At 71.6% G+C, this 56,472-nt stretch carries 53 protein-coding genes; 35 read left to right on the forward strand and 18 right to left on the reverse strand.

Features of this window, described 5'->3' with window-relative positions; translation table 11 throughout:
• Window positions 1–238: 238 nt before the first annotated feature.
• The 18 genes from AB0K02_RS17225 to AB0K02_RS17310 all read left to right on the forward strand — a co-directional run bounded on the left by AB0K02_RS17225 (window position 239) and on the right by AB0K02_RS17310 (window position 18,206).
• Window positions 239–478 carry a hypothetical protein gene (locus tag AB0K02_RS17225; RefSeq protein WP_365993266.1) on the forward strand — a complete coding sequence of 80 codons (240 nt, stop codon included), beginning with the start codon at window positions 239–241 and terminating at the stop codon, window positions 476–478.
• A gap of 95 nt (window positions 479–573) precedes the next feature.
• Entirely contained in the window at window positions 574–1,680 is a 1,107-nt protein-coding gene (lxmK, locus tag AB0K02_RS17230; protein WP_365993267.1) for a class V lanthionine synthetase subunit LxmK, read from the forward strand.
• Window positions 1,677–2,639, forward strand: coding sequence for a T3SS effector HopA1 family protein (locus tag AB0K02_RS17235; protein ID WP_365993268.1), 963 nt, complete (start codon window positions 1,677–1,679; stop codon window positions 2,637–2,639). The genes lxmK and AB0K02_RS17235 overlap by 4 nt, the downstream gene beginning before the upstream one ends.
• A 166-nt stretch (window positions 2,640–2,805) precedes the next feature.
• Window positions 2,806–2,973, forward strand: coding sequence for an LxmA leader domain family RiPP (locus tag AB0K02_RS17240; RefSeq protein ID WP_177150682.1), 168 nt, complete (start codon window positions 2,806–2,808; stop codon window positions 2,971–2,973).
• A 112-nt stretch (window positions 2,974–3,085) separates the two neighbouring features.
• Window positions 3,086–3,271, forward strand: coding sequence for an LxmA leader domain family RiPP (locus AB0K02_RS17245; protein WP_177150683.1), 186 nt, complete (start codon window positions 3,086–3,088; stop codon window positions 3,269–3,271).
• A 93-nt stretch (window positions 3,272–3,364) separates the two neighbouring features.
• On the forward strand, window positions 3,365–4,450 hold the full coding sequence (locus AB0K02_RS17250; protein WP_365993270.1) for a methyltransferase: 1,086 nt from the start codon (window positions 3,365–3,367) through the stop codon (window positions 4,448–4,450).
• Window positions 4,443–6,269, forward strand: a complete 1,827-nt coding sequence (locus AB0K02_RS17255) for an ABC transporter ATP-binding protein (protein ID WP_365993272.1) — start codon at window positions 4,443–4,445, stop codon at window positions 6,267–6,269. Before AB0K02_RS17250 ends, AB0K02_RS17255 begins: the two co-directional genes overlap by 8 nt.
• The gene (locus AB0K02_RS17260; RefSeq protein WP_365993274.1) at window positions 6,266–7,234 is read left to right on the forward strand and encodes an LLM class flavin-dependent oxidoreductase; all 969 of its coding nucleotides are present in this window, start codon (window positions 6,266–6,268) and stop codon (window positions 7,232–7,234) included. Before AB0K02_RS17255 ends, AB0K02_RS17260 begins: the two co-directional genes overlap by 4 nt.
• Window positions 7,231–8,292, forward strand: a complete 1,062-nt coding sequence (locus AB0K02_RS17265) for a flavoprotein (protein ID WP_365993275.1) — start codon at window positions 7,231–7,233, stop codon at window positions 8,290–8,292. The genes AB0K02_RS17260 and AB0K02_RS17265 overlap by 4 nt, the downstream gene beginning before the upstream one ends.
• Window positions 8,289–9,242, forward strand: a complete 954-nt coding sequence (locus AB0K02_RS17270) for a hypothetical protein (protein ID WP_365993277.1) — start codon at window positions 8,289–8,291, stop codon at window positions 9,240–9,242. The genes AB0K02_RS17265 and AB0K02_RS17270 overlap by 4 nt, the downstream gene beginning before the upstream one ends.
• A gap of 20 nt (window positions 9,243–9,262) precedes the next feature.
• A complete protein-coding gene (locus tag AB0K02_RS17275; RefSeq protein WP_365993279.1) occupies window positions 9,263–12,334 on the forward strand; it encodes an insulinase family protein in 3,072 nt (1,023 codons plus the stop codon).
• Between the two features lie 135 nt (window positions 12,335–12,469).
• Entirely contained in the window at window positions 12,470–12,913 is a 444-nt protein-coding gene (locus AB0K02_RS17280) for a hypothetical protein (protein WP_365993281.1), read from the forward strand.
• On the forward strand, window positions 12,910–13,224 hold the full coding sequence (locus AB0K02_RS17285; RefSeq protein WP_365993282.1) for a transcriptional regulator: 315 nt from the start codon (window positions 12,910–12,912) through the stop codon (window positions 13,222–13,224). Before AB0K02_RS17280 ends, AB0K02_RS17285 begins: the two co-directional genes overlap by 4 nt.
• 44 nt (window positions 13,225–13,268) lie before the next feature.
• Complete coding sequence (locus tag AB0K02_RS17290) at window positions 13,269–14,432, forward strand: nucleotide disphospho-sugar-binding domain-containing protein (RefSeq protein WP_365993283.1); 1,164 nt, start codon at window positions 13,269–13,271, stop codon at window positions 14,430–14,432.
• 122 nt (window positions 14,433–14,554) lie between these two features.
• Window positions 14,555–15,436, forward strand: coding sequence for an ABC transporter ATP-binding protein (locus AB0K02_RS17295; RefSeq protein WP_365993356.1), 882 nt, complete (start codon window positions 14,555–14,557; stop codon window positions 15,434–15,436).
• A complete protein-coding gene (locus AB0K02_RS17300; protein WP_365993284.1) occupies window positions 15,433–16,362 on the forward strand; it encodes an ABC transporter permease in 930 nt (309 codons plus the stop codon). Before AB0K02_RS17295 ends, AB0K02_RS17300 begins: the two co-directional genes overlap by 4 nt.
• Window positions 16,363–16,415: 53 nt before the next feature.
• Window positions 16,416–17,066 (forward strand): GPP34 family phosphoprotein, encoded by a 651-nt coding sequence (locus AB0K02_RS17305; protein WP_365993285.1) that lies wholly within the window; start codon window positions 16,416–16,418, stop codon window positions 17,064–17,066.
• Window positions 17,067–17,072: 6 nt separating this feature from the next.
• Window positions 17,073–18,206, forward strand: coding sequence for a glycosyltransferase (locus AB0K02_RS17310; RefSeq protein ID WP_365993286.1), 1,134 nt, complete (start codon window positions 17,073–17,075; stop codon window positions 18,204–18,206).
• A 64-nt stretch (window positions 18,207–18,270) separates the two neighbouring features.
• On the opposite strand, the gene AB0K02_RS17315 is transcribed toward AB0K02_RS17310, so the two are convergent.
• The 4 genes from AB0K02_RS17315 to AB0K02_RS17330 form a co-directional block, all read right to left on the reverse strand.
• Window positions 18,271–18,690: a (deoxy)nucleoside triphosphate pyrophosphohydrolase gene (locus AB0K02_RS17315; protein WP_365993287.1), complete on the reverse strand. Its 420-nt coding sequence runs from the start codon at window positions 18,688–18,690 to the stop codon at window positions 18,271–18,273.
• Window positions 18,691–18,775: 85 nt separating this feature from the next.
• The gene (locus tag AB0K02_RS17320; RefSeq protein ID WP_365993288.1) at window positions 18,776–18,955 is read right to left on the reverse strand and encodes an SPOR domain-containing protein; all 180 of its coding nucleotides are present in this window, start codon (window positions 18,953–18,955) and stop codon (window positions 18,776–18,778) included.
• 539 nt (window positions 18,956–19,494) lie between these two features.
• The gene (locus AB0K02_RS17325; RefSeq protein ID WP_365993289.1) at window positions 19,495–20,247 is read right to left on the reverse strand and encodes a GntR family transcriptional regulator; all 753 of its coding nucleotides are present in this window, start codon (window positions 20,245–20,247) and stop codon (window positions 19,495–19,497) included.
• 458 nt (window positions 20,248–20,705) lie between these two features.
• Window positions 20,706–22,280 carry a S8 family serine peptidase gene (locus AB0K02_RS17330; protein WP_365993290.1) on the reverse strand — a complete coding sequence of 525 codons (1,575 nt, stop codon included), beginning with the start codon at window positions 22,278–22,280 and terminating at the stop codon, window positions 20,706–20,708.
• 223 nt (window positions 22,281–22,503) lie between these two features.
• Here AB0K02_RS17330 and AB0K02_RS17335 point away from each other — a divergent pair, with 223 nt between their 5' ends.
• Window positions 22,504–23,598 carry a threonine synthase gene (locus tag AB0K02_RS17335; protein ID WP_365993291.1) on the forward strand — a complete coding sequence of 365 codons (1,095 nt, stop codon included), beginning with the start codon at window positions 22,504–22,506 and terminating at the stop codon, window positions 23,596–23,598.
• Window positions 23,599–23,730: 132 nt separating this feature from the next.
• Here the strand turns inward: AB0K02_RS17335 and AB0K02_RS17340 are convergent, their stop codons facing one another.
• Both AB0K02_RS17340 and AB0K02_RS17345 read right to left on the reverse strand, forming a co-directional pair.
• Window positions 23,731–24,894 (reverse strand): thiolase family protein, encoded by a 1,164-nt coding sequence (locus AB0K02_RS17340; protein WP_365993292.1) that lies wholly within the window; start codon window positions 24,892–24,894, stop codon window positions 23,731–23,733.
• Between the two features lie 351 nt (window positions 24,895–25,245).
• On the reverse strand, window positions 25,246–27,426 hold the full coding sequence (locus AB0K02_RS17345; RefSeq protein ID WP_365993293.1) for a DEAD/DEAH box helicase: 2,181 nt from the start codon (window positions 27,424–27,426) through the stop codon (window positions 25,246–25,248).
• A 244-nt stretch (window positions 27,427–27,670) separates the two neighbouring features.
• Between AB0K02_RS17345 and AB0K02_RS17350 the strand changes: the two genes are divergently transcribed.
• Together AB0K02_RS17350 and AB0K02_RS17355 are read left to right on the forward strand one after the other, a co-directional pair.
• A complete protein-coding gene (locus tag AB0K02_RS17350; protein ID WP_018845686.1) occupies window positions 27,671–27,922 on the forward strand; it encodes a hypothetical protein in 252 nt (83 codons plus the stop codon).
• Complete coding sequence (locus tag AB0K02_RS17355) at window positions 27,922–28,314, forward strand: DNA-binding protein (protein WP_365993294.1); 393 nt, start codon at window positions 27,922–27,924, stop codon at window positions 28,312–28,314. Before AB0K02_RS17350 ends, AB0K02_RS17355 begins: the two co-directional genes overlap by 1 nt.
• Before the next feature lie 120 nt (window positions 28,315–28,434).
• On the opposite strand, the gene ychF is transcribed toward AB0K02_RS17355, so the two are convergent.
• Window positions 28,435–29,523, reverse strand: a complete 1,089-nt coding sequence (gene ychF / locus AB0K02_RS17360) for a redox-regulated ATPase YchF (RefSeq protein ID WP_365993295.1) — start codon at window positions 29,521–29,523, stop codon at window positions 28,435–28,437.
• 291 nt (window positions 29,524–29,814) lie between these two features.
• Here ychF and AB0K02_RS17365 point away from each other — a divergent pair, with 291 nt between their 5' ends.
• A complete protein-coding gene (locus AB0K02_RS17365) occupies window positions 29,815–30,291 on the forward strand; it encodes a DUF6542 domain-containing protein (RefSeq protein WP_365993357.1) in 477 nt (158 codons plus the stop codon).
• Window positions 30,292–30,316: 25 nt separating this feature from the next.
• Here the strand turns inward: AB0K02_RS17365 and ppgK are convergent, their stop codons facing one another.
• Together ppgK and AB0K02_RS17375 are read right to left on the reverse strand one after the other, a co-directional pair.
• On the reverse strand, window positions 30,317–31,057 hold the full coding sequence (gene ppgK, locus AB0K02_RS17370; protein WP_365993296.1) for a polyphosphate--glucose phosphotransferase: 741 nt from the start codon (window positions 31,055–31,057) through the stop codon (window positions 30,317–30,319).
• Between the two features lie 61 nt (window positions 31,058–31,118).
• Window positions 31,119–32,111, reverse strand: coding sequence for a 4-hydroxy-3-methylbut-2-enyl diphosphate reductase (locus AB0K02_RS17375; protein ID WP_365993297.1), 993 nt, complete (start codon window positions 32,109–32,111; stop codon window positions 31,119–31,121).
• 141 nt (window positions 32,112–32,252) lie between these two features.
• Here AB0K02_RS17375 and xseA point away from each other — a divergent pair, with 141 nt between their 5' ends.
• From xseA to AB0K02_RS17390, 3 genes are all read left to right on the forward strand, one after another.
• Window positions 32,253–33,461: an exodeoxyribonuclease VII large subunit gene (gene xseA, locus AB0K02_RS17380; RefSeq protein ID WP_365993298.1), complete on the forward strand. Its 1,209-nt coding sequence runs from the start codon at window positions 32,253–32,255 to the stop codon at window positions 33,459–33,461.
• A gap of 54 nt (window positions 33,462–33,515) precedes the next feature.
• On the forward strand, window positions 33,516–33,749 hold the full coding sequence (locus AB0K02_RS17385) for an exodeoxyribonuclease VII small subunit (RefSeq protein WP_365993299.1): 234 nt from the start codon (window positions 33,516–33,518) through the stop codon (window positions 33,747–33,749).
• Window positions 33,750–33,933: 184 nt separating this feature from the next.
• Window positions 33,934–34,524, forward strand: coding sequence for a malonic semialdehyde reductase (locus AB0K02_RS17390; RefSeq protein WP_365993300.1), 591 nt, complete (start codon window positions 33,934–33,936; stop codon window positions 34,522–34,524).
• 87 nt (window positions 34,525–34,611) lie between these two features.
• Here the strand turns inward: AB0K02_RS17390 and AB0K02_RS17395 are convergent, their stop codons facing one another.
• A complete protein-coding gene (locus tag AB0K02_RS17395; protein ID WP_365993358.1) occupies window positions 34,612–35,184 on the reverse strand; it encodes a DUF4245 domain-containing protein in 573 nt (190 codons plus the stop codon).
• Window positions 35,185–35,320: 136 nt separating this feature from the next.
• Between AB0K02_RS17395 and glpX the strand changes: the two genes are divergently transcribed.
• A complete protein-coding gene (gene glpX, locus AB0K02_RS17400; RefSeq protein WP_307713680.1) occupies window positions 35,321–36,352 on the forward strand; it encodes a class II fructose-bisphosphatase in 1,032 nt (343 codons plus the stop codon).
• Window positions 36,353–36,457: 105 nt separating this feature from the next.
• Here glpX and AB0K02_RS17405 read toward each other — a convergent pair whose 3' ends face one another.
• Window positions 36,458–36,811, reverse strand: coding sequence for a WhiB family transcriptional regulator (locus AB0K02_RS17405; protein ID WP_177150775.1), 354 nt, complete (start codon window positions 36,809–36,811; stop codon window positions 36,458–36,460).
• A gap of 151 nt (window positions 36,812–36,962) precedes the next feature.
• Window positions 36,963–37,631 carry a DUF1707 domain-containing protein gene (locus AB0K02_RS17410; protein ID WP_365993301.1) on the reverse strand — a complete coding sequence of 223 codons (669 nt, stop codon included), beginning with the start codon at window positions 37,629–37,631 and terminating at the stop codon, window positions 36,963–36,965.
• Between the two features lie 246 nt (window positions 37,632–37,877).
• Between AB0K02_RS17410 and AB0K02_RS17415 the strand changes: the two genes are divergently transcribed.
• Window positions 37,878–39,545 carry a fumarate hydratase gene (locus AB0K02_RS17415; protein WP_365993302.1) on the forward strand — a complete coding sequence of 556 codons (1,668 nt, stop codon included), beginning with the start codon at window positions 37,878–37,880 and terminating at the stop codon, window positions 39,543–39,545.
• A gap of 690 nt (window positions 39,546–40,235) precedes the next feature.
• Here the strand turns inward: AB0K02_RS17415 and AB0K02_RS17420 are convergent.
• Window positions 40,236–41,759, reverse strand: a complete 1,524-nt coding sequence (locus AB0K02_RS17420) for a ricin-type beta-trefoil lectin domain protein (RefSeq protein ID WP_365993303.1) — start codon at window positions 41,757–41,759, stop codon at window positions 40,236–40,238.
• A 115-nt stretch (window positions 41,760–41,874) separates the two neighbouring features.
• Here AB0K02_RS17420 and AB0K02_RS17425 point away from each other — a divergent pair, with 115 nt between their 5' ends.
• The 3 genes from AB0K02_RS17425 to AB0K02_RS17435 all read left to right on the forward strand — a co-directional run bounded on the left by AB0K02_RS17425 (window position 41,875) and on the right by AB0K02_RS17435 (window position 46,314).
• A complete protein-coding gene (locus AB0K02_RS17425) occupies window positions 41,875–43,269 on the forward strand; it encodes a class II fumarate hydratase (protein WP_365993304.1) in 1,395 nt (464 codons plus the stop codon).
• Window positions 43,270–43,313: 44 nt separating this feature from the next.
• On the forward strand, window positions 43,314–43,994 hold the full coding sequence (locus AB0K02_RS17430) for a DUF402 domain-containing protein (protein ID WP_365993305.1): 681 nt from the start codon (window positions 43,314–43,316) through the stop codon (window positions 43,992–43,994).
• Between the two features lie 424 nt (window positions 43,995–44,418).
• A complete protein-coding gene (locus AB0K02_RS17435) occupies window positions 44,419–46,314 on the forward strand; it encodes a SpoIIE family protein phosphatase (protein WP_365993306.1) in 1,896 nt (631 codons plus the stop codon).
• A gap of 69 nt (window positions 46,315–46,383) precedes the next feature.
• Here AB0K02_RS17435 and AB0K02_RS17440 read toward each other — a convergent pair whose 3' ends face one another.
• On the reverse strand, window positions 46,384–48,618 hold the full coding sequence (locus AB0K02_RS17440; RefSeq protein WP_365993307.1) for a transglycosylase domain-containing protein: 2,235 nt from the start codon (window positions 48,616–48,618) through the stop codon (window positions 46,384–46,386).
• Between the two features lie 349 nt (window positions 48,619–48,967).
• On the opposite strand from AB0K02_RS17440, the gene AB0K02_RS17445 reads away from it, so the two are divergent.
• The 3 genes from AB0K02_RS17445 (at window position 48,968) to AB0K02_RS17455 (ending at window position 50,720) form a co-directional block, all read left to right on the forward strand.
• Window positions 48,968–49,861, forward strand: coding sequence for an SPFH domain-containing protein (locus AB0K02_RS17445; RefSeq protein ID WP_365993308.1), 894 nt, complete (start codon window positions 48,968–48,970; stop codon window positions 49,859–49,861).
• Window positions 49,858–50,088 carry a hypothetical protein gene (locus AB0K02_RS17450; protein WP_365993309.1) on the forward strand — a complete coding sequence of 77 codons (231 nt, stop codon included), beginning with the start codon at window positions 49,858–49,860 and terminating at the stop codon, window positions 50,086–50,088. The genes AB0K02_RS17445 and AB0K02_RS17450 overlap by 4 nt, the downstream gene beginning before the upstream one ends.
• An 89-nt stretch (window positions 50,089–50,177) precedes the next feature.
• Complete coding sequence (locus AB0K02_RS17455; protein ID WP_365993310.1) at window positions 50,178–50,720, forward strand: PadR family transcriptional regulator; 543 nt, start codon at window positions 50,178–50,180, stop codon at window positions 50,718–50,720.
• An 86-nt stretch (window positions 50,721–50,806) separates the two neighbouring features.
• Here AB0K02_RS17455 and AB0K02_RS17460 read toward each other — a convergent pair whose 3' ends face one another.
• Entirely contained in the window at window positions 50,807–51,748 is a 942-nt protein-coding gene (locus AB0K02_RS17460) for a LysR substrate-binding domain-containing protein (RefSeq protein WP_365993311.1), read from the reverse strand.
• Window positions 51,749–51,880: 132 nt separating this feature from the next.
• On the opposite strand from AB0K02_RS17460, the gene AB0K02_RS17465 reads away from it, so the two are divergent.
• Window positions 51,881–52,435 carry a peroxiredoxin gene (locus AB0K02_RS17465; RefSeq protein ID WP_365993312.1) on the forward strand — a complete coding sequence of 185 codons (555 nt, stop codon included), beginning with the start codon at window positions 51,881–51,883 and terminating at the stop codon, window positions 52,433–52,435.
• A gap of 2 nt (window positions 52,436–52,437) precedes the next feature.
• Window positions 52,438–52,971 (forward strand): alkyl hydroperoxide reductase, encoded by a 534-nt coding sequence (locus AB0K02_RS17470; RefSeq protein WP_365993313.1) that lies wholly within the window; start codon window positions 52,438–52,440, stop codon window positions 52,969–52,971.
• A 100-nt stretch (window positions 52,972–53,071) separates the two neighbouring features.
• Here AB0K02_RS17470 and AB0K02_RS17475 read toward each other — a convergent pair whose 3' ends face one another.
• The 3 genes from AB0K02_RS17475 to AB0K02_RS17485 all read right to left on the reverse strand — a co-directional run bounded on the left by AB0K02_RS17475 (window position 53,072) and on the right by AB0K02_RS17485 (window position 56,083).
• A complete protein-coding gene (locus tag AB0K02_RS17475; protein WP_365993314.1) occupies window positions 53,072–53,827 on the reverse strand; it encodes a hypothetical protein in 756 nt (251 codons plus the stop codon).
• A complete protein-coding gene (locus AB0K02_RS17480) occupies window positions 53,824–55,203 on the reverse strand; it encodes an AI-2E family transporter (protein WP_365993315.1) in 1,380 nt (459 codons plus the stop codon). The genes AB0K02_RS17475 and AB0K02_RS17480 overlap by 4 nt, the downstream gene beginning before the upstream one ends.
• Window positions 55,204–55,390: 187 nt before the next feature.
• Window positions 55,391–56,083 (reverse strand): lytic transglycosylase domain-containing protein, encoded by a 693-nt coding sequence (locus AB0K02_RS17485; protein WP_365993316.1) that lies wholly within the window; start codon window positions 56,081–56,083, stop codon window positions 55,391–55,393.
• Window positions 56,084–56,472 lie beyond the last annotated feature (389 nt).

The raw sequence follows: 56,472 nt of genomic DNA on the forward strand, positions 1-56,472 counted from the left end.
CGGAACCTCGCATCCCGGACGCCTGCCCCTGTGCCGGACATCCGACCCGCGACGGACACGAACGACTCTTCCTCTCTTGTCGGGGCGCAAATTCCGGGCCCGCCGCCATGAATGCATCCATGTAAATACAGAGTAAAGAGGCGCGTGTGACCTGGATCACAGTTTGCCGTTTCAAACTTGTGCACTGGATCACTTCTGCCTAGGGTTGTGGCCATCGCCGACCGGTAAATCCGGACGATTGCCGGACCTGCAGCATTACGGGGAACAGGACAGCAAGAATGGCACGGGGGATTTGCAGGGGACGCGCTTCGATCGCGCCCCGTCTGCCCGGAACGGGCACACGACCATTTCAGCCGCTTTCGCGGCATCTCTGACGACGGACAATCTTTTCGGCCGTCGGCCGCGGCATGACATCGCCATGCCGTTTCCGATCGCGCTGTCATTCCGCGGCATCCTGTCGCGCATTCACGTCGCCTGACACCGGCCGACGGAATCCTTTACGCGGCCGGCAGAGCCGCACCCGGACACGTGTGTCCCGACGGGGATTCAGCCATGCTTCGAGGGGAAATGCAGATGGCTGTCATGCAGAAAGAAGTGGCGCCCATTGATCTGGACGCCACTCCAGAGGTCGACGAACTGCTCGTCGATCTCGGTCTCGGCACCATGGTGCGGGAGTCGGTCACGTCTCCGATCGGCAGGAACGACGCCTGGGCCGGCACCACCACCGGCGGCAGGGACGTGTTCGTCAAACGCCTCACGGGCGCCGAGCCCGATGTCAGGGCCCGGATGCGGCGGATGCTCGCCTTCGAGGAGTACGCGGGTGCCGCCCGCCCGCCGGAGCTCTTCCGGCCGGCGCTGCTGGGGACCGACACCGAGCATCACATCGTGGCGTTCGAGCGGGTCATGGACGCGCGGAACGGCGCCCAGCTGATGGTGGACGAGGTCTTCACCGGTGACCACGCGCACCAGGTGGGACGCATCATCGGCCGGCTGCACGGCACCCCGCCGCCCCCGGCGATGGAGGTGGACAGCGTGCCGCCGCCGTTCCCTCCGGTGGCCTTCCTGCGCGGACTGCCCATGTCCGTGTACACCCGCTCCAGCGCCGGGGAGCTGGAGGCCTGGCGCCTGCTGCAGAACGACGCGGTCCTCGTCCGCGCCCTCGAGCGGCTGCGCGACATGGAGGCGGACTCCCCGCGCGTGCCGTCGCACTGCGACTTCCGCGTGGACCAGCTGTTGGTGCGCCCCGAGGCCGTCTACATCGCCGACTGGGAGGAATTCCGGCTGGCGGACCCGGCACGCGACGTCGGTGCTTTCGCGGGCGAATGGATCTACCGGTCCGTCCTGGACGTCGTCACGAACCGGGGAGACGACGTCTTCACCGACGTCGAATTCACCCACGACATGATCATTCAGCGCGGCGTGGCGAAGATGCAGCGCCTCCTCCCGCTGGTGGGGGAATTCTGGCGGGGTTACCGGGACGTACGGCCCGTGATCGACGAGGGCCTGACCGTCCGCGCGACCGCCTTCGCCGGATGGCATCTGCTCGACCGACTTGTCGCCGGCGCGCTTTCCTCTTCACGCCTCACTGGAATTCAGCGTGCAGCAGCGGGCGTCGGACGAGCAGCCGTGGTGAATCCGGAGAAATTCGCGTTGACGCTCGGTTTCGAGGATGTGAAGTGACCGTGGAAACCCTGGGAACCAACGAGTTGCTGTCGCCCGGTATACGCGCCGTCATGCAGCAGATCAGCGTGTCCGCGGACCGTTCGAAGGCCGTTGTCGGAGAGCGGGAGATCGAGGCGGAAACCCCTCGGGAACTGCGACGACTGCTCTCCGAGGCCATTTACGACGTATTCCATTCGGGTCAAGGGCATGGAAAGGTGCCCACCCGGCTGAGGGACGACGAATTGGAGGTGCGACTGGCCGCCGCCGTGCCGCACAAGGAAATCAGCACCCGCGCGCTGGCCCGCTCGTCGGCCGAGGCGGACGACAAGGGGAACGTCCGGGTCCTGGTGGAGCGCGAGGGCGTCAGGTTCTGGGCGCCGGAAGCGGCGCTGCGGAGCACCGATATGAAGGAGGGGGAGGTCGTCGAACTGACCATGCCCTCCGTCCGCGCGGGCCTCTCCCCCGGCTTCTTCCTGGTCGACGGCTCGGTCCCGCGCAAGGGCGGCCGGGACGTCCTGCGGGTGTACGTGAACGTCGGGACCGTCGACGACGCCGTACGGGTGTGGGGTGCCACGCTGACGTTCCTGGAGGACCTCGCACTCCCCTACCGCGCGAAGGTGCTCTCCGCGCCGGAGCTGTACCCGCGACGCGACGCGGTCGTGGTCTACCTGGACGCGGAGTACGCCCATGCCGCGCCGGAACTGGCCCGCCGGGTACGGGAGCTGCCCGGTCTCGGCACCGATGTCTCCTGTTTCACCGAGGAGTTGTGCCCGGGCGTGGCCACCGCCTGGGAGCCCAGCGATCCCCATTCCGGCAGGCAGGGGCTCAGCTTCGGGCAGCACCGCGCCAGTGTGCTGGCGAGCGCGCTCGTGGACAGTGCCGACGTCCCCGAGGCGGCCGAGCGCACCGTGGCCGAGCAGTTCACGCAGGCCGGGATCGATCCGGCCCACCCCGCGCGGAATCTGCCACGCGTCTGAACGGCGCACGCCGGACGCACCGAAGGCACGGCGATGTCCTGCGGCCGCCCGGAGCGTGGCCGGTACCACTCTCCGGGCGTGCGGCACCGGGCGCTGAACCCATCACTGGGAGCGTCACCGACGCTTCCAGCCTTGAGTTCAACGACTCGGAAACGAAAGGACAGTCTTGAACAGCACCGACAGCATCATGGACCTCGTCGCCGGTTACGAGACCTACATGGACGCGAGCGAGCTCGACGTCACCGCGGTCGCCGACGCCCCGGCCACCACCTGGTACTGCGCGTCCGCCGCCGTCAGCTTCCTCAGCGCCATCACCTACGAGGCCACCTGCTGACACGGCCTGCGCCGACGCGCCCGCGAACGCGAACAGGCCGACGACGGGCGCACCACTCGCACCACAGCGCATCGTCCCATTCATCCGCTCACCCCTGAGGGAGAGAAAGACCATGGAGAAGGCATCTTCCATCGTCGAGCTGCTGTCCGGCTACGAGGCCTACAGCTCGCCCGAGGACATCAACCTGTCGGCGGCCTCGGACGCCCCCGCCACCACCTGGGGCTGCGCCGCCGTGACGGCCAGCATCAGCTGGATGAGCGGTCAGGTCGTCTCCAAGACCATCGACGACGGCTGCTGATCCCCGTCCAACCCGTGTGAAACGGCGTGTGTGGGCCACGGACCGGCCCACACACGCCGCCCAACCCCAATTTCTACCCCGAGGCGGCGAAAGATGGCAGAGCCCCAGCCCTACGAAGAACTGTTGTCCCTGGCGGATCTGCTGACACCTGCCGCCATCCGCACCGCTGCCACACTCGGCGTGGCGGACCGCATACGCGCCGGCGCGACCACTTCCGCCGCCGTAGCGGAGGCGGCGCAGACCCAGCCGGACGTCACCGACTCCCTGCTGCGCCACCTCGTCGACATCGGTCTGCTGACCGGCACGGAACGCGACGGGGAGCAGCACTTCGCCCTGACCCCGCTCGGCGAGCCGCTGCTGAGCGACCATCCCACCAGCGTGCGCCAGATGCTCCGCAACGACAGCATGATCGGCCGCGGCATCCAGGCCCTGCTCCACCTCGACCACACAGTGCGCACCGGCGAGCCCGCCCACGCCGCGGGCCCCGGCGGCGGCTACTGGGAGACCGTCAACAACGACCCCGCCTTCGCCGCGGAATGGGCCGAGCAGGCCCGTGCCGTTGACGCCGTCCAGGACCAGCCGCTGGGCTGGGGCGCGCAGCACATCGTCGCCGACTACGACTGGAGCGGCGTCACCGACGTCGTGGACGTCGGCGGCCATCTCGGCTCGATCCTGATGGCGCTGCTGCGGGCGCACCCCCATCTGCGGGGCACGCTCGTCGACCTCAGGAACGTCTCCGAACAGGCCGGCGCCCGGTTCGCACGCAGCGACGTGGCCGACCGGGCGACCGCCGTCGTCGGCAGCTTCTTCGACCCGCTGCCCAAGGGCTTCGACGTCTATCTGCTCTCCGCGATCCTCGCCGACTGGGCCGACGACGACGCCGTACGGATCCTGTCACGCTGCCGCGAGGCGGCCGGCACGGGGGGAAAGGTGCTGCTCGCCGACGTGGCCATGCCGGCGAACGGGCCCGCCACCGAACTGAGGTACCGCTCGATGATGCCCGCCCCGTCACGGTCGGTCGCGGATCTGGAGCGGCTCTGCGACCGGGCCGGGCTCGAGATCACCTGGCGGGGCCCGGCCACCGGCCCGCGGACCCTGCTCGAACTGACCCCCCGTCCGGGCCCGGTCGCCGCCGGGGACACGGACACGTACCGGGAGAGGAGCGGCGACCGTGGCTGACGGGACGAGGACGCACAGGGCGGGCAGGGCGGGCGCGCCCGAGCCCGATAGGGACTTCCGGATCATGCGGGAGCTGGCCGCGAACCGGGGCGGCCAGATCGCCCTGATCACCCTGCTGGCCCTGCTGTCCACCGCCTCCACGCTGGCGCTGCCCTGGGCCGTCGGCAAGCTGATCTCCTCCCTCGACGAGAACGGGCTGAGCGCCTACACCTGGCTTCTGGTGGGCCTCGGACTCGGCTCGGCGCTCGCCGGCGCCGGGGCGACGTTCCTGCTGTCCCGGCTCGGCCAGCAGATGATCTGCCGGCTGCGGGTGCGGACCATGCGGCACACCCTGGGGATGCGGGTGCCCGACATCCGGCAGGAGGGCAGCGGCAACCTGGTCGCCCGGATCACCGCGGACACCGCCCGGGTCAAGAAGCTCATCGACGCCGGCCCCATCCAGCTCCCGATGGCCGCGCTGACCACCGCGGGCACGCTGGTGATCATGGGCTTCATCGACTGGATGCTGCTCCTCGTCACGCTCGGCGCCTTCCTGGTCGCCGCGGTGCTGATCTTCGCCGTGGTCAAGGGACTCCGGCACAGCTACGTCGCCGTGCAGGAGGCCACGAGCGGCCTGGCCCAGCGCTACATCGCCGCCACCGACGCCGTGAAGGTGATCAAGGCGTACCGGGCGGAACGGCAGGTCGGTGACGACCTGGCCGAGCACGCCGAGGGCGTCGCGCGGCGAGAGATCGCCGCGGCGCGCATGGAAGCGCTGATGATGCCGACGATCACGCTGGGCCAGCAGATCGCGCTGGTCGCTGTCATCACCGGCGGCGGCGCGCGGATGCTCGACGGCAGGCTGTCGCTGGCCGACTTCGTGGCGTTCCTGCTCTATCTGCTCCAGCTCACCGGACCGTTGATGATGATCGCCTCCGCGGTGACCGCGCTGAAGATGGGCGTCGTCGCCCGCGAGCGGTTCACCAGCCTGTTCGCCAAGGACAGGGAGCACGACGGCGACGCCGCACCGGTCCCGGCCCCGGCCGCCGCACGCGACGGATCCGCCGTGCCGGCCGTCCGGTTCGACCAGGTGCACTTCAGCTACGGCGCCAACCCGGTGCTGCGCGGCGCCGACTTCCACGTACCGGCGCAGGGCCTGACCGCGATGGTCGGCCTGTCCGGATCGGGCAAGACGACCAGCCTGGAGCTGATGCAGCGGTTCGCCACCGCCGACAGCGGCAGCGTCGAGGTCTTCGGGCGGGACACGTCGCAGTGGCCGCTGTCGGAACTGCGCGCCCGGATGGCGTACGTCGACCAGTCCTCGACCCTCGTCCAGGACTCCATCCGCGCCAACCTCACCCTCGGCCGGGAACCGTCGGCCGTGTCCGACGAGGAGTTGCTGCGGGTCCTCGACCGTGTGGGGCTCGCCACCGAGCTCGGCCGCACGCCGCAGGGCCTGGACACCGTCCTCGCGGGCAACGTCGACCTGTCCGGCGGCCAGCGCCAGCGCCTCGCCATCGCCCGCGCGATGCTCACCGACGCGGACCTGGTGCTCCTCGACGAGCCGTCGTCGCAGCTGGACAGCATCAACGAACAGAAGCTCCGCGATCTCGTGGACGAACTCTCCCGGGAGCGTGCCCTGCTCGTCGTCGCCCACCGGATCTCGACCGTGCAGCACGCCGACCACGTGATCGTCTTCGAGGCCGGCCGCACGGTGGGCGAGGGCGACCACGCCACCCTGATGCACGAGTGCCCGGCGTACGCCCAGCTGGTGCACGGCCAGATGCTGACCGCCGGGGACGGCGGCCGAACGACCCTGAAGGCGGGAATGCCGGCATGACAGACCACTCGTTTCTCGTTCCGTTCGTCCCCACCCGGCCCGAGCAGCTGCTGCCGTTCGCCGCGCTCTCGCAGTGGAGCAAGGCCGTCCGGCTCTGGCAGGGCCAGGGCACGGCCAGCGACACGCACCAGGCGTTCAGCTACGCGGCCGCCACCGGCTTCCGGGTCCCCGTCGGCACCTCGGTGTCGCTGATGCCCTTCTGCCATCCGTACGACGCGGCCCTGCGCGCCCAGAGCCTGGCGGCCGCGATGGGGCACTCGGTGGTGGCCGGCTACGGTCCCGGCGCCAAGGTGCTGCAGCGCAGCATTCTCGGCTCGCCGTACCGGAGCCAGCTCGGCGCAGTGCGCGACTACGTCACGATCCTGCGCGGGCTGCTCACGGACGGGAAGGCCGACCACGAGGGCGAGTTCTACAGCTGCAGCGCCGTGCTGCCGCGGCTGCCGCTGCCCCCGGTCGAGATCGGTCTCGGGGTGCTGCGCCCCCGCATGGCGGAGCTCGCCGGAGAGGTGGCCGACGTGGCCATCACCTGGCTGACCCCCGCCGCCTATCTCAAGGACACGGTCGTCCCCGCCCTGCGCGCGGGTGCGGAGCGGGCGGGGCGTGCGATGCCGCGGGTCGTGGCGATGGTGCCCGTCGCGCTGGACGGGCCGGAGCGTGACGCGACGAAGCTCGCGCTGGCGGGCAACTCCGGCCACATGAGCCTGCCGCACTACACCGACATGCTCAGCCGGTCCGGCATCGACGTCGACATGAGGGCCGACCCGGAGGCCAGCGGCAAGGCGCTGGTCGGCGGGAACGCGTTCCTGTTCGGCAACGAGAGCGAAGTGCGCGACAAACTGCGGGAGTTCGCCGACGCCGGGGCCGACGAGATCGTGTTCAACGTCACGGGTGTCGCGTTGACGCAGGGCGGCACAGCGGCACTGCGGGAACTGGAGCAGCTGCTGCGGCTGGTGGACGCGGCATGACCGTGCCCGCGACGCCGGGCGGGCACGGGCCCCACCCGGGACCCGCCGGGCGGGGCGGTCCGAAGGCGTCGAGGCCGGGCGTCGACGGCCCTGAGGCGACCGCCGACGCGCTGATCGTGCCGCCCTTCGGCATCCGCCGGCTGCTGCTCGTGGTCACCGGCTCCACGACGGCGGCCGGACTGCCCCAGTGGCTGACCTGGCTGCGCCAGGGGTACCCCGAACTGACCGTGCGGGTGGTGACGAGCCGCAGCGCGCAGCGCTTCGTCACCCCGCTCTCGCTCGGCCTGCGGGTCGACGGCGGGGTGGACACCGACGCGTGGGACGAGTGCGACGGCGCCCGTCATGTGGAGTACGCGCAGTGGGCGGAGGCGGTCCTCGTCTATCCGTCGACGTTCCACTTCACGGCACGGCTCGCGCTCGGTCTGGCCGACACCCCGGCGCTGCTGGCCCTCCAGTGCACCGACGCGCTGGTGGCCGTGGCGCCGTCACTGCCGCCCGGCGGTTTCGACAGCGCCGCGTTCCGCGCGCACTGGGCGGCACTCGCGGCGCGCCCGAACACGGTGCTGGTGCCTCCCGTCCCCGGCTACAGCCTGACCACCGGGCGCGAGGACGGCTGGGTCCCCCCGCCGATCAGCGATGTGGTGCGGCGGATCGAGGACCGCAGGACGGCCCGGGAGAGGGAGCGCGCCGCCGCGGCGGACGGCCCGGGCACGACACCGTACGCGGCCGTGCTGGCCGACGGCGCCGACGCGGCGGTGCACGGGCTCGGGACGGCATCCGGCCGTACGCCGGCATCGGCGAGCGGAGCCGGGACCGGGACCGGGGTCGGGGCCGAGACGGGGGCCGGGGCCGAGACCCAGGCCGAGATCGAGACCGGAGCCGAGGCCGAGACGGGGGCCGGGGCCGGGGCCGTGGCGGGGGCCGGGGCCGAGACCCAGGCCGAGATCGAGACCGGAGCCGAGTCCGGAGCCGAGGCCGAGGCCGAGGCCGAGGCCGAGACGGGGGCCGGGGCCGGGGCCGTGGCGGGGGCGACGGCAGGAGCGGGGGCAGGGGCATGAACAGCACGGCCGCGGGCCCGGCAGCGACGGAAACCGCCGCCGCGGCACCCGAACAGCCCGCGTACAGCAGGGACTTCGGCACCGGACTGCTGCGCACCCGGGTGACCGGCGGCACGGAGGGCGGCGGCTACACCTGGGTGCGCCGCCCCGGCCCGCAGGCGCCGGCACCGTTCGCCGCCCCGGTCCCGGACCTCGACGCGCTGATCGCGGCGGAGGGCGGGGGCCGGCACGTCCTGTGGGCGTCCGGCGCCGTCACCGGCGACGGCGCCGGACGCGTCTACCGGGTGCGCGGCCCCGAGTCGGCCGCGGGCCGGCTGCTCTACCACGGCCCGGACGACGGCCTGGTGGACGTCCTGCGGGACCTCGGCCGTTTGCTGCGGGCCCTGCACGACACCCCCGTCCCGCCCGTGGCCGCCGACGCGCTCCGGGCCGCGCCCCGCGGCCTGGTCAGGTTCACCGACTGGCTGGCGGGGCGCTCACCCGAACCGCGCGCGGCCTACGCCGAGTCGCTGCTGCGGCCCCGGCTGGGCGAGGTGCGCATGGCGGCGCTCCACGAGCTGTGCGAGCGCATCGCGGCGGACGGGGACCGGGTGCTGTGCCACGGCGCACCGGCCCTCGGCTCCCTCGTCCCCGCGCAGGGCACATCGCGCGGCGACGCCGACATGCTGATCGGCGAGGACGTCTGCCTGGCCCCGTGGTACCTGGACCTCGGCTGGACCCTGGGCGAACTCGTCGAGCTCAAGTGGTACCGCGGCGACAGCGGTCCCGCCTGGCCGCGCCTGCTGAACGCGCTGTTCGAGGGCTACGGCCGCGACCTCGGCGACACCTGGCCGCGCCTGGCGGCCCTGCGCGTCCTGCTGCATCTGCACGACTACACCGCCTATGTCGGCTGGGACGAGGAAAACTTCGAGAAGTACACGGGGTTCGTGATGTTCCTGCTGGACCTCTGACCGCTGTCAGGAGCACGTACATGACCAGCCCTCACCCGACACCGGAGGCCGGCGCGGCGGGCGGCCTGCACCGGCGCACGCTGGCCAACGGGCTGCGGATCGTCCTGGCCCCGCACTGGCCCACGCCCCGCACGGCCGTCGCCGTGCACTACGGAGCGGGCTTCCGTTCCGAGCGTCCGGGCCAGGAGGGCATGGCCCACCTCTTCGAGCATCTGATGTTCCGGGGCAGCGAGAGCCTCCCGGACGGTGCCTTCTACGACGCGCTGCACCCGCTCGCGGGCGCGGCCAACGGCACGACGCACCAGGACTACACGGACTACTTCCAGACGGTGCCCGCGCAGGCGCTGGAGCAGGCGCTGTTCCGCGAGGCCGACCGGATGCGGGCCCCCCGCTTCACCCCCGGCCAGCTCGCCGCCCAACTCGTCGAGGTGACAAGGGAGATCGCGCACATGCGGGACGGCCGGCCGTACGGCGGGCTGCCGTGGCCGCTGCTGCCGCGGGTGATGTTCCGCGACTTCGCCAACGCGCACGACGGCTACGGCGACGCGCGGGTGCTGGGCCGGGTCACGGTCGAGGACTGTGCGCGCTTCTTCGAGGCGTACTACACCCCGTCCAACGCCGTGGTGACGATCGTCGGTCCGCACCGGCCCGAGGACGTCTGCCCGCTGGTGGAACGGCACTTCGGCGACATCCCCCACCGCGCGACGGCCGAGCCGCCGCCGCTGGACGAGCCGCCGCCCACCGGGGAGCGGCGGCTGCGCCGCACGGTCGCGGGGGTGACCCGCACGGCGGTCGCGGTCGGCCACCGGCTGCCGGACCCGGCGGCGCGACCGGGCGCGTACGTGGCCCACATGGTGCTCGCCGAGCTGGCACAGCGCTCGGCCGCCGAGGAACTCGCGGCACCGGTGAGCGCGGGCTGCGGCTTCTTCGGTCCGCTCGACGCGCGGGGGCCGGACGCACTGGTGGTCACCTCGCTGCTGCCACGGGGACTGACGGCCGACGAGTTCACCGACCGGCTCACCGCGTGGTGGGCCCGGCACGGCGATCCGCGGACGGTGGCCGGTGCGGCCGAGGGGGCGGGCCGCTCCCTCGCCTCACGCCTGCGGCGCGACCACGCCGACCTGCAGCAGCGCTGCCGTGCCCTGGGCCGGCTGGAGCTGCTGTTCGGACGCGCGGAACTCGTCGACGAGCTGCCGGGGCTGGTCGAGGCGGTCGACCCCGACGACCTCGCGCAAGCGGCCACCGCATTGGCCACAGCGCCCCGGGCGGTCCTGGTGCTGGAGCCGGAGGGCGTACCGGCGGAGGCGGCGGAGCCACCGACGCGGACGGCGGCCACGCCGGCGCAGGCCGCGCCGACGCAGGGTGCTCCCGCGCAGGCGCAGGCCGCGCCGACGTCGGCCACGCCCGCGGCGGGCGCGCCGAGACCGGGAACGCCTGCGGCGTCGCCCCGGAGCGCTCCACCGCCCGAGGCCGCCGCCGCGCCGGCGCAGGGTGCTCCCGCGCAGGCCACGCCGAGGCACACCACACCACCCCGGGCAGCGCCTGCCGCACCGGCACAGACCCCTCCCGCACCACCCCGGGCAGCGCCTGCCGTACCGGCACAGGCCACTCCCGCGCCACCCCACACGCCACCCCACACGGCACCCGCCGCGTCGGCGCAGGACGCACCCGCACCAGGCACCCCGGCACCCGCCGTCGGCGCACCCCCGCGCAGCGCATCGGCGCGGGACGCGCAGATCGGCAGCGTGCCGACCACCGCGCTCCGTCCGTCACCGGGAACGAACTCCGCCCAGGCGCCCGCCCCGCGCGGCGCCGTCGAGCTGGGGCGCACGTCCCTCGGGCCGCGGCCCCTGCCGCCGTTGGGCGAGCCCGTCGGGCCGCGCTTCACCGGGGCGAAGGAGACCGTCCTGGCGGGCGGACTGCGGGTGCTGGCCGTACCGGACCGGCGCGCCGGCCTGGTGGAGGTGCGGCTGAGGGTGCCGCTCGGCCCCGACGGCTGGCGCAGGCCGGCCGAGTCCGCGTGGCTGCTGCGCTGCGCCGACGCCGCCACCGGGGCGTCCGCGCGCGCCCGGCGCCTCGGCGGCGAGCTGCGGGTGTCCACCAGCGGCCAGTGGGCGGACATCGGCGGCTGGGCACCGCGTGAGGCGTACAGCGGTCTGCTGCGCATCGTCGCGGACCTGCTCGAACCGCCGCGGCTGCCCGACGTCTTCCCCCCGGCCGCCGCTGTCGCACCCCGCCTGTCGCCGGAGCAGCGGATGGACCAGGCGCTGCGACTCCACTGGCTGGGCGGCGAAGCGGACGACGTCCTTGCGCCCACCGCCCTGTATCGCCGGATGCTGTCGCCCGAGGGCACGGTGTTCGTCGTGGTCGGTGACCTGGAGCCGGAGCGGACGGTGGAGGAGGCCGCCCGGCTGCTCGGCCCCTGGGCCTCGTCGGCCCCGGCGGAGAGTGCCGACACGCCGACGACCGGTACCGGGTCTGCCTGTCGGGCGGACGCACCTGCGGTGCTGGTCGTGCGCGAGCCGTCGGCCGGCGACGCCGTGGGCATGACCCTGTGCGCACCGGAACCGGCCCACAGCGACGACGTCCCGGCCCGCTACCTGGCCACCGCGCTGCTCGGCGGCCACTACGGGGCGCGGCTGGCCGAGCGCTGCCGACGGCTGGGCCGTGCCGGGCACGTGATGTTCGCGGCGCGGGACGTCGTCGCCGACCGGGCCCGGGCCCTGGTCCGGGTGACCGCGCCGCGCGCCGAGGTGGCACAGGCCCTGCACGACGTACGGGAGGAGGCGGCCGCTCTGGCTGCCGTACCGCCGACGCGGGACGAACTGGACGTCGTCCGGCGGTACTGCGGCGCCCAGTTGCTGACGGCCTTCGACTCACCGGGGCTGCTGGCGGACGCGTTGCGGCACACCATGATCTCCGGCCGCGGGCTGGAGTGGGTGATCAGCCGGCCCCAGCTCCTCGGTGCGACGACGGGCGAGGAGGTGGCGCAGGCGGCCAAGGCCCTCTTCGTGCCGGTCACCGACACCGTCGTCGCCCTGGGAGACGTCGAACAGGATTGGCTGGCACGGGAGTTGGGGGCCGCACGGTGACATGCCGGGCGTTCCCGCCAGGGCCGCAGAAAGCATCCTCCTCCTCTTGCCACTCTGGAAAGAGAAGGCTACTGTTTCCACTATGGAAAGTGGCGGATCGCCGAAGGGGGCCACCGCCGGACGGAAGGGGACGCGATGAATGCGGAGGAGGCGCGACAAGCGCTCGCGCAGGCCGGGGCCGCCAGGGCGGGAGCCGCCGCCCGGGCCGCCGCCCCACGGTGGTACTACCCGGCGGTCGGCGGCTGCTTCCTGTTCGCCTTCGCCTCGGTCAGCATCGACTGGGACCTGATCCCGTTCGGCGTCGTGCTCGGCATCTCGCTGGGGCCGATGCTGCTGACGATGGCCGCGGGCCACGCCACGGGCGTGTCGTTCAACCGCTACTACGCCACGCCCGGCGCACGCCGGATCACCTCCGTCCTCGGCCCTCTCCTGGTGGCGCTGATCGCCCTTGGTCTCGTCCTGGAATGGGGCGCGGACCTGAGGTGGTCCATGGCGGCGTGCGGAGTGGTCGCGCTGGTCGCCACGGTGGTCGCCGGCCGCAGGCTGGACCGGGCCGTGACCGAGGAGCTGCGGGCGTGATCCAGCCGGTGTTCGACGAGGTGATCCACCCGATCAACCGGCTGCGGATCTGCTCCATGCTCGCGCCGGTGGACTCGCTCGCCTTCTCCGCCGTGCGGGACGAGCTGGGTCTGAGCGACTCCGTGCTCAGCAAGCAGGTGAAGATCCTGCAGACGGCCGGGTACGTGACGCTGCGCAAGGAACCGCTCAACTCCCGCGTGCGGGCCTGGCTGAGCCTCACCCCCGAGGGCCGCACCGCACTGGCCGCCCACCTGGCACATCTGCGGATCATCGCGGAGGCGGCGACCGCTCAGGGCGGCACGGAGAGCTGAGGACCGCGCCGCCGCACGCACCGCACACGAGGGAAGAGCTGTCCATGCACGAAGCCCCGGGCGCGCACATCGCCCTGATGTCCGTGCCGCTGCACGGCCATGTGAACCCGATGCTCGGCCTCGCGGCCGAACTGACCGCACGCGGCCACCGGGTCACCTTCGCCACCGGCGACGACTTCGTCCCGCTGATCGAGGAGACCGGCGCCGAGGCCGTCGGCTACCGCTCCACCTTTCCCTCCCTCCGCGGGGCATCCGGCGACTGGCTGCCCGCCGAGGACGACGGCACACTCGCCGTGGCCGCGTTCGACCGCGAGTGCGAGGCGGCGCTCCCCCAGCTGGCCGAAACGTACGCGCACGACGTCCCCGACCTCGTCGTGTACGACACGGTGACCGGCCACGCCCCGCTGCTGGCCCGCCGCTGGGGCGCGGGCGAGGTCCAGTTCTCGCCGACCCACGCCTTCCCCGACGCGGTCGCGGGACCCGCGGTGGGCTCGGGCGCGGCGGCACTGACACAGGAGGTGCCGTGCGTGGTGGCCATGCCGCGGTCGCTTCAGTTCCGGGCGGCGGAGATCAGCGGCCGGCACGTCTTCGTCGGGCCGGTCACCGGACAGCGGCGGGCGCACGGCGACTGGTCCCCGCCGCCCGGTGCGCGCAGGACCGCGCTGGTCTCGCTGGGGACGACGTACAACCGGCGCACGGACATCTTCCGCGCCTGCGTCCGGGCCCTGCGCGGCCTCGGTGACGGCCGGCACGTGGTCGTCGCCACCGGCCACGCCGCCACGACGGACGAACTGCGGGACGTGGCCCAGGAGAACGGCGTCGAGGTCCACACCTGGGTGCCGCAGATGAGGGTGCTCGACCACGCCGACGTGTTCGTCACCGCGGGCGGCACCGGCAGCGTGCTCGAGGGCCTCGCGCACGGTGTGCCGCTCGTCGTCCTGCCGCAGGCGGTGGAGCAGTTCGTGACCGCGGAACGGGTCGCGGCCCTCGGCGTCGGCCGGGTCCTCGCGCCCGGGACCGTCGACACGGCGTCCCTCGCCGCGGCGGTGCGGGACCTGCTGGCCGATGCGTCGGCCGCCGCCCGCCTGTCGGACCTCCGGGCGGAGATGGCGTCCGCGGGAGGCGCCCGCGCGGCCGCCGACGTCGTCGAAGCGGCGCTCGGGGGCGGACCGCGCTCACGGACACGACGGACCGTCACGGCCCGCTGACACCAGAAGAGAACGAGAACAAGCACGGAACAGGGGGAAATCCGGTGACCGAGACCGTCGAGCCGGCCGCCCCGGCGACCGGGAGCACCGCACCACTCGTCATCGATGTGCGTGACCTGCACATGCGGTACGGCAGCCACGAGGTGCTGCGCGGTGTGGACTTCCAGGTCCGCCGCGGCGAGGTCGTCGCGCTGCTGGGACCCAACGGCGCGGGCAAGAGCACCACCATCGAGATCCTGGAAGGCTTCCGGGACCGGTCCGCCGGGGCCGTACGGGTCCTCGGCAGCGACCCGGCCGAAGGAGACGAGCGCTGGCGCTCCCGCCTCGGGATCGTCCTCCAGTCGTGGCGCGACCACGGCAAGTGGCGCGTCCGTGAACTGCTGTGCCACTTCGCCGCGTTCTACGCCCCGTACGCCGCTCCCGGACACCCCGGGCCGTGGGACGTCGACGAGCTGCTCGCCCTCGTCGGGCTGACGGAGCAGGCGGGCCGGCGCATCACGACCCTGTCCGGCGGGCAGCGTCGCCGCCTCGACATCGCGATCGGCGTCGTCGGCCGCCCCGAGGTGCTCTTCCTCGACGAGCCCACCGTCGGCTTCGACCCCGAGGCACGCCAGGAGTTCCACACCCTGGTCCGGTCACTGGCCCGGGCACGGAACACGATCCTGCTCACGACGCACGACCTCCAGGAGGCGCAGAAGCTGGCCGACCGCGTCCTGATCCTCGTCGGCGGCCGGATCATCGCGCAGGGCACCGTCGGCGAACTCGCCCAACGCGTCGGCGCGGACGCCGAGGTGACCTGGACCAGCGGCGGCACCGCCCACCGCCACAGCACACCCGACGTCACCGGCTTCGTGCGGCGGCTCTTCGAGGAGTACGGAGACGAGGTGAGCGACCTCGACGTGCGGCGCGTCGGCCTGGAGGACGTCTACCTGGCCATGGTCAGGGAGGCCGAGGCGGGTCGCGAGGACGAGGCGGCCCGGCGCTTCGAGGGAGCGGTGCGATGAGCCGGACGACCCGTACGCGACCTGTCGAGCACACCCGCTCCGCGCCCGCCGCCGCCCCGGAGCCGGCCGCACCCGTGAGCCCGCTGCGGAACACGCTGCGCGAGGGGCTGCGCCGCGGCGGCCGCGAACTGCACCAGATGGCCACGACCAGGCAGGATCTGATCAGCAACCTCGTCTGGCTGGTCGGCCTGCTCGCCCCGTTGCACATGCTGCGGGACAACGAACTGGCGGGCACCGGCATGTCCGTCGCCGGATTCCTGCTGCCCAGCCTGATGAGCATGTGCGTCGCGTTCAACGGGATGCTCGGCCTGACCCAGCAGCTGATCGTGGAGCGCCAGGACGGCACCCTGCTGCGGCTCAAGGCCCTGCCCCACGGCATGCCGAGCTATCTCGTCGGCAAGCTGGTCGCCGTCTCCGGGACCGTCCTGTTCGCCTGCGCCGTCGTCACCCTGACCGGCATCGTCATGCTGCCGGACGTCTCGGCCGCCGACCCCGGGGTCTGGACCGCGCTCGCCTGGGTACTGCCTCTCGGACTGCTCGCCATGCTGCCGGTCGGCGCGATCCTGGGCTCGCTGATCGAGAGCCCCCGCAACCTCGGCCTGGTGATGCTGCCGCTGTTCGGACTCGCGTCGATCTCCGGCATCTTCTACCCGGCCTCCCACCTGCCCGTCTGGCTCCAGCACGTGGCCGAGGTCTTCCCGCTGTACTGGCTCGGTCTGGCCGCCCGCGCCGCGCTCCTGCCCGACTCGGCCGTCGCCGCGGAGATCGGCGACTCGTGGCGGCACTGGGAGACCGTCGGCGTACTGGGCGCCTGGGCGGTCGTGGGCCTGATCGTCGCGCCGATGGTGCTGCGCCGGATGGCCCGCCGTGAGTCCGGGTCGGTCATGGCCACCCGGCGCGAGCACGCGATGAAGCGGCCCGTCTGAACCCGGCGACGCCCCTGTCCCACCCACCCTCCACCCAACGGAAAGAGGCACCCATGTCCGTCCTCGCCCAGGACCTCGTCCTGCTGCTCCTCGACAACGAATCCGGCCGGAGCACGGTCGACATCGGCCGCCGCCACCGCGCGGTGGGCACCGCGATCCTGCTGGACCTGATCCGTACCGGCAAGGTCACCGTCGACGTCCCCGCCGGTGACCCGAAGGCCGCCCGGCCCGTCGTGCGCGACGCCGCGGCCACCGGTGACGCCGTGTTCGACAAGGCCCTGTCCGTCCTCGCCGACAAGGACAGGAAGCTGGGCTGGGCCGCGGAGAACATCGGCCACGCGTGCTGGCGCCCGCAGCTCGACGCGCTGACCGAACGCGGCCTGGTACGGCACGAGGAGGGACGCTTCCTCGGGGTCGTCCACACGAACGCGTGGCCCTCCGGAGACCCTTCGCACGAGGAGGCCGTCGTGGACCGCATCCGCGACGCCGTCGTCGGCGGACAGGAGCCCGACGAGCCGACCCTTCTGCTCGTGATGATCCTGAACGGGATCGGCGCCCTTCCCGCGCTGCTGCCGGACGAGGACAGGAAGGCCGTCACCGAGCGGGCTGCCCGGCTGGTGCGGGAGCACACGGAGAACGGCCCCTGGGGCGAGGTGTTCAAGGGCATGGACGCCGCTCTGTTCACCCTGCTGCTGGCAGGCTGAGCGCCGATGAGCGACGCGCACCGGGCACCCGGCACGGCCGGCGTCGTCCTCGTCGTCGACCAGCAACTGCCCCGACCGGACCAGGACTCGGGATCCGTACGGATGTCCCGGATGATCGAGGAACTCGTACGGCTCGGGCGCCAGGTGCTCGTCTTCCCGCTGGACGGCCGCACCGACCTGCCGTACGCCACACGGCTGAAGGAGCTCCATGTCGCGGTCCTCGGCGGCAGGGCGCGGCAGGTGCGGTTCCTGCGCGAGCAGGGACACCGCATCGGTCTGGCGCTGCTGTGCCGGCCGCAGCCCGCGATCCAGCTCCTCGGGGAGATACGGGACGCGGCGCCGCACTGCACGGTGGTGTACGACACCGTGGACCTCCACTTCCGCCGCCTCGGCCGCTCAGCGGATCTCGCCGAACGCGAAGGCCGCACCGACCGCTTCGCGCTGCGGGCCCAGGCCGAGTCCACGCGGGCGCTGGAGCTGTTCCTCGCCCGGACGTGCGACGTCACCCTGGTCGTGTCCGGCGAGGAGCGCGCCGCACTGCGCTCACTGATCCCCGATGCGGACGTACGGGTGCTCTCCAACATCCACGTCCCGGTCGTGGACGGCCCACCGAGCACGGCGGCCGGCTCCCGGGTGCTGTTCGTCGGCCACTACCTGCACGAGCCGAACGTGGACGCCGCGCGGTGGCTGGCCCGCGACATCATGCCCCTGGTCCGCCGGGAGGTCCCGGATGCGGAGCTGGACCTGGTCGGCGGCGCTGCTCCGGAGTCCGTCCTGTCGCTGGCGGGGGACAAGGTCACCGTGCACGGCTGGGTGGAGGACCTGTCCCCGCTGTACGCGGCCGCACGCGTGGCGGTCGCCCCGCTGCGGTACGGGGCCGGGGTGAAGGGCAAGGTCGGCGAGGCGCTGGAACACGGCCGGCCGGTCGCCGGGACGTCCCTCGCCTTCGAGGGCATGGGCCTGCGGCACGACGCCCAGGTGCTGATCGGTGACACCGCTCAGGAACTCGCCGCGCAGATCGTGCAGTTGATGAAGGACGACGCGCTGTGCGAGCGGCTGGTCAGGTCGGCGCTGCCGCACCTGACCGCGGAGTTCGGCCCGGCCAGGGCGCGCGGGACGCTGCTCGGCCTGCTGGGGTGACCCCCGCCGGCCGGTCTCCGGCTCGACCAGGACCGGCCCTGCGGTGTGCGCGGCCGCTCGCGCGTCAGCTCCGTGGCGCGCCGCTCCCGGGGCGGGAGCGCAGCAGGCGCGCGGCCTCCGCGACCGCGGGCCGGTCCTGGTCGAGCCAGTCGACGTCGTCGCTCTCGTGGGGCGCGAGCCAGCGCAGCTCGTCATGGTCCTGCAGGGCGCGGGGGCGGCCGGAGACCAGCCGCACCGTCCAGACCTGGAGCACATAGCCGGGCTTCAGCGGCCACTCGCCGGGGATGCGCTCCAGCGGCTCGGTCTCCACGCCCAGTTCCTCGCGCAGTTCGCGCACCAGCGCCTGCTCGGGGCTCTCCCCCGGCTCCAGTTTGCCGCCGGGCAGCTCCCAGCGGCCCGCCAGCTCCTCGGGGGCGCTGCGCCGGGCGGCCAGGAGCCGCCCCCGGTCGTACACGGCTCCGGCCACCACCACGCGATCACTCATGTGCCGGAGCGTACTGCGCCGGCACGCCCCGCACCCGGGGCGATCTCCCTTCTGTCTCGCACGGGCACACGCGGAGTGCCCGCCGTCAGGGACCCGTCTGCCCGACGCGCTCCACCGAGTAGAGCTGCTTGTGGCCCCGGCCGTCGAGGGTGTCGGCTATCTGCTGGGCCTCGTCGCGCGTGGCGTAGCGGCCGACGCGATAGCGGTTGCCGTTGTCGTCCTGGCGGACGACCTGCCAGGGGAGCGCGGCGCCGCCCTCGTTCATCGCGGTCCTCCCCGACTCGCCCTGTCCGCCCGTAAGTTGATGCTTGAAACCCCACTCAGCATATGCCCAAGCCTACGCCTGACCTTCACTGAGCGGATACGGGTTTTCACAAAGAGATACCTGAAGGGGGCGCATCCGGCTGGATACGCCCCCCTGTTCCGCCGTGAACGCCGGATGCCCGCCGCCCAGCCGGGCACCGGCTCAGTCGGCCCGCACCATGGACAGGGGGCAACAGGACCGGCTCCCTGGCCGGTTCCTTGCGGCAGACGTCACCGCGTGCGACGTCCGGGGAACAGCACAGCGAACAGATCGGGCCGGGGACAGAGCAGCCGGCGATGCCGGGAAGCGCGTACGCCGCCGCGCGGGCCGTGCAGTCGCGCATGGCGGTGATCTCGGCGGCGGGACGTCGGGGCCGCAGACCGTGTGCGCGCGGGCCAGGCGGTGACCGCCCCTCGTGGCCCAGGCGGTCGACGGGCGCCGTGACGTTGCGGGGAGCCGGGCCGCGATGACGCGCCGTCACAGCCCCCGGGCCGGCGCCCTCACTTCACGGGAAGGTGGTACGCGACGCGGTAGCGGTCCGCCGGCACGACCACGTCCGCCGTCTCGACCGCGCGCCCCGACGCGTAGTACGTCCGCTCGATCACCATCACCACATGCCCCGGCACGCCGCCGAGCGCGAGCAGCTCCTCCGCGAGGCCGGGCCGGGCGCCGACCTCCTCCACCACGTTGTCCACGACGACGTCGATGGCGGCCATGCGCTCGACCACACCGCAGCCGCCGAGCGGTCCCTCCTCGGGAAGCATCACCGGCGTCCGGCCCGTGACCTCCAGGGGCTCCCAGGACGTGGAGATCATCATGGCCTCGCCCCCGTCCCGGTACAGATAGCGGGTGCGCATGACCCGGTCGCCGCGCTGGATGCCGAGCCGGGCGGCGATCTCCGGGCTCGCGCCCTCCTGCTCGCTGCTGGACTCCCAGGTGCCCCGGGTCCCGTCCTCCGCCTGCTCCTGGCGGAACGGGCTCGCGCCTGAGGGCGGCCGGAACCCGGAACGGGCCACCCGTCGCGGGACGGGCCGCTCGCGCACGTACGTCCCGGAGCCGGACCGGCCCTCCACCAGCCCCTCCGCCATGAGCACCTTGCGGGCCTCCAGGGCGACCGTGTCCGAGACGCCGTACTCCTCGCGGATGCGCGCCTGCGAGGGCAGTCGGGTGTGCGGCGGCAGCGAGCCGTTCACGATCTTCTCCCGCAGATCGCTCGCAACGCGCAAGTAGGCGGGCTGCTCACCGAATGTCACTGGCCACTCCCAACAGGTTGACAGACAGCAACAGACTGGCAACCGTGGGTCGTTGACCGCAAGTGTGGGCCAAAGTTTCACTCGATGTGATGATTTGCCGGTCGGGAGCGGTTTACCGCCGGTACGTCCGGCACCGGACCCGCTCGGACGCCGGCCCCGTCGCCCTCCGGCTCGGAGGCGGCCGCGCGGCCCTGCAGGGGCCCGTGAGCTTGCCTTCGGTCGCCGAACAGGCGCAGGTCACCGTGCGGTCACCGCTCCGCCGACCGACCTCGGTGGGCGCGTAGCTGTGACCTCGGCTTGCCCCTCGGGGTCGTCGAACTCCCGCCAACGGCGCGCGGTCACACGACGGGAAGCCCCCGGGCGGCAGGTGACGGACCTTCGGGACGACCTGGCACGTGGAACGGGGCGGCCGCGAACGGCCGCCCCTCCCCTGTGTCAGGTCCCTGCGAGGGCTGACCTCAGAACTGCAGCGCCCAGGCGTCGATCCTGCCCGTGTCGTAGCGCGCGTTGTCGCTCACCCGCAGCTTCCAGGTGCCGTTGGCCACCTCGGACGACGCGTTCACCGTGTAGGTGTTGATCACGTTGTCCGCACTGCCGCCGGACCCGTAGGCCTTCAGGTTGTAGACCGAGCCGTCAGGGGCGACGAGGTCGACCTTCAGGTCACCGATGTAGGTGTGCTTGATGTCGACCGAGACGGCCAGGCTGGCCGGCGCGTTGCCCGTGACACCGCTGACGGTGATCGGCGACTCGGCGGTGGCGAAGTCGTTGATCGCGTAGTCGCCGGTGTTCTCGAACTTCGGTCCGGGCGGGGTGGTGCTGCCGCCGCCGACGTACAGCAGGCGGTTGGGCGAGCCGGTGCCCGGGTTGCCCACCACGCCGGAGGTGGCGGCGGTGGTCAGGGCCGAGGAGACCTGGGCCGGGGTCGCGGTCTTGTTGGCCGCCAGGTACAGCGCGGCCGCGCCCGCGACGTGCGGCGTCGCCATCGAGGTGCCGGAGATGGTGTTCGTCGCCGTGTCGCTGGTGTTCCAGGTCGACTTGATCGACGAGCCCGGGGCGAAGATGTCCAGCACGCTGCCGTAGTTGGAGAAGCTGGAACGGGCGTCGGTGCTGGTGGTGGAGCCGACGGTGATGGCCTCGGTCACCCGCGCGGGCGAGTAGTTGGAGGCGTTGGACCCGTCGTTGCCCGCCGCGACCGCGTAGGTGATGCCGGAGGCGATGGAGTTGCGCACGGCCGTGTCGAGGGCGGTGTCGACGCCGCCGCCGAGGCTCATGTTGGCGACGGCCGGCTTGACGGCGTTCTGCGTCACCCAGTCGATGCCGGCGACGACCTGCTCGGTCGTGCCCGAGCCGGAGTTGTCGAGCACGCGGACGCCGACGATCTTGGCCTTCTTGGCCACACCGTGGGAGGACCCGGCGACGGTGCCGGCGACGTGCGTGCCGTGACCGTGGCCGTCCTGTGCCGTGTTGTCGTTGTCGATGGCGTCGTAGCCGTAGGACGCGCGGCCGCCGAAGTCGCTGTGGGTGATGCGCACACCGGTGTCGATGACGTACGCCGTCACCCCCTCACCCGCGGTGTCGGGGTAGGTGTAGCTCTGGTTGAGCGGGAGCGCCCTCTGGTCGACCCGGTCGAGACCCCAGGACGGCGGGCTCGGCTGCGTGCCGGAGATCGTGAAGACGCGGTTCTGCACGACGGACTCGACGGCCGGGTCCGCCGCGAACTTCTTCGCCTGCTCCTCGCTGAGCTGCACGGAGTAGCCGTTGAGCGCGGCGTTGTACGTCCGCTTGATCTTCGCGCCGTACTCGGCCGCGAGAGCCTTGCCCGCCTTCGAGCCCGCGTCTGCCTCGGACTCGTCGAGCGTGACGATGTAGCTGCCCTTGATGGCGCCGGGGGCACCGGCGTTCTCGATGACGCCTTCGGCCGCCGCCGGGGCAGCGGCGGCCGGGAGGGCGGAGACCGTGCCGAGCGAGAGCGCGGCGACGGCTATGGCGCTGGCCGCGGCGAGTCTTCGCCGCGAGTCACGCATCACAGACATGTGAGGGGTCCTCCTCATTGGTGGTGCGTTGCTGTGGGGGTCATGACAGATGGACGACAGGGGCATGCCAACGATTGGGTATCAACTGGGCAACCCCCCTTGTCCGTCCGCCGAGCGAAAGATTGGCCGATCCATAGGAATCGCACAAGAGGACGGGCGGCAGTGAAACATGAGCGCCACACAACCGCCGTCAGGCGCCACAGGGCTGCCATGCTGGCGGCCCATGACGTCCTACCGCTGTCCCGATTGCACGAGTGACTGGCCGGTCGATTCTGACATCTGGTGCTGCCCGGACTGCCGGAGCCCCCTCGACCTGGACTTCCGTGCCTCAGCCGTTCCCCGTTCCGCTCTGGCGGGACGCGTGAATTCGCTGTGGCGTTACGAAGAGGCGCTGCCGCTGTCCGCGCCCGAGACCACGCTCGGCGAGGGCCGGACCCCGCTCGTTCCCCTCACGGCGAACGTGTCGGCGAAGCTCGACTTCGTCATGCCGACGCTGTCCTTCAAGGACCGGGGAGCGGTCATGCTGGCGGAGTTGGCCCGGCGGCTGGGGCCTCGCCGGGTGGTCGCCGACAGCAGCGGCAACGCGGGCACGTCCGTCGCCGCGTACTGCGCGCGGGCGGGCCTGCGGTGCACGGTGTACGTCCCCGAGGGCACGTCCGCGAAGAAGACCGAGCAGATCCGGGCGCACGGCGCCCGCCTGGAGGTGGTCCCCGGAGACCGCGAGGCCACGGCGTCCGCCGCGCGGGCAGCGGCCGGCGAACGGGGTGTCTTCTACGCGAGCCACGTCTACAACCCGTACTTCCTGCACGGCACCAAGACCTATGTCTACGAACTCTGGGAGGACCTGGGCGGCCGGCTCCCCGAGGCGGTCGTCGTGCCCGTCGGCAACGGCACCCTGCTGCTCGGCGCCGCGCTCGCGCTCGACGAACTGCTCGCCCACGGGCTGATCGACACGCGCCCCGCGCTGGTCGCCGTGCAGGCCGAGGCGGTCTCCCCGCTGGCGGCGGCGTTCCGCGCGGGCGCGCACGACCTGCTCGCTCCGGCCCGTGCGACGCCGACGCTCGCGGAGGGCATCGCGATCCCCCGCCCGCCGCGCGCCCGGCAGATCCTGCGGGCGGTACGGGAGTCGGGAGGCGAGTTCCTGACGGTGACGGAGCCCGAGATCCGCGCGGCGCAGCAGGACCTGGCGGCACGGGGCCTGTTCGTGGAGTCGACGGGCGTGGCGTGCTGGGCGGCGGCCGGTTCGTGGACCGACCGCACGGCGGTGGTCCCCCTGTGCGGGGCGGGTCTGAAAACGGGGTTCGTCGGCGGCGACTGACGCGTGGGCAGCGTGAGGCCCTGGCGACGACCGCGCCGCACGGCAGCCCGACCGGCGCGCGGGAGGCACGGCCCGTCACGTGCGGCGGCCCACCGGGGCGAGTCCCGGTGGGCCGACCGTGGCCACGCCGCCTCACATGCGTTCGAGGACCGTCGCGTTGGCCATGCCCCCCGCCTCACACATGGTCTGGAGGCCGAAGCGGGCGCCCCGGTCCTCCATGGCGTGCAGCATCGTCGTCATGAGGCGGGCCCCGCTGGCGCCCAGCGGATGCCCGATGGCGATCGCGCCCCCGCGCACGTTCACCTTCTCGTGGTCCGCACCCGTCTCGCGCAGCCAGGCAAGCACCACCGACGCGAACGCCTCGTTGACCTCGAACAGATCGATGTCCCCGATCGTCAACCCGGCCCGCGCCAGAACCTTCTCCGTCGCCGGGACGATCGCCGTGAGCATCAGCAGCGGATCGTCGCCCGCGACGGCGAAGGAGTGGAAGCGGGCACGCGGCCGCAGCCCCAGCCGCTCCGCCACGTCCGCGCCCATGACGAGCACGGCCGCGGCTCCGTCGTTGACCGGTGAGCTGTTGCCGGCCGTCACCTGCCATCCGATCTCGGGGAAGCGCTCGGCGGTGGCTGCGTCGTGGTACGCGGACCCGAGGCCCGCCAGCGCCTCGGCGGACGTCGTGGGCCGTACGCTCTCGTCCCGCTGCCCGGTCCAGGCCACCTCGCGGTCGAACTCTCCCCGCTCCCAGGCCGCGGCGGCACGGCGATGGGACTCCAGGGCGTACGCGTCCTGTTCCTCGCGGGAGATCTTCCAGCGGGCGGCGATCAGTTCGGCGCTGACGCCCTGTCCGACGAGCCCGCCCGGGTAGCGCTCCGCGAGCCGCAGCCCGAACGGATCGCTGCCCGGCAGCACGGCGGACCCCATCGGCACCCGGGACATCGACTCGACGCCGCACGCGATGGCGATGTCGTACGCCCCGCTGATGACGCCCTGCGCGGCGATGTGCGCGGCCTGCTGCGAGGAACCGCACTGCCGGTCGACGGTCATGCCCGGCACGGCCTCGGGGAACCCGGCGGCGAGCACGGCGTTGCGCGTGATGTTGTACGACTGGTCCCCCACCTGTGTCACGCACCCGCCGATGACGTCGTCGACGAGCCCCGGGTCGATCCCGGCCCGCTCCACGAGCGCGACAAGGGTGCGCGCGAGCAGATCGACGGGCCGCTCCTCATGCAGCGCACCTCCCGGCTTCCCCCTGCCGACGGGTGTACGCACCGCCTCGATGATCACCGCATCTCGCACGACAACCTCCTGAGTTGGAATTCCAAACCATCCACGACAGAGACTATTCCGGCGTCAGTTGGAATTCACAACCCACTCGGGAAGGCCGATCGCGTGTGCCCGGTCACACCACCGCGCCGACTCCCGGGACGACCCGGCACCGGCAGCACGTGAAAGGGCCGGACCCCCAAGGGAGTCCGGCCCTTTCACGCAACCCGATCAGACGTTGAAGCGGAATGTCTGCGGCCCGATCCTGACCTGCGGCGGAGCCCTCCACAGGCCCCTGACCTGGGATTTCCTTGTTGACGTGCGTTGGCTCCAGACTGCTGTTTACGGGTGTCCTGCGGACTGGCTGCGGACTGGAGGACCTCCTCACCCGGATGCCGTGGGGGGTCCGTCCGCCATACCCAGACGCGCCTGCTCCTCCTCGACGATCCGGCGGGCCAGCTCGATGTCTGACACGTCGACCGCGTCCGGGGTGGCTTCGGCTACGGCGCTACGGCGGGCGTAAGCATCGAACAGACGGGTCTTCTCCTCCAGCATCCTCACCATGCGTTCATCCACTCCCCTGGTGGCGAGAAGGCGATGCACGTGAACCGACCTGACCTGTCCCATGCGGTGAGCCCGAGCCACTGCCTGGTGTTCGATGGTCGGCTTGATCTGCGGTTCGCAGATGATGACAACGGAGGCAGCCTGCATATTGAGGCCGACACCGGCCGCCTGGACCTGTGCCAGGAGCAGCGCTGGTCCCGAGACCCCGGCGAAGTCGTCGACGATCTGCTGCCGTCGCCCGGCCGGGACGCTGCCGGTGAGCGGACCGAACATCGGAGTACCGGCAGTAGGACCCGCAGCGAGCGCCGCCTTTACCACGCCCAGCACGTCCTTGAAGTTGGAGAAGATCACTGTCTTCTGCCCGTTCTCGCCGGCCTCCTGAACGATCTCGCGGAGCCGGTCCAGCTTGGCCGACCTCTCGGGGCGCATGTACGCGGCCCTGCGCATCGCCATGAAGTTGCCTGCGCGCACGGCTTCGCGGTACGCCACCTCGTCCGACGCGCTCAGCTCCTCCCACTCGTCGGTCTGCTGAAGACTGGGGAGTTCCGTCAGCACGTCTTCCTGGTTGCGCCTCAGGTAGACCGGGGCGACCGCCTTGCGGAAGGCGACCGATCCTGCCAAGGCGTCCCGCTCGCCAAGGGAGTCCGCCACCCCTCCATCGAGAATCCGGACCAAGTTGCGGAACTCCACGACCCGGTTCTCCATCGGGGTTCCGGTCATGAAGAGGCTGCGCTCACAACGCTCCGTCCACAGGGCGACCGACTGAGACCGCTTGGTCTTCGGGTTTTTCACGGAGTGAGCTTCGTCGACGACGAGCAGTCCGACCTCTCCGCCGCCCGGCGCCGGAAAACCGCGCAGCGCGTCGAACGTGGTCACCCCCACCCCGCCCCGCCCCTTCCAGTCGGCGAACGCGTAGTGCCGGTCGGGTCCGTGAAGCACCACGACGCGAAGGGCGCTGCGGGCCTCGATCTCCCGAGTCCAGTTCACGAGAACACTCGCCGGGCAGACGACCATGAAATGGCTCTGCCCCTCGGCGGCCAGGTGTGCCAGCACGGCAATCGCCTGGATGGTCTTCCCAGGACCCATCTCGTCGCCGAGTATCACCTTGCGCTGCGCAAGGACGAATCGCGCGCCGAACGCCTGGTAACCGCGCAGGGAGACCCGTCGGTGCGAGTCGTCGAGCTGTTGCGTCCGTACCCGCTCGGCGATCTCCTCCGGCAGGAACCCCTCGGCGGCTGCCGCGTCCGGCAGCCGCCCGGAGATCTCGGCGAGCAGGCTGTAGTACTCCGCGGAGCGGAGTTCGAAGTCCACCCATGCCGCGATGTCGGACGAAGATCCACGCAGCAGGTCCACCGAGGCTTGGGCGAGCAGCTCAGGCAGGTCGGCCTGGTCTGCTTCGTCCACCAGTGAGCGGATCTCGGCGACCGCCGCCAGGGCACGTGCCTTCTTCTCCTGGCCGGCCAGGAGCATTCTGAAACGCCCGACGGCGGGCCTCGCGTCGACCAGCAACGGGCCGAGCCGTTCCGACAGGGCTGCGGCGCGATCCACCGCGCGCCGGGCGTCCGGGCCGGCTTCCACCAGTACGTGCAGGGCCATGACGAGCGCGGTGGTGCTCGGCTCCGGCCGGTCCACGTCAATGTGGACGGCCACCGTCTCGTGCACCGCTTCGGAAAGCCGCCGAGCAGCGGCAAGGATCTGATCAACCGTGCGCTGCCCGACACCGGGAATCTGCCGCAACCGATAGGGGCCCGCTTCGAGAACACGGCCCACCGTGCCAAGGCCGCTCTTCTCGACGTTCCCCAGCCGCAGGCGTCCTTCAGTGGCGTCCTGCAGCCGGGCGACAGGGATGGCGTCGAGCTCCCGCGTGACCGCCGCGTCATGAATCGGCTTCAGCGCCGCCCGCACCGCCTCGACTGCCCTGGCGTGGTCACCGGCCACTGCCTGCGCCGCCTCGTACAGTCGCGCTCCCGTTGCGACCGTGTCCCGCTCACCACGCCCCACGCGTCCCGCCCCTCTCTCGCAGTCGCCGCATCCTCCCACCGCCCAATCCGACCCTGCACGGGGTGCCCGTCCAGTCCGGGCGAGATGCCGATGTCCCATCGGACGGGGGCGCCTGACCTGCGCTGCCGCAGGTCAGAGGCCCCCTTCTCGCGATCTCGGGGATGCGGGAGAACTCGGCGCAGAAGTCGGACCTGCAGGAGCTTTTCACCACCGAAGGCTTACGACCGCCGGTAGGATCAGCGGCATGAGCGGTAGCAGGAAGTACTCCATCAGTCTCCCCGAGGACCTCGCCGAGGCCGTACGCGCCCACGTCGGCCCGGGCGGCTTCTCCGCCTACGTCGCTGAGGCCCTCGAACAGCGGGTCGCCATGGACAAGCTCCGGGAGATCGTCGCCGACTTCGAGACCGACAACGAAGCTCTCACCCGCGAGGAGGTCGAGGCCGCCCGGGCGCTGCTGCGCCACGACCACCGGCAGGCAGGCGGGGCCGCCGCCTGATGCCCGGCACCCTACTGCTCGACAGCGAAGGCCTCTCGAAGCTCTACCGCAAGGACCGTACCGTCGTGGCTCTGGTCCAAGCGGCGTCGGAAGAGGGCATCCGCGTCGCCACCAGCGCCATGACCACTCTTGAGGCCGACTACGAGCGTATCCGCCCAGCCCGCATCAAGTGGGTCCTCTCCCGGGTCGACGTTCACGACGTCACCAAGGCGATCACCGACCAGGCTGCCGCGCTTCTTCGCACCCATCACCTACACGGCCACAAGTACGCCATCGATGCCGCCTTCGCCGTCATCGCCCGCAACGCACCCCGGCCGGTCACCGTCCTCACGTCCGACCCCGAGGATCTGACACTCCTGTGCGGCCCTTACGCGGAGGTCGTCAAGGTCTGAGGCAGCCTCACGCCGACCAGACCTGCCACTGCCCCAAATCACGAGGCGAGGACTCCCTGCGGACAGAAGCTTGTGCCCGACCCACCAACAGGCGGGTCGGGCACAGTTCTTGACGAGACGTCAGACGTTGAAGCGGAACTCCACCACGTCGCCGTCCTGCATCACGTACTCCTTGCCCTCCATGCGCGCCTTGCCCTTCGCGCGGGCCTCCGCGACCGAGCCCGTCTCCACCAGGTCGGCGAAGGAGATGACCTCCGCCTTGATGAAGCCCTTCTGGAAGTCGGTGTGGATCACGCCGGCCGCCTCGGGGGCCGTGGCGCCCTTCTTGATCGTCCAGGCGCGGGACTCCTTCGGGCCCGCCGTGAGGTAGGTCTGCAGGCCGAGGGTGCGGAAGCCGACGTGGGCCAGGGTCGCCAGGCCCGGCTCCTCCTGGCCGACGGACTGGAGGAGTTCCAGGGCCTCGTCCTCGTCGAGCTCGGCGAGGTCCGCCTCCAGCTTGGCGTTGAGGAAGATCGCCTCGGCGGGGGCCACCAGGGCGCGCTGCTCGTCCTTGAAGGCGTCGTCCGTCAGCTCGTCCTCGTCGACGTTGAAGACGTAGAGGAACGGCTTCGTGGTGAGCAGGTGCAGGTCGTGCAGCAGCTCGGCCTTCTCGGAACCCTGGACGATGCCCTGCGAGAAGAGGGTGTCGCCCCGCTCCAGGATCTCCTTCGCCGCCTCGACGGCCGCGACCTTCGGCGCCACGTCCTTCTTGATGCGCGCTTCCTTGGCCAGCCGCGGCAGGACCTTCTCGATCGTCTGCAGGTCCGCGAGGATCAGCTCGGTGTTGATCGTCTCGATGTCGTCCTTCGGCGAGACCTTGCCGTCGACGTGCACGACGTTCTCGTCCTTGAAGGCGCGGATGACCTGGCAGATCGCGTCCGACTCGCGGATGTTCGCCAGGAACTTGTTGCCCAGGCCCTCGCCCTCGCTCGCGCCCCGCACGATGCCCGCGATGTCGACGAAGTCGACCGTCGCCGGGAGGACCCGCTGCGAGGAGAAGATTTCGGCCAGCTTCGTGAGGCGGGCGTCCGGGACGCCGACGACGCCCACGTTCGGCTCGATCGTGGCGAACGGGTAGTTGGCCGCCAGCACGTCGTTCTTGGTCAGGGCGTTGAACAGGGTCGACTTGCCGACATTCGGCAGACCGACGATTCCGATCGTGAGCGACACGTTGGCGACTTCCTGAGTGGAGAGTGAGGACTGGCGGGGGGCCGTACGGCCCGGCATGGGCGGGCCGATCCACCAGTTTACGGGCGGGCCGTGCCGGACAGCGACGGCCGCCGGGAGTCGAACGGAGGGCCAAGGTCGCCCAAAGGGCGTGTCTGGTACCTCCCTACCGCCTCCCGGCAACCTACGTTGGTCGATGTGGAGCAGCCCAGAACTCGTCGCCCCCAGTCCCGGCAGCGTCCGCAGGGCACCCTTCCCGCCCGGGGTGCGCTCGCCGACGGCACCGTCTACCCGGTGCCCGCCCGGCCCCCGCGGCCGGTGCCGCCGGTCGTGCTCGCGCTGCGCCGGCTGCCGAATCCCCGGCTGACGGGGCTGGGCGCCGGGCTCTTCGGGGCCGCGGTGATGCTGGCGCTCGGCAGCCTGGACCGGCTGCTCCTGGACGGCTCGCCGGTGGCGTACGGGCTGCTGTTCCTGCCGGTGAGCGCGCTGACCGCGCTGTGGGTGCGCGAGGCCGACCTGGTGATGGCCCCGGTCATCGTGCCGATCGCCTTCGCCGTGGGGATCGTTCCGATCTCCGGCGGCGACGGCGGCTTCGGCGGGCAGACCATGGCGGTCGTCACCGCCCTCGCCGTGCACGCCGGCTGGCTGTACGGCGGGACGCTGATCGCCGGGCTGATCACCTGCGTGCGCAAGGTACGGACGATGGGGCGGCGACGGCGCCGTTCCCGTCCCGGCGGGCCGGGGCAGCCGGGCGGGGCAGCCCGCCGCTGACGCGCCGGCGGCGGGCCATGCCCCCTCAGCGCCCCGCAGCCGCCATCGCCGCCCCCACGATGCCCGCGTTGTTCTGCAGCTCCGCGGGGACGATCTCGGCCCGCACGCCCTCGATCAGCGGCAGGAACTTCTCCGCCTTGCGGCTCACCCCGCCGCCGATGACGAACAGCTCCGGCGAGAACAGCATCTCCACGTGCGCCAGGTACTTCTGGACCCGCCGCGCCCAGTGCGCCCAGCTGAGGTCCGCGTCCTCCTTGGCCTTCGTGGAGGCGCGCTTCTCGGCGTCGTGCCCGTCCAGTTCGAGATGGCCGAGCTCGGTGTTGGGGACCAGGCGGCCGTCGACGAAGAGGGCGCTGCCGATGCCCGTACCGAACGTCAGCAGGATCACCGCGCCCTTGCGGCCACGGCCCGCGCCGAACGTCATCTCCGCCACGCCCGCCGCGTCCGCGTCGTTCAGCACGGTCACCGGCAGCCCGCCGAGGCGGTCGCCGAGGAGGCGTGCCGCGTCCTGGTCGACCCAGCCCTTGTCGACGTTGGCCGCGGTGCGGGTGACGCCGCCGGTGACGACGCCGGGGAACGTGATGCCGACCGGCCCGTCCCAGCCGAAGTGGGCGACCACCTCGGCGACGCCGTCCGCCACCGCGTCCGGTGTCGCGGGCTGCGGCGTCAGCACCTTGTGGCGCTCCGCGGCCAGGTCGCCCCGCTCCAGGTCCACGGGAGCGCCCTTGATCCCGGAACCGCCGATGTCCACTCCGAAGACGTTCATGGGCACCACGTTAAGGGGGCGGGCGGAGCGGGACGAGCGTGTCGGGACGACCGCCGGCCGGTTACTGGCCCGACAGCCGTGCCGCCTCCGCGCGCAGGTCGCGGCGCAGCTCCTTGGGGAGCGAGAACGTGATCGACTCCTCCGCGGCCTTGACGATCTCGACGTCCTCGAAGCCGCGCTTCGACAGCCACTCCAGCACGCCCTCGACGAGCACCTCGGGCACGGACGCGCCGGAGGTCACGCCGACCGTGAAGACGCCCTCCAGCCACGCCTCGTCGATCTCGTCGGCGAAGTCGACCAGGTGCGCGTCACGGGCGCCCGCGCCGAGCGCCACCTCGACGAGCCGTACCGAGTTCGACGAGTTCTTGGAGCCGACGACGATGACGAGGTCGGCCTCGGCGCCCATCTGCTTGACGGCGGTCTGGCGGTTCTGCGTCGCGTAGCAGATGTCGTCGCTCGGCGGGGAGATCAGGCCGGGGAACTTCGTCTTCAGGGCGTCGACCGTCTCCATCGTCTCGTCGACCGAGAGCGTGGTCTGGGAGAGCCAGACGACCTTGTCGGGGTTGCGGACCTCGACGTTCGCCACGTCGCCGGGGCCGTCGACGAGCGTGATGTGGTCGGGCGCCTCGCCGGAGGTGCCGATGACCTCCTCGTGGCCCTCGTGGCCGATCAGGAGGATGTCGTAGTCCTCCTTGGCGAACCGCACGGCCTCCTTGTGGACCTTGGTGACCAGCGGGCAGGTCGCGTCGATGGTCGCGAGCTTCCGCTCGGCGGCCTCCTCGTGCACGATCGGCGCCACGCCGTGGGCGGAGAACATGACGATCGACCCCTCCGGGACCTCCGCCGTCTCGTCGACGAAGATCGCACCCTTCTTCTCCAGGGTCTGCACGACGTACTTGTTGTGGACGATCTCGTGGCGGACGTAGATCGGCGCCCCGTACTGCTCCAGGGCCTTCTCCACGGCGATCACGGCACGGTCCACGCCCGCGCAGTAGCCGCGGGGAGCGGCGAGGAGGACGCGTCGGGCAGGCGGCGTAGCAGTCATGCGTCCCATCGTAAGGCCCCCCTGCGGACGGGTGATCTCCTGTGGACAGCGGCCCGGGACACGGGCGGCGGCGCCGGGTGGACCGCCCGCGGGGCAGGCGGCCGGTTCGGGTCGCCGGAGTTGTCGTACCCGGCCGTTACGCTCGCCCGTATGGCTCTCAACACGTCCGCGGAAGCTCCCCTGCCCGTCGGCGAGGTGTCGCGGCTCATCGGGGGGTGGATCGACCGGCTCGGGGCGGTCTGGGTGGAGGGGCAGATCACCCAGCTGTCGCGTCGGCCGGGTGCCGGGGTCGTCTTCCTGACCCTGCGCGATCCGTCGTACGACATCTCGGTGAGCGTCACCTGCTTCCGGCAGGTGTTCGACGCGGTCGCGGACGTGGTGTCCGAGGGCGCGCGGGTCGTGGTGCTCGCCAAGCCGGAGTGGTACGCGCCGCGGGGGCAGCTGTCGCTGCGGGCGTCGGAGATGAAGCCGGTGGGCATCGGTGAACTGCTCGCGCGGCTGGAGCAGCTGAAGCGCTCGCTGGGCGCCGAGGGACTGTTCGCGCCGGACCGCAAGCGGGCGCTGCCGTTCCTGCCGCACCGGGTGGGGCTGGTGTGCGGGCGGGCGTCGGCGGCCGAGCGCGACGTCCTGGAGAACGCGCGCCGGCGATGGCCGCACGTCCGTTTCGAGGTGCGCAACGTCGCGGTGCAGGGCGTCCACGCTGTGCCCCAGGTCGTCCAGGCGGTGAAGGAGCTGGACGCGCTGGAGGACGTGGACGTGATCATCGTGGCGCGCGGCGGCGGGAGTGTGGAGGACCTGCTCCCCTTCTCCGACGAGCAGCTGGTGCGTGCGGTGGCCGCGTGCACGACGCCCGTCGTGTCGGCCATCGGGCACGAGCCGGACTCGCCGCTGCTGGACCTGGTGGCCGACCTTCGGGCCTCCACGCCGACCGACGCCGCGAAGAAGGTCGTCCCGGACGTCGGCGAGGAGCTGCAGCGGGTCCGCCAGCTGCGGGAGCGCGCGCTGCGCACGGTCCAGGGGCTGCTGGACCGCGAGGAGCGCGGCCTGGCGCACTGTCTGGCCCGGCCCTGCATGGAGCATCCGCACCGGATGGTCGACCAGCGCGAGGACGAGGTGGACGCGCTGCTGGCGCGCAGCCGGCGGGTGCTGGGCCACCTTCTGGACCGCGCGGACTCGGAGCTCGCGCACACCCGCGCGCGGGTGGTCTCGCTCTCCCCCGCGGCGACGATGGAGCGGGGCTACGCGGTGCTGCAGCGCGCCGACGGCGCGGTGGTGCGCTCGCCGGAGGACGTGAGCGCCGGCGAGGGGCTGCGGGCGCGGGTCGCCCGGGGCGAGTTCGCGGTGCGGGTCGAGGAGTGAGGGCTCCCGCCGCCTGGGGAAGTGCGTTCGTTTCTCACACATAGGGTGGTTGGCATGGCTGCCAAGACGGAAGAGGCCGCGCTCGGTTACGAGCAGGCGCGGGACGAGCTGATCGAGGTCGTGCGCCGCCTGGAAGCGGGCGGTACGACGCTCGAGGAGTCGCTCGCCCTGTGGGAGCGCGGCGAGGAGCTGGCGAAGGTGTGCCGCCACTGGCTGGAGGGCGCCCGGGCGCGCCTGGACGCGGCGCTGGCGGAGTCCGAGCCGGACGGGGACGGCGGCGAGAGCTAGTCCCCTGGGGCAGCCGGCGTGGCGGTCCGCGGGGCCGGGCAGGCCGCAGCCGGCCCGAGGAGGACGGATGGGGCGTCTGTGAGTCGGCTCACGGGGGCCAGAATTTTGTTGAAACTTGAACCGCATGCGTTGTACGGTGAATTCATTGGTTGACCCATAATCCGTTTCGGAAGGTATGCCCGTCATGTCGCTCGTTCTCGACCCCACCGCCCAGGACCTCCTCTTCCGCGAGGCCCGCACCGCCAACACGTTCACCGACGAGCCGGTGACCGACGAGCAGGTCCAGGCGATCTACGACCTGGTCAAGTACGGTCCGACCGCCTTCAACCAGACCCCGCTGCGCGTCGTGCTGGTCCGCTCCGCCGAGGCCCGGGAGCGTCTGGTCACCCACATGGCCGAGGGCAACCAGGCCAAGACCGCGACCGCCCCGCTGGTCGCGATCCTGGCCGCCGACAACGAGTTCCACGAGGAGCTCCCCACCCTGCTGCCGCACTTCCCGCAGGCCAAGGACCTCTTCTTCAGCGAGCGCCCGGCCCGTGAGTCGGCCGCATCCCTCAACGCCGCGCTCCAGGCCGCCTACTTCATCGTCGGCGTCCGCGCCGCCGGTCTGGCCGCCGGCCCGATGACCGGCTACGACGCCGCGGGCATCCAGAAGGAGTTCCTGGACGACGACCACACCCCGCTGATGGTCGTCAACATCGGCAAGCCGGGTGAGGACGCCTGGTTCCCGCGCTCGCCGCGCCTGTCCTACGAGGACGTCGTCACCACCGTCTGAGCCGCCGCCGCACGGCACGTGAAAGGCCGCCGCACCCCATGCAAGCACCGGGTGCGGCGGCCTTCGCCGTACGCGTCGCAGCTGCGGCTACGGCTTCGCCGACCCGGTCGCCGGGGCCGAGGACCGCACGGCCTCCTCGGGCTCGCCCGGCCGGGGGCTGAGCGCGGCGGCCATCTCGGCCAGCCGCGCGGGCGGGGCCGTCCCCGTGACCACCGTCGTCGCGCCGCCGGCCGTCAGCACCAGGGCGTCGTACTTCGGCCCCTCCCACAGCTGCCAGGTCTCGCCGGCCACCTGCCGCGTCCTGCCGGTGTCGGCCGCCTGGTGGGTGACCTCACGCACGTACTTGTCGGCGGCCTTCGCCGTGGACTGCTCCACCGCCACGTACTGGTTGTCCGGGTCGAGGAAGCCGAGGTGCCAGGCGTGGGCGTCCGCGCGGTCGAAGGTGACCGACGTCGCCCGCCACTCCTTGCCCAGCCCCTCCGGCACGGCCACAGGGTAGGGTGCTGCCCGCTGCGCCGTCACCAGCTCGACGCGGTAGTCGACCGTCCTGATCGGGTCCGCGTGCTCGTCGTGCGGAACGAGCATGTAGATGCCCGCCACGACGACGCCGATCACCGCCATGGACTGGAACATGCCACGGATCGTCTGCTTGCCTCGCATACCTGCCACGCCCCCCATGGTCGCATCATGGTGTTGTGCTCATACGTGGGCCCCTCTGCTCAATTTGTCGATGTACCGATAGAGTCGCAGCACCCTCCTTATCCCCGGCCGTCGCCGTACAGAAAGGTGCGCTCCGATGACCGAGCACCATCTGCCGTCCGAGCTCGAGGTCTCCCCCGAGGCCCCCGACCGCAACCTCGCCCTCGAGCTGGTGCGGGTCACCGAGGCCGCCGCCATGGCCGCCGGCCGCTGGGTGGGCCGCGGCGACAAGATCGGTGCCGACGGCGCGGCGGTCAACGCCATGCGGACCCTCGTCTCCACCGTCTCGATGAACGGCGTCGTCGTCATCGGCGAGGGCGAGAAGGACGAAGCGCCCATGCTCTACAACGGTGAGCGGATCGGCGACGGCACCGGCGCCGAGGTCGACATCGCCGTCGACCCGATCGACGGCACCACGCTCAACGCCAAGGGCATGCCGAACGCCATCGCCGTCCTGGCCGCCGCCGACCGCGGCACCATGTTCGACCCGTCCGCGGTCTTCTACATGGACAAGCTGGTGACCGGCCCCGAGGCCGCCGACTTCGTCGACATCAACGCTCCCGTCTCGGTCAACATCCGCCGGGTCGCCAAGGCCAAGAGCATGTCCCCCGAGGACGTCACCGTCGTGATCCTGGACCGGCCCCGCCACGAGGGCATCGTCAAGGAGATCCGCGAGACCGGCGCCCGGATCAAGTTCATCTCGGACGGCGACGTCGCCGGTTCCATCATGGCCGTCCGCGAGGGTACGGGCGTGGACATGCTGCTCGGCATCGGCGGTACGCCCGAGGGCATCATCTCGGCCTGCGCGATCAAGTGCCTGGGCGGCGTGATCCAGGGCAAGCTGTGGCCCAAGGACGACGCGGAGCGCCAGAAGGCGATCGACGCCGGGCACGACCTGGACCGGGTGCTGTCCACGAACGACCTGGTCAGCGGTGAGAACGTGTTCTTCGTCGCCACCGGCATCACGGACGGCGAGCTGCTGCGCGGCGTCCGCTACCGCTCGGAGACCGCGACCACGTCGTCGCTGGTGATGCGCTCGAAGTCCGGCACGATCCGCCAGATCGACTCCACGCACCGGCTGTCGAAGCTGCGCGCGTACAGCAAGATCGACTTCGACCGCGCGAAGTAGCGGCCGGCCGTCGGACGCGTGACGTACGGGAAGGGGCGCCCCTCGCCGGGGGCGCCCCTTCCCGTATGTCGTGTGCCGTATGCGGTGTGCGGCCGCGTCGTGCGCTCAGGCAGCCGAAGGGGACTTCTTCAGCTCCACCTCGCGCCTGCGTCGCCGGGCCAGCACCACGCGGCGCTCGGCCGCCGTGAGGCCGCCCCACACCCCGTACGGCTCGGGCTGGAGGAGGGCGTGCTCCCGGCACTCGACCATCACGGGGCAGCGGGCGCAGACCCGCTTCGCAGCCTCTTCGCGCGACAGGCGCGCAGCCGTCGGTTCCTTCGAGGGGGCGAAGAAGAGCCCGGCCTCGTCGCGGCGGCACACCGCCTCCGCGTGCCAGGGACCGGCCTGATCCTCCCGAGCAGGGATGCGCTGAGGCGGAACGGCGGCTACCTGCAAGGACTGATGCGGCAGTTGCAGCACGGTCTACTCCTGACGACGGATTCGCGAGCGAGAGACGATGCAGCAGTCCCTACCCGCTGTGCGCACTCCTAAGCACTGAGTGGCACTGAGTTCCGACGTACGGAATTGCGGATCGGCGCGCGCGGCGGAAATCCTTCGGTGCGCGCGGCCGTCAGCCGAGGTGTTTGCGCAGGCGGTCGTGGAGATCGGAGATGCGGCGGCCCCGCCTGGGCTTGGCCTCGACATTGCCGAAAACCGAGTAGCCGTTGACGACGACCACCGGCGCCTCGGGGTCGGCGGCCTCCAGCGTGACGACCTCGAAGCTCCCGCAGAAGCCGGTGCCGCTGCCGCGCAGCGTGATGTTCTCGGGGACGCGGACCTCCACGTTGCCGAAGATCGACGTCGCGTTGATCACGGTGAGGCGCTGCCCGAACAGGGCCTCGGTGAGGTCGATCTCGACGCTGCCGAAGAGGGAGAACGCGTTGGTCCGGCGGCCGACGCGCCAACGCCCCTTGCGGGTGGAGCTGGAGAAGACGGCGACCATGTTCTCGGCGGGGCCGGTGGGCTCGTCGGTCTCCGGCCCGTACGGAGCCGCGCCGGTGCGCCGGCCCGCCGCGGGCAAGTCGGCGACCAGCGGCTCCAGTTCGCCGAGGGTCTTGGCGCGGTAGACGGCGTCGATGCGCTCGGAGTGCTCCTCGGCGTCCAGCCGGCCTTCGGCCAGGGCGTCCCTGAGGATGTCCGCGATCCGGTCGCGGTCGGCGTCCGAGGCGCGGAGAGCATGGTCGGCGCGGCGGGTCTCCACGGGCACGGCCGGCTTCTGGGGCTGCTTCTCGAGGTCCACGTCGTCAGCCTAGCGAAACGCGATAGATCGCGACCAGGGGCGGCACGGACGGAACCGGCCGCAATCGGACGATTTCCCACCCGAGGGAGCCCACCGACGCCGCGGCGCGTGGCCCGTCACCCCGGACCCCCGCCGCATCCGGGAAGTGAGCCTTACCTCACACAATCGGGGCAGCAGGGGCGTTCTACGCTGGAGGGCGCTGCCAACGGAGGCCAGCCGCTGTCTGTGAAGTGAGGAATGGGCGAAATGCCGGAGTTCGCGTATACGGATCTGCTCCCCCTGGGAGAGGACACCACCCCGTACCGGCTGGTGACCTCCGAGGGTGTCTCCACCTTCGAGGCCGACGGGCGCACGTTCCTCAAGGTCGGGCCCGAGGCGCTGCGCAAGCTCGCGGCCGAGGCCATCCACGACATCCAGCACTACCTGCGGCCCGCCCACCTCGCGCAGCTGCGGCGCATCATCGACGACCCCGAGGCGTCGTCGAACGACAAGTTCGTCGCCCTGGACCTGCTGAAGAACGCGAACATCGCGGCCGCCGGCGTGCTCCCCATGTGCCAGGACACCGGCACCGCGATCGTCATGGGCAAGCGCGGTCAGAACGTGCTGACCGAGGGCGGGGACGAAGAGGCACTCTCCCGCGGCATCTACGACGCGTACACCAAGCTCAACCTGCGCTACTCGCAGATGGCTCCGCTCACCATGTGGGAGGAGAAGAACACCGGCTCCAACCTGCCCGCGCAGATCGAGCTGTACGCGACCGACGGCGGCGCCTACAAGTTCCTCTTCATGGCCAAGGGCGGCGGCAGCGCCAACAAGTCCTTCCTCTACCAGGAGACGAAGGCCGTGCTCAACGAGGCGAGCATGATGAAGTTCCTGGAGGAGAAGATCCGCTCGCTCGGCACGGCCGCCTGCCCGCCGTACCACCTGGCGATCGTCGTCGGCGGCACCAGCGCGGAGTTCGCGCTCAAGACCGCCAAGTACGCCTCCGCGCACTACCTCGACGAGCTGCCGTCCGAGGGGTCGGAGCTCGGCCACGGCTTCCGCGACGAGGAGCTGGAGAAGAAGGTCTTCGAGCTCACCCAGAAGATCGGCATCGGCGCGCAGTTCGGCGGCAAGTACTTCTGCCACGACGTGCGCGTGGTGCGTCTGCCCCGGCACGGCGCCTCGCTGCCCGTCGCGATCGCAGTCTCCTGCTCGGCCGACCGCCAGGCCGTCGCGAAGATCACGGCCGAGGGCGTCTTCCTGGAGCAGCTGGAGACCGACCCGGCGCGCTTCCTGCCGGACACGACGGACGAGCAGCTCGCCGAGGACGGAGACGTCGTCAGGATCGACCTCAACCGGCCGATGGACGAGATGCTCGCCGAGCTGACGAAGTACCCGGTCAAGACGCGGCTCTCGCTGACCGGCCCGCTGGTCGTCGCGCGCGACATCGCGCACGCGAAGATCAAGGAGCGGCTGGACGCGGGCGAGGAGATGCCGCAGTACCTGAAGGACCACCCGGTCTACTACGCCGGCCCGGCGAAGACCCCCGAGGGATACGCCTCCGGTTCCTTCGGTCCGACGACGGCCGGCCGGATGGACTCCTACGTCGAGCAGTTCCAGGCGGCCGGCGGCTCGAAGATCATGCTGGCCAAGGGGAACCGGTCCCAGCAGGTCACCGACGCCTGCGGCACGCACGGCGGCTTCTACCTCGGCTCGATCGGCGGCCCGGCCGCCCGCCTCGCGCAGGACTGCATCAAGAAGGTCGAGGTCGTCGAGTACGAGGAGCTCGGCATGGAGGCGGTGTGGAAGATCGAGGTGGAGGACTTCCCGGCGTTCATCGTGGTCGACGACAAGGGCAACGACTTCTTCCAGGACCCGGCGCCTGCGCCGACGTTCACGTCGATTCCGGTGCGGGGGCCGGGGCTGGCGTAGCGGTTCCCCTCCCCGCCCCTCTCCGAACCGGGGGCAGGCCCCCGGACCCCCGTGGCCCTGCGTCGTGCCGGACGTGGGGCTCGGGGCTCGGGGCTCCGCCCCGGGACTCGTACCGCGCTTCGCGCGGTGTCCTCGAACTCCCCTGCGGTCTGGCGGCCGTGGGGCCCGGACGGGCTGATGTCGCGCAGCGACGTCGGCCCGTCCGCCGCTTGCGGCGCGGGGGCACGGGGTGCGCAGCACAGGGAGCCTGGGGCGACACCCCAATTCCGGCAGCCCGCGGCCCAGTGCGGAGCCCCGCCCCCGCGAAGCGTCAGGCCACTGCCCTGAGGCGGAGCACCAATTGCCCGCAGCCCAGGAAGTCCCGGGCTGAAACACCAGTCCCCGCGGGCCACGGGACCCGGGGGACCCCAACTGCCTGGCCCAGCGGCCCGGGGGCCGGAGCCCCAACTGCCCACAGCCCAGGAAGTCCCCGGCTGAAACACCAGTCCCCGCGGCCACGGACCCGGGGGACCCCAACTGCCTGGCCCAGCGGCCCGGGGCCGGAGCCCGCGGCGGCCGAGGCGGATCCCGCACTTGTGCAGCCCAGGGGCGGAGCACCCGATACCCACGCCAGGCCCGGGACGGAGATCCGGGCCTGGCGAGTGCTGGCACAGGCAGAGCCCCCGTCGCGCGAAGCGCGAGGGCCCTGGGCTATGCCAAGCGTTGGGCCGGACTGTCGTCGCACGGCTGCAGCGCCGCCCTCGCCCCCGGCGACGGCAGCGTCACGCACAACGACTGCGCCGCCGACGGGCGGATCGTCCCCGACGTGCGGACGAACTGCTGGTTCGCGCCCCCGTGGCAGTCCCACACGATCAGTTCCGTGCCCGGCCGGTACGCCCCGTCCGGGACGTCCACGCACCGGTCCTGGCTCAGTTCCGTGTGCAGCAAGCGGCGCTCCGGGTCGTACCACCAGGCCTGGTTGCGGCCGCCGTGGCAGCCCCAGGCCAGCAGGGCCGTGCCGTTGCGGGTGACCGCCCCCGACACGTCCAGGCACGGCCCGGACGCCGCCTTCAGCGGGCGGTACGCGTCGTCCCACGCCAGCGGGAGCAGCACCGGCCGGCCCGTGGACGCCACATCCGCGCAGCTCGCCTCCCTCGCCGCCGAGGCGTAGAGCTGTGTGAGGCACGACGCGAAGGCCGCATGACCGCGGGCGTTCGGGTGGAAGGACTGGCGGACCGAGTTCGCGTCCGGTGGGAAGGGGTTGGTGACGTCCACGTACAGTCCCCGCGCCCACGGGTCCTGGTAGCAGACCTCATGGCCGTGGAAGAGGCGGGAGTTGTCCAGGTACACCGCGCCCGCGCCGCGCGCTGCCGCGCGCATGCCGCGTTCGAAGGCGGGGACGGCGCTGTTGCGGCCCCACACGGTGTCGGAGTCGTAGCCCATCCCTCCGCAGGCCAGCTTGCCCGGGAATGCCGGATTGTCGCGGAAGTCGGGGCCGACCGGGCTCGGGTAGCCCATCACGACGAGCTTGTAGTCGCCGTCGGCGTAGCCGGCGTCCCTCATGACGGTCCGCAGGTCGCGCACGGTCTGTTCGACCTTGGGGACGAGGCCGTCGACGCGGGCCTGCCAGCCGGGTGCGTACTTCGGCTCGCACGGGCCCTGGAAGGTCATGTACCGCACGACGCAGTCGGTCATCACGGGGCCGAACTGGAGGTCGTCGTTGGCGCCCGCCACCAGCAGCACCATCTTGATGCGGGTGTTGCGGGCCTTGATGGCGAGGTTGTCGCTCTGGACGAGTTCGTCGGCGTACTGCTTCGATCCGCCGATGCGGATGTTGCCGGTGGACGCGCCGGAACAGGAGACGTTGAACGTCAGGTCCGCGGCGATGCCCGTGCGGTGGATCGCCGCGTCGGGTGAGCGGTGGCACCAGTTGTCGGGGCCGTTGGTGCCGGGCTCGTAGGTGCCGACGCCCTCACCGGAGATCTCGCTGTCGCCCAGCGAGATCAGGCCGGTCTTGCGGAGGGCCGGCGGGCGTTCCTCCGGGCTGCCGTAGAGTGCGGTCGCCTCGGCCGCGCGGACGGCTTCGAGTCCGGGCGGCAGCGGTACCGACGACACAGCCGGGGTGCCGGCCGCGGCGGGGGCGGTGAGCGTCGTCCCGCCCAGGACGGTGGCGAGTACCGCGGCGGCGGCCACGGTACGAGTCAGTGTGCGAAGTCTTGGGCCTGTTCCCTTCATTGCGCCTCCCCGAGTTGTGGTTACTCCCGGTATTTACTGGCGGGTAGCGCAGTTGGGAACAGACGGAACAAGACAACTGCTCAACTTTTCGAGACGTTCGGGAGGAAGGACAGCGATGAGCGACGCGGACGGGTTCCGGATCGAGCACGACTCGATGGGTGAGGTACGGGTGCCCGCGCACGCCAAGTGGCGGGCCCAGACCCAGCGTGCCGTGGAGAACTTCCCGGTGTCCGGTCAGCGGCTGGAGCGCGCGCACATCGCGGCCCTGGCCCGTATCAAGGCAGCCGCGGCGCAGGTCAACGCCCAACTGGGCGTCCTGGACGCGGACATGGCGCGGGCCGTCGCCGAGGCGGCGGCCGAGGTCGCCGACGGCCGGTGGGACGACCACTTCCCGGTCGACGTGTTCCAGACCGGCTCCGGCACGTCGTCCAACATGAACGCCAACGAGGTCATCGCGACGCTCGCGAGCGAGCGGCTGGGCCGCGACGTGCACCCCAACGACCATGTGAACGCCTCCCAGTCGTCGAACGACGTCTTCCCCTCCTCCATCCACATCGCGGCGACAGCGGCGGTCACGGGCGACCTGATCCCGGCCCTGGAGTACCTGGCGGCGTCGCTGGAGCGCAAGGCGACGGAGTTCGCGACGGTCGTGAAGTCCGGCCGTACGCACCTGATGGACGCGACGCCGGTGACGCTCGGCCAGGAGTTCGGCGGCTACGCGGCCCAGGTCAGGTACGGCGTCGAGCGCCTGAAGGCGTCCCTGCCACGGCTGGCCGAACTGCCGCTGGGCGGCACGGCCGTGGGCACCGGCATCAACACGCCGCCCGGCTTCCCGGCCGCGGTCATCGCCGAGGTCGCGCGCACGACCGGGCTGCCGCTGACCGAGGCCCGCGACCACTTCGAGGCACAGGGCGCGCGCGACGGTCTGGTGGAGACGTCCGGTCAGCTCCGCACGATCGCCGTGTCGCTGACCAAGATCTCCAATGACCTGCGCTGGATGGCCTCCGGGCCCCGCACGGGACTCGCCGAGATCACCCTGCCCGATCTCCAGCCCGGTTCGTCGATCATGCCGGGCAAGGTCAACCCGGTGATCCCGGAGGCCGTTTTGATGGTGGCCGCCCAGGTGACCGGCAACGACGCCACCGTCGCCGCCGCGGGCGCGGCGGGGAACTTCGAACTCAACGTGATGCTGCCGGTCATCGCCAAGAACCTGCTGGAATCGGTCAGGCTGCTCGCCAACGCCTCCCGGCTGCTCGCCGACCGCACGGTCGACGGCATCACGGCGAACGTCGAGCGGGCGCGCGAGTACGCGGAGTCCTCCCCCTCCGTCGTCACCCCGCTCAACAAGTACATCGGCTACGAGGAGGCCGCGAAGGTCGCCAAGAAGTCGCTCGCCGAGCGCAAGACGATCCGGGAGGTCGTCCTGGAGTCCGGCTACGTGGAGCGCGGCGCCCTGACCGTCGAGCAGTTGGACGAGGCGCTGGACGTGTTGCGTATGACCCACCCGTGACCTGTGTCGCAGCAACCGGGGTGCCCACCTCCTAAGATCTGCTCATGACAGGCACGGAACGCATCGCACGCTGGACGCCCGGGGACCAGATCCTCTGGCGCTACCGCGGCCATGCCCCGGATCTGGACGGCTGCGGCGTGCACATCTGCCGGCCGGTGACAGTCGTCCAGGACACCGAGGAACTGCTCGCGGTCTGGATGGCGCCGGGGACGGAGTGCGTGAAGCCGGTCCTGGTGGACGGCACCCCCGTTCACCAGGAGCCGCTCGCGACCCGCTACACGGCCCCGCGCACGCTCACCCGGGACCGCTGGTTCGGCTCGGGGGTGCTGAAACTCGCCCGCCCCGGCGACCCGTGGTCGGTCTGGCTGTTCTGGGAGACGGGCTGGCGGTTCAGGAGCTGGTACGTCAACCTCGAGGAGCCGCGTACGCGTTGGTCGAACGGGGTCGACTCCGAGGACCACTTTCTCGACATCTCCGTGTACCCGGACCGCAGTTGGCTGTGGAGGGACGAGGACGAGTTCGCGCAGGCGCAGCGGGTCGGGCTGATGGACGCCAGGAAGGCGGCGCGGGTGCGCGCGGCGGGACGGGCGGCGGTGGAGTCGATCCGGGCCTGGGAGGCGCCCTTCTGCTCGGGCTGGGAGCACTGGCGGCCCGATCCCTCCTGGCCGGTCCCGGAGTTGCCCGCCGACTGGGCCCGCACTCCGGCCCGGCGGCTGGCCTCCTGACCCGCGCCGGCGGGACAGGCGGCGCGCCGCAGAAGGCCGACGCGGAACGAAGCTGGCCGAAACCTTGCGTTTCTCCGACCACTCCGCCCGATCTCTCCACCCCTGTGACATCTCGTGTCACGTCCGGGTGTCCAATTCGGATCAGTGAACGCGCTCCGGCGTATACGACCTCGTGAGACTCTTGATGCGCCCCCTGGGGGCAACCGTAGGATCGTCGTCCGCGAGGCTGTGCCGTACGAGGGAGAGCTGAGCGCAGGCCGAGGACCGCACGTCAGCACGAGTCACCACGAGTCAGTACGAGTCATACAGGGGGTTGAGCCGTGCCGGATGCCCGCCACCCTGTCGACGCCGCCTCCAGAGCGGGTATACCGCCCCACGAGGCGGTTGCACCGCACAACCGGCCCGGACGGACGGAATCCCACGCGTGACGGAGCATCCCACCTCCCACGAAGGCCGGCAGCCCCTGGCTGCCCGGTCCCAGGAACGCACCCGGCCGCGGGCGGAGGCGGCCGGGGCCGCAGCCGTGCCTTCCGGACCGCCGCCGAAGCCGCAGCCCCAGACGCACTCCGTGCCGGCCCAGGTCGCCCAGGCCCAGGACATCGCCGGCACCGCGCGCCGTGAGGGCGACCGGCTGCGTTTCGTGGGGGCGGCGACCCGGCGGATCGCGCGCGGCATCGACCTGGACGAGATCGTGCTCGGTCTGTGCCGGGCGACCGTGCCGACGTTCTCCGACGCGATCCTGGTCTACCTGCGCGACCCGCTGCCCGTGGGCGACGAGCGGCCCGTGTCGCCGTTCGTGCTCCGGCTGCGCCGCAGCGACCGGCTGCGTCTGAACGCCGACGACGCCGACCAGGGCACGGGCCTGTCCGTACCCCTGCTGGACCCGGGGACCGACCTCGCGCCCGCCGCCGAGCTGTGCGAGGTGCTCTCGGGCGGCGCGCTGTCCGAGGTGCTGCGCGGGGTCCGGCCGGTCTTCGGTGACTCCGCGGCGGCCCGCGCGGCGCTGCCCGAACTCCTCGGCGACGGGCGCAGCGTGCCGAGCGGCCATCGGGCGATACTCGCCCCGCTCCGCGGCCGTCGCCGCGTGATCGGTGCCGCCGTCTTCCTGCGCCGCCCCGACCGTCCGGCCTTCGAGCCGAACGACCTGCTGGTCGCGGCCCAACTCGCCACGCACACCGCGCTCGGCATCGACAAGGCCGTGCTCTACGGGCGCGAGGCGTACATCGCCGACGAGCTGCAGCGCACGATGCTGCCCGACTCGCTGCCCCAGCCGACCGGCGTGAAGCTCGCCTCGCGCTACCTGCCGGCCGCCGAGACGGCCCGCGTCGGCGGCGACTGGTACGACGCGATCCCGCTGCCCGGCAGCCGGGTGGCGCTGGTCGTGGGCGACGTGATGGGCCACTCGATGAAGTCGGCTGCGATCATGGGCCAGTTGCGGACCACCGCGCAGACCCTCGCCGGTCTCGACCTGCCGCCGCAGGAGGTGCTGCACCACCTCGACGAGCAGGCCCAGCGGCTCGGCGCCGACCGGATGGCGACGTGCCTGTACGCGGTCTACGACCCGGTCTCGCACCGCATCACCATCGCCAACGCCGGACACCCGCCGCCCATCCTGCTGCACCTGGGCGGGCGTGCCGAGGTGCTGCGGGTGCCGCCCGGCGCGCCCATCGGTGTCGGCGGCGTGGACTTCGAGGCGGTGGAGCTCGACGCCCCCGCCGGAGCGACGCTGCTGCTGTACACCGACGGCCTCGTCGAGTCGCGGCTGCGCGACGTCTGGACGGGCATAGAGCAGCTGCGCGAGCGCCTGGCCGACACCGCCCAGCTGACCGGCCCGGACCACTCGCCTCCGCTGGAGGCGCTGTGCGACGACGTGCTCGACATGCTGGGCCCGGGCGACCGGGACGACGACATCGCGCTGCTCGCGGCCCGTTTCGACGGAATCGCGCCCAGCGACGTCGCGTACTGGTTCCTGGAGCCTGAGGACGCGGCGCCGAGCCGCGCCCGTCGGCTGGCACGGCGCGCGCTTGCCCGCTGGGGCCTCGAGGAACTGTCCGACTCGGTGGAGCTGCTGGTCAGCGAGGTCGTGACCAATGCCGTGCGGTACGCGGAGCGTCCCGTCACGCTGCGGCTGCTGCGCACGGACGTGCTGCGCTGCGAGGTCGGCGACGACTCCCCGCAACTGCCGAGGCAGCGCAGGGCCCGGGACACCGACGAGGGCGGCCGCGGCCTGTTCCTGGTGAACAGGCTGGCGAGGCGGTGGGGGGCGACCCGGCTGTCGACCGGCAAGGTCGTCTGGTTCGAGCTGCCCGCCCGGTCCTAGCGGTCTGCATACGGCTGCGCCCCGGGATCCGGCCGGATCCCGGGGCGCAGCCGTATGGGCCTATGGCCGTCAGTCGTTCGGCCTCAGTTGGTCGTTGCTTCCTTCGTCGGTGCCGTCACCGGGCTCGACGGGCGGCGTGAACGTCGTGCCGTCCGTCGGGGCCGGGCCCTCGGTCTCGCTCTGGGTCGGCGTCGGGTCGGGGTCCAAGGTCTCGGTCCGGGTGGGCGTCGGGTCCGGGTCCTCGGTCTCGGTCCGGGTCGGCGTCGGGTCCGGATCCTCGGTCTCGGTCTCGGTCCGGGTCGGCGTCGGGTCCGGATCCGGGACCGCGATCTCCGCCAGGTCCAGGTCGAACCTCGCGTCCGAGCCGCCGCCGAGTGCGCCCAGCGTGTAGTCCGCCCAGATCCTGGCCGGGAAGCCGCCGCCGTTGGCGCGGCCGGAGTTCGCGGTGCCGGTCAGCGACACCTGACCACCGCCGTCCTTCGGCGACTCACCGAACAGAGCCACCACGGTGACGAGTTCGGGCGTGTAACCCGCGAACCACGCCGAGCGGTTGTTCTCCGAGGTACCCGTCTTGCCGGCTGCCTGGTAGGCGCTGCTGGCGGCCGCCTGGCCGGAGCCGTTCCTGACCACACCGGTCAGGCCGGCGGTGACGGTGTCGGCCGTCTCGCGGCTGATCACCCGTTCGCCGATCGGGTCGGGCAGGTCGACCTGGCGGTCCTTGTGCTCGGCCTTGGCGACGATCGCGGGCGTGACCTTCTTGCCGTGGTTGTCGAGGGTGGCGTACACCCCGGCCATGTCCCACGTGGACGCGCCCATGGTGCCGAGCGCGATCGCGGGCCGCAGCGGGAAGTTCTTGTCCGGCACGCCGAGATCGAGCGCCGTCTCCTTGACCTTGTCGAGGCCGACGTCCACCGCCATCTGCGCGAAGGCGGAGTTGATCGACTTGTTCAGCGAGGTCTGGACGGTGACCGGACCGTGGCTGCGGCCGAGGTCGTTCTGCGGGGCGAACGGGGTGTCGCTGCCGACGACCGGTCGCCTGCTGGTGCCGTCGTAGACGGTGTTGAGGCCGATCGGGACGCCGTCCTGGGTCGTCGAGCCGTTCTCCAGCGCGGAGGCGAAGACGACCGGCTTGAAGGTGGATGCGGGCTGGTAGTCGGAGCGGGTGGCGTTCGACAGCCAGTGCTGCGTGGCGTCCACACCGCCGTAGAGCGCGAGGACCTTGCCCGTCTCGGGGTCGACCGAGGTCGCACCGGCCTGCACGGTGGCGTCGACCTTGTTTCCCTCGCGGTCCAGCTCGTCCTCGAGCTGCTCCTCGACGGCCTTCTCCAGCTCCTTCTGCTTCTTGGAGTCGATGTTCAGGGTGATGGTCCAGCCGCCGGCGTCGAGGGCCTCCTCGTCGAGCCCCTGGCGGGCCAGTTCCTTCTTGGCCGCATCGACGAGGTAGCCGGCCTGACCCGCCATGCCGGGTGCGGCCTTGGGCGCCTTGGGGACGGGGAACTTCAGGCCCGCGCGCTCGCCCGCGTCCAGCCAGCCCTCCTCGACCATGTTGTCCAGGACGTAGTTCCAGCGCTCGGTCACCAGCTTCTTGCCGGTCTCCGAGGCGATCGCCCAGTCGTACTGGTTGGGCGCCTGCAGGAGGGCTGCGAGGTAAGCGCCCTGAGCGACCGTCAGCTTGTCGGCGTCGACGCCGTAGTACGCCTGGGACGCGGCCTGGATGCCATAGGCCGACCGGCCGTAGAAGCTGGTGTTGATGTAGCCGGCGAGTATCTCGGGCTTGCTCTTCTTCTGGTCGACCTTGAGCGAGATCACCAGCTCCTTGAGCTTGCGGGTGACCGTCTGGTCCTGGTTCAGGTAGTAGTTCTTCACGTACTGCTGCGTGATCGTGGAACCACCCTGCTTGCCCTGGCCCGTGAGGGTGTTCTTCACGCCGCGGAGGGTGCCCTTGAGGTCGACGCCCGAGTCCTCGAAGAAGGTCTTGTTCTCGGCCGCGACGAAGGTGTACTGGACGTCCTCGGGGATCTCGTCCAGGCCGACGATCTCCCGGTTGACCTCGCCCGTACGGGCGAGGATCTTGCCGTCGCTGTACTTGTAGACGTTGCTCTGCATCTTGGCCTGGGCGTTCGCCTCGGGCACCGGGACGATCAGGTAGATCACGAAGAACGCGCCCATGGCCAGCAGGCAGAGGCCGAAGAACGCGCCCAGCAGCTTCCTCCAGGTGAAGAAGCGGCGTATGCCCGTGGGTCTCGCCCTGCCGGCCCGGCGCGCACCGCGCTGCCGAGCCTGTCGCTCTTCCGCTCGGCCCATCGCTTCGTCGCTCCGCTTCTTCGGTCGGTCGCCGGTCCCCGCCCGTGCCCGCACAAGGACGCGGGCCGGGAATCAGCTCAGAAAGGTAACACCGGGTGGACGGACAAAGAGGAACTGATCCGCCCTTTTCCTGACGTGAGAATGAGCACCCCGTCTCAAGGAACCGACTCACGAGAGGCCCGAAGGGTTGCCGCGTGCGTTAAAGTGATATCACTTTGCTAGACCATCGAACGGGGAGTGGAGCATGTCCGGGACGAGCAGGACGAGCGGGGCGAGGCCACAGGGAACGCCGGCGGCGAGCGGGGGACCGTCCGGGGCGGCGGACGGCGCGGGGGCCGAGGTGCCGCACATGCCGGCGCCGCGGGTGCGCGAGTTCCCCGCACACAGCATCGGCGGCGGTCTCGCGCTGCTGCTGGGACTGCTCGGGCTCGCCGCGGGCGGGGCCCTGGTGGTCGCCGGGGCGGCCTACGCGTCGGGCGGGACGAAGGCGCTGCTGATCGTGGGAGGGGTCCTGGTCGGGCTCGCCGCCTTCCTCGCGATGTGCGGGCTGAACATGGTCGCGCCCGGCGAGGCGCGGGTGGTCCAGTTGTTCGGCCGTTACCGGGGCACCATCCGCACGGACGGCCTGCGCTGGGTCAACCCGCTGACGTCGCGGGAGAAGATCTCGACCAGGGTGCGCAACCACGAGACCGCGGTCCTGAAGGTCAACGACGCGTACGGCAACCCGATCGAGCTCGCGGCCGTCGTGGTCTGGAAGGTCGAGGACACCGCGCAGGCGATGTTCGAGGTGGACGACTTCCTGGAGTTCGTCTCGACGCAGACGGAGGCGGCCGTACGGCACATCGCCATCGAGTACCCGTACGACGCCCACGACGAGGACGGTCTGTCGCTCCGCGGCAACGCCGAGGAGATCACCGAGAAGCTCGCGGTCGAACTGCACGCGCGGGTGGAGGCGGCGGGAGTCCACATCATCGAGTCCCGCTTCACCCACCTCGCGTACGCTCCGGAGATCGCCTCCGCGATGCTGCAGCGCCAGCAGGCGGGTGCGGTGGTGGCGGCGCGCCGGCAGATCGTGGACGGCGCGGTGGGCATGGTCGAGGCGGCCCTGTCCCGGCTCACCGAACAGGACATCGTGGAACTGGACTCGGAGCGCAAGGCGGCGATGGTGTCGAACCTGATGGTGGTGCTGTGCGGCGACCGCGCGGCGCAGCCGGTCCTCAACACGGGCACGCTCTACCAGTGACGCCGCCGCCTCCGCCCGAGCGCAAGCAGGTTCTGCTGCGGCTCGACCCCGCGGTGTACGAGGCGCTGGCCCGCTGGGCCGGCGACGAGTTGCGCAGCACGAACGCGCAGATCGAGTTCGTGCTGCGCCGGGCGCTGGCGGAGGCCGGCCGCCTCCCGGGCGGCCTCGGGCCGGTGGCCCGCCGCGGCCGTCCCAGGAAGACGGCGGAGCCACCGGGCGACGGGTGAGCAGGGCGAACGGGGCGCTGCCCTACGCCCGGCGGGTGGGCGCAGCGGCCCGCCCGCCTCGCTGAACACCCCCGTGTACCGTGCCGCCCATGTCCATCGGCCACACCCTCCTCGCCCTCCTCGAATCCGGTCCCCGCCACGGGTACGACCTCAAGCACGCCTTCGACGAGCGGTTCGGGCAGGACCGGCCGCTGCACTACGGGCAGGTGTACTCCACCATGTCCCGGCTGCTGCGCGACGGGCTCGTCGAGGTCGAGGCCGTCGAGACGGGCGGCGGCCCCGAGCGCAAGCGGTACGCGATCACCGGCGCGGGAACCGCGGATGTGTCCGAGTGGCTCGCCCGGCCCGAGAAGCCCGAGCCGTATCTGCAGTCGATCCTCTGCACGAAGGTCGTCCTCGCGCTGCTCACGGGCCGCGACGCCGCCGACCTGCTCGACGCCCAGCGCGCCGAGCACCTGCGGCTGATGCGGGACCTCACGGAGCGCAAGCGGCACGGTGCCCTCGCCGACCAACTGGTCTGCGACCACGCGCTGTTCCGCATCGAGGCCGATCTGCGCTGGATCGAACTGACCGTCACCCGGCTCGACGAGCTCGCCGAAGCGGTCACCGGCGGTCGCAGATCAACAGTCTGAGCCCAGCAGGGGGACGATGTCTCCCACGACAACTGGGTCGTTCGACCGCCGGAGCACGAGGCTCGGGATGCGGGCGCACCGGGAACTCAGCTCACCACCCGCACCGGCAGCTCTGCCAGCGCCGCTCTGAGCGCCTCGGCCAGTTCCTCGAACTCCTCGCTCCGCGCCGCGCCCGCCCGCATCGCCAGGGCGATCCGGCGCGAGGGGGCCGGGTGCGCGAAGTGTCCCGCCCGCAGGCCGCCGCGGGACGTCTCGACGTCGACGGCGGTGTGCGGCAGCAGCGTCACGCCGAGACCGCCCGCCACGAGCTGCACCAGGGTCGACAGCCCGGCCGCCGTCGTGGTGACCGCGGCGCCCTCCGTGCGGCCGGCCTCGCGGCAGACGTCGAGCGCCTGGTCGCGCAGGCAGTGGCCCTCGTCGAGGAGCAGCAGATGGAGGTCGCGCAGCGCCTCCCTGGGGATGTCCGACCGGTCGGCCAGCTCGTGGTCGCTGGGGGTGACGAGCACGAAGTCCTCGTCGAACAGGGGGAGTTCGACGACGCCGGGGACTCCCAGCGGCACCGCGAGCAGCAACAGGTCCAGACGCCCCGCCGCCAGACCGTCCAGCAGTGACGACGTCTGTTCCTCGTGGACCTGCAGGTCCAGTTCCGGGTAGCGCTGGTGCACCAGGCGCAGGACCGCCGGCAGCAGATAGGGCGCGACCGTGGGGATCACCCCGAGCCGGAGCACACCCGTGAACGGGGCGCGTACCGCCTCGGCCTCCTCCATCAGCTCGCCGACCGCGTCGAGCACGGCCTTGGCCCGCACCGCGACGCGCTCGCCGGCCGGGGAGAGCAGCACCCTGCGCGTCGTGCGCTCCAGGAGCTGGACACCGAGTGCCTCCTCCAGGGCGGAGACGGCCCCGGAGAGTGCGGGCTGACTCATCCCGATTGCCGCCGCCGCGTCCCGGAAGTGCAAATGCTCCGCCACGGCAGCGAAGGCACGCAGCTGCGCGATGCTCGGCTGTTTGACCCTGTTTGCCGTACCCACTGATAAGCACCTCCGATCGTCATGACCGAGTCTAGCTATTTCCGCGATCAATGCACTCTGTGCCACCATCAAGATCCGTCCAACCCCCTGGAAGACCTCAAAAGGGATCTTCCTCCCAAGCAAGGAGAGCGCGTGCTCACTGTCGGTGACCAGTTCCCCACGTTCGAGCTGACCGCCTGCGTCTCGCTGGAGAGCGGCAAGGAGTTCGAGACCATCAACCACAAGTCCTACGAGGGCAAGTGGAAGGTCGTCTTCGCGTGGCCCAAGGACTTCACCTTCGTCTGCCCGACCGAGATCGCCGCGTTCGGCAAGCTGAACGACGAGTTCGCCGACCGTGACGCCCAGATCCTCGGCTTCTCCGGCGACTCCGAGTTCGTCCACCACGCCTGGCGCAAGGACCACGCGGACCTGCGTGACCTGCCCTTCCCGATGATGGCCGACTCCAAGCACGAGCTGATGCGCGACCTCGGCATCGAGGGCGAGGACGGCTTCGCGCAGCGTGCCGTCTTCATCGTCGACCCGAACAACGAGATCCAGTTCACCATGGTGACCGCCGGCTCCGTCGGCCGTAACCCCAAGGAGGTCCTGCGGGTGCTGGACGCCCTGCAGACCGACGAGCTGTGCCCGTGCAACTGGACCAAGGGCGAGAACACCCTCGACCCGGTCGCGCTCCTGGCCGGTGAGTGACCATGGCACTCGATGAACTCAAGTCCGCCATCCCGGACTTCGCCAAGGACCTGAAGCTGAACCTCGGCTCGGTCATCGGCAACAGCGACCTTCCGCAGCAGCAGCTGTGGGGCACCGTGCTGGCCTGCGCGATCGCGTCGCGTTCGCCCAGGGTGCTGAGCGAGCTGGAGCCGGAGGCCAAGGCGAACCTCTCCCCCGAGGCCTACACGGCCGCCAAGTCCGCCGCCGCGGTCATGGCGATGAACAACGTCTTCTACCGGACCCGGCACCTGCTGTCGGACCCCGAGTACGGGACGCTGCGCGCCGGTCTGCGGATGAACGTCATCGGCAACCCCGGTGTGGAGAAGGTCGACTTCGAGCTGTGGTCGCTCGCCGTCTCCGCCATCAACGGCTGCGGCCAGTGCCTCGACTCCCACGAACAGGTGCTGCGCAAGGCCGGCGTGGACCGCGAGACGATCCAGGAAGCGGTCAAGATCGCCTCGGTGATCCAGGCCGTCGGCACGACGCTGGACGCCGAAGCCGTCCTGGCCGGCTGACCGCGCACGCGCACGGCGAAGGGCCCTGCCGAACCGCGAGGTTCGAGCAGGGCCCTTCGCGCATCCCGCTCCCCCGCCCAGCCGGCTGCGGCGCCTCGCCTCAGCTCCTGAGCCTGTCCATCAGCGCCTGCATGTCCTGCACGAGCAGCCCTTCCAGCTCGGTCACGTCCGTCGCCGGGTCCCCGCTCGCCGGGTCCCAGTCACCGGTCACCGCGATGCTCAGCTCCGCCTGCCCGTCCAGCACGTCGAGCGTGATCGTCGAGCCGTCCTCGCCGCGCGCGACATGGGCCCGCTCGCCGATGCCGGTGACCGCGGCTGTCTCGGGGTCGGCGCCCCAGGCCTCCTGCCGGGCGAGGACCGTGCCGTCGAACTCGGGGCCCGGATCGGTCTTCTTGTGCAAGGTGTAGGTGAGGTGGACACCGGGGAGCGAGGTCACCTCGTTGCCCTCCTCGTCGACCTCGGGCTCGTAACCGGTGGGCTTCAGTTCGACCGAGCAGTGGGCCTCGTCCCTGGTCGCGTGCTCGAACTGCGCCGGCATCCCCTCGACCTCGCGCTTGCCCAGCGCCGTCTGCAGGTTCTTCAGCTGTGCCGCCGCGCACAGGTTGTCCGTGGCCCGGTACCCGCCGAGGTCCGGGTCCTGGCCGCCGAGCGCGTACAACCCGCCCGCCCACACCGCTGACGCGGCGACCGCGCCGCCGAGCGCCCACAGCCACGCCGGGCGCGGGCCGCGCGGTCCCAAAGAGGTCACGGCGTCGTCCGTGACGCCTGCGCCGTCCGGTCCCGGAGCGGACACCGCGCCAAGGGTCTGCGGCGCGGCGAACGACTCCTCCCCCACCAGTTCCGGCTCGGATATCACTGCTGCTCCTCGGGTTCGTCGCGGCGCTGCTCGGACGGCTGTTCGGACGGCTGTGCGGGGGCGGCAGGCGGGGTGGTGGGGGCGGGGCCCGCCGCGGGCGCCGCGTCCAGGGACGTGGAGCCGTGCGGCGGCGGGGAGTACCGCAGCGCCTGCTCCTTGCCGTACGCCCGCAGGTAGCCGACGACCGTGTTGGTGACCGCGACCAGGGGTACGGCGACGACCGCGCCGCCGATGCCGGCGGTCAGGCCGCCCGTGGCGACGGCCAGGACGACGGCCAGCGGATGCACCCGCACCGCGCGGCCGAGGATGAACGGCTGCAGCACATGGCCCTCGATCTGCTGCACGGCGAGGACCACGACGAGCACCATCAGCGCCGTGAACACGCCCTGCGTGACGAGCGCGACGACGACCGCGAGGGCACCCGAGACGACGGCACCGACGAGCGGGACGAAGGCGAAGAGGAAGATGAACACGGCGAGCGGCACGGCCAACGGGACGTCGAGGAACCACAGGCCGAGGCCGATGAAGATGGCGTCGATCAGGGCCACCAGGACCGTGCCGCGCACGTACGCCGTGAGCGTGCGCCACGCCCGCGGCCCGGCTCCCGCCACTCCCGGACGGGCCTGCGCCGGAACGAGTTTGAGCGTCCACTCCCAGATGCGCTTGCCGTCGTAGAGCAGGAAGAGCGTCGAGAACATCGCCAGCAGTATCCCGGTCAGGACCTCGACCATCACGGACACACCCTGCAGACCGGCGGAGGTGATCTCCTCGGTGTTGGTGCCGATCGTGTCGCTGAGGTTCTGCGCGATGTCGTTGATCTGGCTCTCGGTGACATGGAAGGGACTGTCCAGCAGCCAGCGCTTGAGCTCCTCGATACCGTCCCGGACACGGTCGGACAGGTTGTCGAGGTTGTCCATGACCTGCCAGACCACGAACCAGCCGACGAGGCCCATGACGACGAAGCCGAGGATGGCCGTGACGGCGGTGGCGAGCCCGCGCGGCAGACCCAGCTTCCGCAGCCTGCCGACCGTGGGCTGGAGCATGGCCGTGACGAGCAGGGCGGCGGCGAAGGCGAGCACCACGAGCTGTACGGCGCTGATGGCACGCATCAGCACCCAGAGCGTGCCGGCGAGGACGAGCAGACGCCAGCCGGCCTCGGCCGCGACGCGGATGCCCCAGGGGATCGCGGCGACCGGGTCGGGCCGCGCCGCGACGGCGGGCGCGTACGCGGGCGGTGGCGGGACGCTGTCCGGCCCCGGCACGACGGCGGGCAGGTCGTCGTCCGCCACGGCCTCCTTGCGGCGCTCCTCCAGGCGCTCCCCGATCCGGGTCAGCTCGGCGCCCACGCGGCCGAGCCACCCTGGAACCTTCGACATGATGCTCCCTTTTGTCCCCACCACACTCTCTCCCCCTGCGCCCCGGGGGCGCGGGCGGTACCCCACCAGCGCCTGGGGGCGCGGGCGGTGCAGCCGACCCGGGAGTAACGGACACCGACCGTACACGCACGGAGCCCCTCACCGTAGGACGGTGAGGGGCTCCGAGAAGTTGAGCGCCGGGCGAAATCTAGTACCAGTGGTTCGCCTGCCAGAACGACCACGCGCCGCACGGGCTGCCGTAGCGTCCGTCCATGTAGCTCAGGCCCCACTTGATCTGGGTGGCCGGGTTCGTCTGCCAGTCGGCGCCGGCCGACGACATCTTGGAGCCCGGGAGCGCCTGGACGAGACCGTACGCACCCGAAGAGGGGTTGGACGCACGGTAGTTCCAGCTCGACTCGTGGTCCACGATGTTGCTGAAGCACTGGAACTGGTCGGCGGGGACCATCTGGCGTGCGATCGCCTGGACCTCGGCGACCGTGTACGAGGCCTGCGCCGAGAAGCTGGACGCCGAGCGGACCGCGTCGCGGTTGGCGCGTGCCTCCGCCTCCTCGCGCTCGCGCTCCGCCTGCTCGTCGGCCGCCGCCTTCTTGGCCTTGGCGGTCTCGGCAGCCTGGATGCGGGCCGACTCCTCGGCGGACTTCTTGGCGGCCGCGTCCGCGGCAGCGGCCTGTGCCTCGGCCTGCTGCGTCAGGGACGAGACCTGCACCTGGGCCTGCTCGCCCATGGGAATGTCCGCGAGAAGCGTCGCGTCGGCTGCCGTCGCCTCGAGGTTGTCCCCCGACGGCTGGGTGGTGCCCGACGCGACGCCGACGACGGCGCCGACGGTGGTGACCGCAGTCGCCGAGGCGACTGCGAATCCCCGGACCGAGATCCGGCTCACACGCTTTCCTTCCAGCATCGCCCGCATAGGTGACCTCGCGAGCGCAATCGTGCCCCTGGCGCTGGCCTCCCCACTGCTTGGGTCACGGGAGGCGCGGGCCCGGTGGGCAACTCCTTTACGGAGGTGCCTCGTGGTACTCGCGGGCGGCATGCGGCGGCATGTCTTGAGTTGTGTGTTGCTGTGCACCACGGATGGTGCGAATGTGCCGCATGCGGGGCCTGACGGAAGCAAGACTCTGCCGGAAGCCGGCACCGCAAGGCAATTCTTCGTTGCGTGTGAAAGCTCACACCCCGTTGGCACCAGGGGTTTTGAAGGAAACGCCGGACAGCGCGACGCCGCCCGGCTACGCTCTTGCGCTTCGCCGGGCGGCGTCAACTGGCTTGTCCCTT

This window comes from Streptomyces sp. NPDC049597 (assembly GCF_040675505.1).
Taxonomy (GTDB): Bacteria; Actinomycetota; Actinomycetes; order Streptomycetales; family Streptomycetaceae; genus Streptomyces.

What these genes read in the sequence shown, in the direction of transcription:
- glpX (WP_307713680.1), top strand. Translation starts at nt 35,321, where the DNA reads ATGACCGAGCACCATCTGCCGTCCGAGCTCGAGGTCTCCCCCGAGGCC.
- AB0K02_RS17395 (WP_365993358.1), bottom strand. Translation starts at nt 35,184, where the DNA reads ATGCGAGGCAAGCAGACGATCCGTGGCATGTTCCAGTCCATGGCGGTG.
- AB0K02_RS17260 (WP_365993274.1), top strand. Translation starts at nt 6,266, where the DNA reads ATGACAGACCACTCGTTTCTCGTTCCGTTCGTCCCCACCCGGCCCGAG.
- AB0K02_RS17440 (WP_365993307.1), bottom strand. Translation starts at nt 48,618, where the DNA reads ATGGGCCGAGCGGAAGAGCGACAGGCTCGGCAGCGCGGTGCGCGCCGG.
- AB0K02_RS17315 (WP_365993287.1), bottom strand. Translation starts at nt 18,690, where the DNA reads ATGAGTGATCGCGTGGTGGTGGCCGGAGCCGTGTACGACCGGGGGCGG.
- AB0K02_RS17300 (WP_365993284.1), top strand. Translation starts at nt 15,433, where the DNA reads ATGAGCCGGACGACCCGTACGCGACCTGTCGAGCACACCCGCTCCGCG.
- AB0K02_RS17480 (WP_365993315.1), bottom strand. Translation starts at nt 55,203, where the DNA reads ATGTCGAAGGTTCCAGGGTGGCTCGGCCGCGTGGGCGCCGAGCTGACC.
- AB0K02_RS17420 (WP_365993303.1), bottom strand. Translation starts at nt 41,759, where the DNA reads ATGAAGGGAACAGGCCCAAGACTTCGCACACTGACTCGTACCGTGGCC.
- AB0K02_RS17445 (WP_365993308.1), top strand. Translation starts at nt 48,968, where the DNA reads ATGCCGGCGCCGCGGGTGCGCGAGTTCCCCGCACACAGCATCGGCGGC.
- AB0K02_RS17280 (WP_365993281.1), top strand. Translation starts at nt 12,470, where the DNA reads ATGAATGCGGAGGAGGCGCGACAAGCGCTCGCGCAGGCCGGGGCCGCC.
- AB0K02_RS17425 (WP_365993304.1), top strand. Translation starts at nt 41,875, where the DNA reads ATGAGCGACGCGGACGGGTTCCGGATCGAGCACGACTCGATGGGTGAG.
- AB0K02_RS17455 (WP_365993310.1), top strand. Translation starts at nt 50,178, where the DNA reads ATGTCCATCGGCCACACCCTCCTCGCCCTCCTCGAATCCGGTCCCCGC.
- xseA (WP_365993298.1), top strand. Translation starts at nt 32,253, where the DNA reads ATGGCTCTCAACACGTCCGCGGAAGCTCCCCTGCCCGTCGGCGAGGTG.
- AB0K02_RS17265 (WP_365993275.1), top strand. Translation starts at nt 7,231, where the DNA reads ATGACCGTGCCCGCGACGCCGGGCGGGCACGGGCCCCACCCGGGACCC.
- AB0K02_RS17390 (WP_365993300.1), top strand. Translation starts at nt 33,934, where the DNA reads ATGTCGCTCGTTCTCGACCCCACCGCCCAGGACCTCCTCTTCCGCGAG.
- AB0K02_RS17335 (WP_365993291.1), top strand. Translation starts at nt 22,504, where the DNA reads ATGACGTCCTACCGCTGTCCCGATTGCACGAGTGACTGGCCGGTCGAT.
- AB0K02_RS17320 (WP_365993288.1), bottom strand. Translation starts at nt 18,955, where the DNA reads ATGAACGAGGGCGGCGCCGCGCTCCCCTGGCAGGTCGTCCGCCAGGAC.
- AB0K02_RS17470 (WP_365993313.1), top strand. Translation starts at nt 52,438, where the DNA reads ATGGCACTCGATGAACTCAAGTCCGCCATCCCGGACTTCGCCAAGGAC.
- AB0K02_RS17245 (WP_177150683.1), top strand. Translation starts at nt 3,086, where the DNA reads ATGGAGAAGGCATCTTCCATCGTCGAGCTGCTGTCCGGCTACGAGGCC.
- AB0K02_RS17305 (WP_365993285.1), top strand. Translation starts at nt 16,416, where the DNA reads ATGTCCGTCCTCGCCCAGGACCTCGTCCTGCTGCTCCTCGACAACGAA.
- AB0K02_RS17430 (WP_365993305.1), top strand. Translation starts at nt 43,314, where the DNA reads ATGACAGGCACGGAACGCATCGCACGCTGGACGCCCGGGGACCAGATC.
- ppgK (WP_365993296.1), bottom strand. Translation starts at nt 31,057, where the DNA reads ATGAACGTCTTCGGAGTGGACATCGGCGGTTCCGGGATCAAGGGCGCT.
- AB0K02_RS17270 (WP_365993277.1), top strand. Translation starts at nt 8,289, where the DNA reads ATGAACAGCACGGCCGCGGGCCCGGCAGCGACGGAAACCGCCGCCGCG.
- AB0K02_RS17350 (WP_018845686.1), top strand. Translation starts at nt 27,671, where the DNA reads ATGAGCGGTAGCAGGAAGTACTCCATCAGTCTCCCCGAGGACCTCGCC.
- AB0K02_RS17375 (WP_365993297.1), bottom strand. Translation starts at nt 32,111, where the DNA reads ATGGGACGCATGACTGCTACGCCGCCTGCCCGACGCGTCCTCCTCGCC.
- AB0K02_RS17415 (WP_365993302.1), top strand. Translation starts at nt 37,878, where the DNA reads ATGCCGGAGTTCGCGTATACGGATCTGCTCCCCCTGGGAGAGGACACC.
- AB0K02_RS17385 (WP_365993299.1), top strand. Translation starts at nt 33,516, where the DNA reads ATGGCTGCCAAGACGGAAGAGGCCGCGCTCGGTTACGAGCAGGCGCGG.
- AB0K02_RS17275 (WP_365993279.1), top strand. Translation starts at nt 9,263, where the DNA reads ATGACCAGCCCTCACCCGACACCGGAGGCCGGCGCGGCGGGCGGCCTG.
- AB0K02_RS17330 (WP_365993290.1), bottom strand. Translation starts at nt 22,280, where the DNA reads ATGTCTGTGATGCGTGACTCGCGGCGAAGACTCGCCGCGGCCAGCGCC.
- AB0K02_RS17295 (WP_365993356.1), top strand. Translation starts at nt 14,555, where the DNA reads ATGCGGTACGGCAGCCACGAGGTGCTGCGCGGTGTGGACTTCCAGGTC.
- AB0K02_RS17250 (WP_365993270.1), top strand. Translation starts at nt 3,365, where the DNA reads ATGGCAGAGCCCCAGCCCTACGAAGAACTGTTGTCCCTGGCGGATCTG.
- AB0K02_RS17310 (WP_365993286.1), top strand. Translation starts at nt 17,073, where the DNA reads ATGAGCGACGCGCACCGGGCACCCGGCACGGCCGGCGTCGTCCTCGTC.
- AB0K02_RS17355 (WP_365993294.1), top strand. Translation starts at nt 27,922, where the DNA reads ATGCCCGGCACCCTACTGCTCGACAGCGAAGGCCTCTCGAAGCTCTAC.
- lxmK (WP_365993267.1), top strand. Translation starts at nt 574, where the DNA reads ATGGCTGTCATGCAGAAAGAAGTGGCGCCCATTGATCTGGACGCCACT.
- AB0K02_RS17290 (WP_365993283.1), top strand. Translation starts at nt 13,269, where the DNA reads ATGCACGAAGCCCCGGGCGCGCACATCGCCCTGATGTCCGTGCCGCTG.